At 48.7% G+C, this 57,022-nt stretch carries 53 protein-coding genes and 1 pseudogene (2 of these 54 only partly in view); 24 read left to right on the top strand and 30 right to left on the bottom strand.

The genetic code is table 11. The features are described 5' to 3' along the window. The 4 genes from FH974_RS22710 to FH974_RS22695 form a co-directional block, all read left to right on the top strand. On the top strand, nt 1-1,277 hold the 3' portion of the coding sequence (locus FH974_RS22710; RefSeq protein WP_047886076.1) for an NAD-dependent succinate-semialdehyde dehydrogenase. 172 nt of this gene lie to the left of the window's left edge; 1,277 of the gene's 1,449 nt are visible here — the last part of the coding sequence; the start codon falls outside the window, past its left edge; it ends in the stop codon at nt 1,275-1,277. Between the two features lie 149 nt (nt 1,278-1,426). Beyond that, nucleotides 1,427-1,960, top strand: coding sequence for a molybdopterin adenylyltransferase (mog, locus tag FH974_RS22705; protein ID WP_047886075.1), 534 nt, complete (start codon nt 1,427-1,429; stop codon nt 1,958-1,960). Between the two features lie 124 nt (nt 1,961-2,084). Continuing rightward, entirely contained in the window at nt 2,085-2,852 is a 768-nt protein-coding gene (locus FH974_RS22700) for a lipid-binding SYLF domain-containing protein (protein ID WP_047886074.1), read from the top strand. Between the two features lie 301 nt (nt 2,853-3,153). Beyond that, a complete protein-coding gene (locus FH974_RS22695) occupies nt 3,154-3,426 on the top strand; it encodes a hypothetical protein (protein WP_047886073.1) in 273 nt (90 codons plus the stop codon). Between the two features lie 694 nt (nt 3,427-4,120). Here FH974_RS22695 and lhgO read toward each other — a convergent pair. After that, nucleotides 4,121-5,317, bottom strand: a pseudogene (gene lhgO / locus FH974_RS22690) (L-2-hydroxyglutarate oxidase); the annotation flags it as partial. Between the two features lie 552 nt (nt 5,318-5,869). Between lhgO and FH974_RS22685 the strand changes: the two are divergent. After that, a complete protein-coding gene (locus tag FH974_RS22685) occupies nt 5,870-6,070 on the top strand; it encodes a hypothetical protein (RefSeq protein ID WP_047886072.1) in 201 nt (66 codons plus the stop codon). A 167-nt stretch (nt 6,071-6,237) separates the two neighbouring features. Here the strand turns inward: FH974_RS22685 and FH974_RS22680 are convergent, their stop codons facing one another. Continuing rightward, entirely contained in the window at nt 6,238-7,191 is a 954-nt protein-coding gene (locus FH974_RS22680) for a hypothetical protein (RefSeq protein WP_047886071.1), read from the bottom strand. Nucleotides 7,192-7,345: 154 nt separating this feature from the next. Between FH974_RS22680 and FH974_RS22675 the strand changes: the two genes are divergently transcribed. Together FH974_RS22675 and FH974_RS22670 are read left to right on the top strand one after the other, a co-directional pair. Beyond that, on the top strand, nt 7,346-7,561 hold the full coding sequence (locus FH974_RS22675; RefSeq protein WP_047886070.1) for a TIGR02450 family Trp-rich protein: 216 nt from the start codon (nt 7,346-7,348) through the stop codon (nt 7,559-7,561). Nucleotides 7,562-7,602: 41 nt separating this feature from the next. Continuing rightward, nucleotides 7,603-8,259, top strand: a complete 657-nt coding sequence (locus FH974_RS22670; RefSeq protein WP_084712618.1) for a GNAT family N-acetyltransferase — start codon at nt 7,603-7,605, stop codon at nt 8,257-8,259. On the opposite strand, the gene FH974_RS22665 is transcribed toward FH974_RS22670, so the two are convergent. Continuing rightward, the gene (locus FH974_RS22665; protein ID WP_047886069.1) at nt 8,197-9,144 is read right to left on the bottom strand and encodes a CorA family divalent cation transporter; all 948 of its coding nucleotides are present in this window, start codon (nt 9,142-9,144) and stop codon (nt 8,197-8,199) included. The two genes, FH974_RS22670 and FH974_RS22665, sit on opposite strands and share 63 nt — an antisense overlap. A gap of 347 nt (nt 9,145-9,491) precedes the next feature. After that, on the bottom strand, nt 9,492-9,986 hold the full coding sequence (locus tag FH974_RS22660) for a hypothetical protein (RefSeq protein ID WP_146149702.1): 495 nt from the start codon (nt 9,984-9,986) through the stop codon (nt 9,492-9,494). Nucleotides 9,987-10,197: 211 nt separating this feature from the next. On the opposite strand from FH974_RS22660, the gene FH974_RS22655 reads away from it, so the two are divergent. From FH974_RS22655 to FH974_RS22645, 3 genes are all read left to right on the top strand, one after another. Then, a complete protein-coding gene (locus FH974_RS22655; protein ID WP_047886067.1) occupies nt 10,198-13,527 on the top strand; it encodes an ImpA family metalloprotease in 3,330 nt (1,109 codons plus the stop codon). A 385-nt stretch (nt 13,528-13,912) separates the two neighbouring features. Continuing rightward, nucleotides 13,913-14,335, top strand: coding sequence for a GFA family protein (locus FH974_RS22650; RefSeq protein ID WP_047886066.1), 423 nt, complete (start codon nt 13,913-13,915; stop codon nt 14,333-14,335). Between the two features lie 97 nt (nt 14,336-14,432). Beyond that, complete coding sequence (locus FH974_RS22645) at nt 14,433-14,822, top strand: hypothetical protein (protein WP_053061886.1); 390 nt, start codon at nt 14,433-14,435, stop codon at nt 14,820-14,822. A 144-nt stretch (nt 14,823-14,966) separates the two neighbouring features. Here the strand turns inward: FH974_RS22645 and FH974_RS22640 are convergent, their stop codons facing one another. Continuing rightward, the gene (locus FH974_RS22640; protein ID WP_047886065.1) at nt 14,967-15,692 is read right to left on the bottom strand and encodes a UTRA domain-containing protein; all 726 of its coding nucleotides are present in this window, start codon (nt 15,690-15,692) and stop codon (nt 14,967-14,969) included. Nucleotides 15,693-15,996: 304 nt separating this feature from the next. Next, nucleotides 15,997-16,512, bottom strand: coding sequence for a GNAT family N-acetyltransferase (locus FH974_RS22635; RefSeq protein WP_047886064.1), 516 nt, complete (start codon nt 16,510-16,512; stop codon nt 15,997-15,999). A 376-nt stretch (nt 16,513-16,888) separates the two neighbouring features. Between FH974_RS22635 and FH974_RS22630 the strand changes: the two genes are divergently transcribed. Next, nucleotides 16,889-19,264 carry a Lon protease family protein gene (locus tag FH974_RS22630; RefSeq protein ID WP_047886063.1) on the top strand — a complete coding sequence of 792 codons (2,376 nt, stop codon included), beginning with the start codon at nt 16,889-16,891 and terminating at the stop codon, nt 19,262-19,264. Nucleotides 19,265-19,426: 162 nt separating this feature from the next. On the opposite strand, the gene FH974_RS26480 is transcribed toward FH974_RS22630, so the two are convergent. Both FH974_RS26480 and FH974_RS22620 read right to left on the bottom strand, forming a co-directional pair. After that, on the bottom strand, nt 19,427-19,834 hold the full coding sequence (locus FH974_RS26480) for a GFA family protein (protein ID WP_207103783.1): 408 nt from the start codon (nt 19,832-19,834) through the stop codon (nt 19,427-19,429). Between the two features lie 217 nt (nt 19,835-20,051). Further along, a complete protein-coding gene (locus tag FH974_RS22620) occupies nt 20,052-20,204 on the bottom strand; it encodes a hypothetical protein (RefSeq protein ID WP_169776047.1) in 153 nt (50 codons plus the stop codon). 357 nt (nt 20,205-20,561) lie between these two features. On the opposite strand from FH974_RS22620, the gene FH974_RS22615 reads away from it, so the two are divergent. Both FH974_RS22615 and FH974_RS22610 read left to right on the top strand, forming a co-directional pair. Further along, nucleotides 20,562-21,515 carry an SPFH domain-containing protein gene (locus FH974_RS22615; RefSeq protein WP_047886062.1) on the top strand — a complete coding sequence of 318 codons (954 nt, stop codon included), beginning with the start codon at nt 20,562-20,564 and terminating at the stop codon, nt 21,513-21,515. A 16-nt stretch (nt 21,516-21,531) separates the two neighbouring features. Continuing rightward, nucleotides 21,532-21,987 (top strand): NfeD family protein, encoded by a 456-nt coding sequence (locus FH974_RS22610; RefSeq protein WP_047886061.1) that lies wholly within the window; start codon nt 21,532-21,534, stop codon nt 21,985-21,987. Nucleotides 21,988-22,122: 135 nt separating this feature from the next. Here the strand turns inward: FH974_RS22610 and FH974_RS22605 are convergent, their stop codons facing one another. From FH974_RS22605 to FH974_RS22575, 7 genes are all read right to left on the bottom strand, one after another. Then, a complete protein-coding gene (locus tag FH974_RS22605) occupies nt 22,123-22,626 on the bottom strand; it encodes a class I SAM-dependent methyltransferase (protein WP_422894364.1) in 504 nt (167 codons plus the stop codon). A gap of 131 nt (nt 22,627-22,757) precedes the next feature. Continuing rightward, a complete protein-coding gene (locus FH974_RS22600; protein WP_053061885.1) occupies nt 22,758-23,249 on the bottom strand; it encodes a GNAT family N-acetyltransferase in 492 nt (163 codons plus the stop codon). Nucleotides 23,250-23,314: 65 nt separating this feature from the next. Continuing rightward, nucleotides 23,315-23,551: a hypothetical protein gene (locus tag FH974_RS22595; RefSeq protein ID WP_047886060.1), complete on the bottom strand. Its 237-nt coding sequence runs from the start codon at nt 23,549-23,551 to the stop codon at nt 23,315-23,317. A gap of 525 nt (nt 23,552-24,076) precedes the next feature. After that, a complete protein-coding gene (locus FH974_RS22590) occupies nt 24,077-24,478 on the bottom strand; it encodes an NUDIX hydrolase (protein ID WP_047886059.1) in 402 nt (133 codons plus the stop codon). A gap of 46 nt (nt 24,479-24,524) precedes the next feature. After that, nucleotides 24,525-24,893, bottom strand: a complete 369-nt coding sequence (locus tag FH974_RS22585) for a RidA family protein (protein WP_047886058.1) — start codon at nt 24,891-24,893, stop codon at nt 24,525-24,527. An 85-nt stretch (nt 24,894-24,978) separates the two neighbouring features. Further along, nucleotides 24,979-25,332, bottom strand: coding sequence for a tRNA-binding protein (locus tag FH974_RS22580; RefSeq protein ID WP_047886057.1), 354 nt, complete (start codon nt 25,330-25,332; stop codon nt 24,979-24,981). Between the two features lie 144 nt (nt 25,333-25,476). Further along, complete coding sequence (locus FH974_RS22575) at nt 25,477-25,884, bottom strand: helix-turn-helix domain-containing protein (RefSeq protein ID WP_047886056.1); 408 nt, start codon at nt 25,882-25,884, stop codon at nt 25,477-25,479. Nucleotides 25,885-26,022: 138 nt separating this feature from the next. Between FH974_RS22575 and FH974_RS22570 the strand changes: the two genes are divergently transcribed. Then, on the top strand, nt 26,023-26,931 hold the full coding sequence (locus FH974_RS22570) for an aldo/keto reductase (protein ID WP_047886055.1): 909 nt from the start codon (nt 26,023-26,025) through the stop codon (nt 26,929-26,931). A gap of 131 nt (nt 26,932-27,062) precedes the next feature. On the opposite strand, the gene FH974_RS22565 is transcribed toward FH974_RS22570, so the two are convergent. The 7 genes from FH974_RS22565 to FH974_RS22535 all read right to left on the bottom strand — a co-directional run bounded on the left by FH974_RS22565 (nt 27,063) and on the right by FH974_RS22535 (nt 36,268). Further along, a complete protein-coding gene (locus FH974_RS22565; RefSeq protein ID WP_047886054.1) occupies nt 27,063-28,535 on the bottom strand; it encodes a tetratricopeptide repeat protein in 1,473 nt (490 codons plus the stop codon). After that, nucleotides 28,532-29,557 (bottom strand): family 8 glycosyl hydrolase, encoded by a 1,026-nt coding sequence (locus tag FH974_RS22560; RefSeq protein WP_047886053.1) that lies wholly within the window; start codon nt 29,555-29,557, stop codon nt 28,532-28,534. The genes FH974_RS22565 and FH974_RS22560 overlap by 4 nt, the downstream gene beginning before the upstream one ends. Continuing rightward, a complete protein-coding gene (locus FH974_RS22555) occupies nt 29,554-31,671 on the bottom strand; it encodes a cellulose biosynthesis cyclic di-GMP-binding regulatory protein BcsB (RefSeq protein ID WP_047886052.1) in 2,118 nt (705 codons plus the stop codon). The genes FH974_RS22560 and FH974_RS22555 overlap by 4 nt, the downstream gene beginning before the upstream one ends. After that, the gene (gene bcsA / locus FH974_RS22550; protein ID WP_047886051.1) at nt 31,668-34,001 is read right to left on the bottom strand and encodes a UDP-forming cellulose synthase catalytic subunit; all 2,334 of its coding nucleotides are present in this window, start codon (nt 33,999-34,001) and stop codon (nt 31,668-31,670) included. The genes FH974_RS22555 and bcsA overlap by 4 nt, the downstream gene beginning before the upstream one ends. Continuing rightward, nucleotides 33,998-34,525 (bottom strand): hypothetical protein, encoded by a 528-nt coding sequence (locus FH974_RS22545; protein ID WP_207103782.1) that lies wholly within the window; start codon nt 34,523-34,525, stop codon nt 33,998-34,000. Before FH974_RS22545 ends, bcsA begins: the two co-directional genes overlap by 4 nt. 589 nt (nt 34,526-35,114) lie before the next feature. Beyond that, nucleotides 35,115-35,555: a VOC family protein gene (locus FH974_RS22540; protein WP_047886050.1), complete on the bottom strand. Its 441-nt coding sequence runs from the start codon at nt 35,553-35,555 to the stop codon at nt 35,115-35,117. 35 nt (nt 35,556-35,590) lie between these two features. After that, the gene (locus FH974_RS22535) at nt 35,591-36,268 is read right to left on the bottom strand and encodes a type 1 glutamine amidotransferase domain-containing protein (RefSeq protein WP_047886049.1); all 678 of its coding nucleotides are present in this window, start codon (nt 36,266-36,268) and stop codon (nt 35,591-35,593) included. A gap of 200 nt (nt 36,269-36,468) precedes the next feature. On the opposite strand from FH974_RS22535, the gene FH974_RS22530 reads away from it, so the two are divergent. Beyond that, a complete protein-coding gene (locus FH974_RS22530; RefSeq protein ID WP_047886048.1) occupies nt 36,469-36,927 on the top strand; it encodes a dCMP deaminase family protein in 459 nt (152 codons plus the stop codon). 112 nt (nt 36,928-37,039) lie between these two features. Here FH974_RS22530 and FH974_RS22525 read toward each other — a convergent pair whose 3' ends face one another. Both FH974_RS22525 and FH974_RS22520 read right to left on the bottom strand, forming a co-directional pair. Then, nucleotides 37,040-37,921: a patatin-like phospholipase family protein gene (locus tag FH974_RS22525; RefSeq protein ID WP_047886047.1), complete on the bottom strand. Its 882-nt coding sequence runs from the start codon at nt 37,919-37,921 to the stop codon at nt 37,040-37,042. Between the two features lie 157 nt (nt 37,922-38,078). Further along, nucleotides 38,079-38,645, bottom strand: coding sequence for a type II secretion system protein (locus FH974_RS22520; RefSeq protein WP_053061884.1), 567 nt, complete (start codon nt 38,643-38,645; stop codon nt 38,079-38,081). Nucleotides 38,646-38,977: 332 nt separating this feature from the next. On the opposite strand from FH974_RS22520, the gene FH974_RS22515 reads away from it, so the two are divergent. From FH974_RS22515 to FH974_RS22495, 5 genes are all read left to right on the top strand, one after another. Further along, complete coding sequence (locus FH974_RS22515; protein ID WP_047886046.1) at nt 38,978-39,493, top strand: macro domain-containing protein; 516 nt, start codon at nt 38,978-38,980, stop codon at nt 39,491-39,493. 209 nt (nt 39,494-39,702) lie between these two features. Further along, nucleotides 39,703-41,058: an MBL fold metallo-hydrolase gene (locus FH974_RS22510; protein ID WP_047886045.1), complete on the top strand. Its 1,356-nt coding sequence runs from the start codon at nt 39,703-39,705 to the stop codon at nt 41,056-41,058. Between the two features lie 206 nt (nt 41,059-41,264). Then, nucleotides 41,265-41,549, top strand: a complete 285-nt coding sequence (locus FH974_RS22505; protein ID WP_047886044.1) for a MazG nucleotide pyrophosphohydrolase domain-containing protein — start codon at nt 41,265-41,267, stop codon at nt 41,547-41,549. A gap of 400 nt (nt 41,550-41,949) precedes the next feature. Continuing rightward, a complete protein-coding gene (locus FH974_RS22500; RefSeq protein ID WP_047886373.1) occupies nt 41,950-42,501 on the top strand; it encodes a hypothetical protein in 552 nt (183 codons plus the stop codon). A gap of 204 nt (nt 42,502-42,705) precedes the next feature. Next, complete coding sequence (locus FH974_RS22495; RefSeq protein WP_047886043.1) at nt 42,706-43,683, top strand: D-2-hydroxyacid dehydrogenase family protein; 978 nt, start codon at nt 42,706-42,708, stop codon at nt 43,681-43,683. A gap of 239 nt (nt 43,684-43,922) precedes the next feature. Here FH974_RS22495 and FH974_RS22490 read toward each other — a convergent pair whose 3' ends face one another. Next, a complete protein-coding gene (locus FH974_RS22490; protein WP_047886042.1) occupies nt 43,923-45,602 on the bottom strand; it encodes an RluA family pseudouridine synthase in 1,680 nt (559 codons plus the stop codon). A gap of 332 nt (nt 45,603-45,934) precedes the next feature. On the opposite strand from FH974_RS22490, the gene FH974_RS22485 reads away from it, so the two are divergent. After that, nucleotides 45,935-46,822: an EAL domain-containing protein gene (locus tag FH974_RS22485; protein WP_047886041.1), complete on the top strand. Its 888-nt coding sequence runs from the start codon at nt 45,935-45,937 to the stop codon at nt 46,820-46,822. Nucleotides 46,823-47,085: 263 nt separating this feature from the next. Here the strand turns inward: FH974_RS22485 and FH974_RS22480 are convergent, their stop codons facing one another. Continuing rightward, nucleotides 47,086-48,480 carry a class II fumarate hydratase gene (locus FH974_RS22480; protein WP_047886040.1) on the bottom strand — a complete coding sequence of 465 codons (1,395 nt, stop codon included), beginning with the start codon at nt 48,478-48,480 and terminating at the stop codon, nt 47,086-47,088. 399 nt (nt 48,481-48,879) lie between these two features. On the opposite strand from FH974_RS22480, the gene FH974_RS22475 reads away from it, so the two are divergent. Then, entirely contained in the window at nt 48,880-49,152 is a 273-nt protein-coding gene (locus FH974_RS22475; RefSeq protein WP_047886372.1) for a PepSY domain-containing protein, read from the top strand. A 196-nt stretch (nt 49,153-49,348) separates the two neighbouring features. Here FH974_RS22475 and FH974_RS22470 read toward each other — a convergent pair whose 3' ends face one another. Then, nucleotides 49,349-50,800 (bottom strand): alpha-amylase family glycosyl hydrolase, encoded by a 1,452-nt coding sequence (locus FH974_RS22470; protein ID WP_422894363.1) that lies wholly within the window; start codon nt 50,798-50,800, stop codon nt 49,349-49,351. 376 nt (nt 50,801-51,176) lie between these two features. Between FH974_RS22470 and glgC the strand changes: the two genes are divergently transcribed. Then, nucleotides 51,177-52,394: a glucose-1-phosphate adenylyltransferase gene (gene glgC, locus FH974_RS22465; protein WP_047886039.1), complete on the top strand. Its 1,218-nt coding sequence runs from the start codon at nt 51,177-51,179 to the stop codon at nt 52,392-52,394. After that, nucleotides 52,384-53,907 (top strand): glycogen synthase GlgA, encoded by a 1,524-nt coding sequence (glgA, locus tag FH974_RS22460; RefSeq protein WP_047886038.1) that lies wholly within the window; start codon nt 52,384-52,386, stop codon nt 53,905-53,907. Before glgC ends, glgA begins: the two co-directional genes overlap by 11 nt. Before the next feature lie 277 nt (nt 53,908-54,184). Here the strand turns inward: glgA and FH974_RS26380 are convergent, their stop codons facing one another. The 3 genes from FH974_RS26380 to FH974_RS22450 all read right to left on the bottom strand — a co-directional run. After that, the gene (locus tag FH974_RS26380; RefSeq protein WP_273859794.1) at nt 54,185-54,310 is read right to left on the bottom strand and encodes a hypothetical protein; all 126 of its coding nucleotides are present in this window, start codon (nt 54,308-54,310) and stop codon (nt 54,185-54,187) included. Nucleotides 54,311-54,491: 181 nt separating this feature from the next. Then, nucleotides 54,492-55,931: an MltF family protein gene (locus FH974_RS22455; RefSeq protein WP_047886037.1), complete on the bottom strand. Its 1,440-nt coding sequence runs from the start codon at nt 55,929-55,931 to the stop codon at nt 54,492-54,494. Nucleotides 55,932-56,055: 124 nt separating this feature from the next. After that, nucleotides 56,056-57,022, bottom strand: the 3' portion of a protein-coding gene (locus FH974_RS22450; RefSeq protein ID WP_047886370.1) for a GGDEF domain-containing protein. Its footprint extends 140 nt past the window's final position; 967 of the gene's 1,107 nt are visible here — the last part of the coding sequence; the start codon falls outside the window, past its right edge; its stop codon occupies nt 56,056-56,058.

Below are 57,022 nucleotides of genomic sequence, written 5' to 3'. Positions count from 1 at the left end.
AAAAAGCGATGGTAACCTGGAAAAAAACATTAGCCAAAGAGCGCACTGCCGTTTTGCGTAAATGGTTCGATCTGATCGTCGAAAATACCGATGATCTGGCCACGATTCTGACTGCAGAGCAAGGTAAACCGTTCAATGAAGCTAAGGGTGAAATCGCCTATGCCGCTAGCTTTATTGAGTGGTTTGCGGAAGAAGCTAAGCGTGCCTATGGTGAGATCGTTCCAAGTCACAAGCCTAATTCCCGAATTCTCGTCAGCAAAGAGCCTGTCGGGGTTGTCGGGGCGATCACTCCTTGGAACTTTCCGGCCGCAATGATCACCCGTAAATGCGGCCCGGCTTTTGCGGCAGGTTGTGCCGTGGTTCTGAAACCGGCGCCGGATACCCCTCTGACCGCGCTGGCACTGGCTGAGCTTGCCTCGCGCGCAGGTATTCCTGCCGGGTTGTTCAGCGTGTTGACCGGTGATGCGAAAGCCATCGGTGGCGCACTGACTGAGAGCAAAGTCGTGAAGAAGATATCGTTCACCGGGTCGACGGCTGTTGGTAAATTGCTGATGGAGCAATCTGCCGCGACGGTGAAAAAAATGGCTCTTGAGCTTGGTGGTAACGCACCGTTTATTGTGTGTGACGATGCGGATCTGGATGCGGCAGTTGAAGGGGTGATGATTGCCAAATTCCGCAACGCGGGGCAAACCTGTGTCTGTGCTAACCGGATCTATGTGCAGGATCGCGTTTATGACGCATTTACCCAGAAGCTGGTGGAAAAAGTCAAAGCCTTGAAAGTGGCGGATGGTTTTGATCCGGATGCGAAAATTGGCCCACTGATTAATCAGGCTGCTGTCGAAAAAGTGCAGAGCCATATTGATGATGCGTTGGCAAAAGGCGCCACATTGGCCTTTGGTGAGCCGCAGCCGGAAGGCACCAATTTCTTCCCGCCCCAGGTCATAACGGATGCGACAGATGATATGCGCATTGCCAGTGAAGAGACCTTCGGCCCGGTCGCTGCATTGTTCCGTTTCAGCGATGATGACGAGGTGATTCGCCGTGCCAACCATACCGACTCAGGGTTGGCCTCGTACGCTTATACTCAGTCACTGTCCCGCGCGTTTACATTCAGTGAACGGCTGGAATACGGCATGGTTGGCATCAACGAAGGGCTAATCTCGACCGAAGTAGCACCGTTTGGCGGCATAAAGGAATCCGGGCTGGGCCGTGAGGGCGCACGTCAGGGGCTTGAAGACTTTATGGATACCAAATACACCCTGATGGGTGGCCTGTAACTCATTGGTATTAAAGTCGCCATTTGCAGAGGGAAAGTGTTTATCCCTCTGCCAATATTCCTTACACTTAGGAATTGTTTGATATTACGGTCAGTGCTTGCTGGCCGTTTTTACAGGAAACTGAATAGGCACAGCCTGAGGAATCACGCATGACAAAAGCAAAAATCGGTATTGTAACGGTAAGTGACCGAGCCAGTGCGGGCGTTTACGAGGACATTTCGGGCAAGGCAATCATTGATACGCTGAGTGAGTATCTTGTCTCTGAATGGGAACCGGTTTACGAAGTGATTCCAGACGAGCAGGACGTTATTGAAGCCACGTTGATCAAGATGGCTGATGAACTAGACTGTAGTTTAATCGTGACTACTGGTGGTACTGGCCCTGCGAAACGTGACGTGACACCGGAAGCGACCGAAGCGGTGTGTGACCGAATGATGCCTGGTTTCGGTGAACTGATGCGAGCTGAGTCGCTGAAATTCGTACCGACGGCAATTTTGTCCCGCCAGACTGCGGGACTGCGTGGCGACAGCCTGATCGTCAACCTGCCGGGTAAACCAAAGTCGATTCGTGAGTGCCTGGATGCCGTATTCCCGGCTATTCCTTACTGTATTGACCTGATGGAAGGGCCATGCCTGGAATGTAACGAAGAGGTCATCAAGCCTTTCCGTCCGAAACAAAAGTAACAAGGTTTCCCGAAAGCCAGGCGTAATGCCTGGCTTTTTTGTCTGGATCCCCAAAAACACTTTGGGTATCCGTGAAATTCTGGCCGGGTGTACGCATTCTTTATCTTCGCCCTGGGGAGGAAACATGAAAATGATACCTATCGCATTAACGGTGATTCTGGCGACGGCTCCGGCTTATGCCAGTTGGGAAGAAATCAAAAAATCGGCGTCTGAGCTGGGAGAAAAAGTCAGCGAAGGCTCCAAAAAAGCCTGGGATAATGTGGCCGATTTCTCAAAAGAGACCTGGGATTCTGTGTCTGAGTGGGGAAAAGATGCCTACAACACCGCGGGTGAGTGGACAGATGAATCGGTGAAGAAGAGTAAAGAGTGGCTGGATGTTGCAGATGCCAAACTTGATGACATGTTGGAACCGGAAACGCCGGAAGAAGCACGCCTGGCGTTAGATACGATGTCTGATACTGCGCTGGTCAGGCTGTTTAACGAGCAACCGTCAGCAAAATTGTTGTTTGATCAGGCTTATGGTTACGCCGTGTTTGATTCTCGTAAGTTTTCACTCTTGCTTCATACCGACCAAGGGGCAGGGGTCGCGGTTAATCGCGAAACTGATGAACGTACGTACATGAAAATGTTTGGAGCCGGTCTCGCTGCCGGGCTGGGCGGCAAGTTTTATCAGCAAGTCATTTTGTTCGAAGATAAAGCGACGTTTGAAAATTTCGTGAAAGATGGCTGGGAAGCGACCTCTGAAGTGAGTGCCGTAGCGGGGGATGAGAGTAAAGGGATGACCGCGAAATACAACGGTGGTATGGCCATTTATCAAATCGGTGAAAAAGGGTTACTGCTGAACGCCAGTATTTCCGGATCGCGCTATTGGGTTGATGAAACCCTGATGTAATAAAACACGCGTCTGTTAGTCTTTTCTTTCCTGTCTGAATATCTGTACCCATCTTGGCGCGGTACAGATATTCCTCCTCAAAAAAATGAGGACAATGTCAAAATTCTTCCGAAAAATTTAATCCCTGCCTGCATTAGTCGTTACATCCATATAGAGTGTTCTTCATAATTTTATCAATTGCTGTTGTGGTAGCCGCGTCTGTCGGATTAATGGCTGAAGTCACCTTGCCTTCTTTATATTTTCTCGCTGCCATTAGTCTGTTCGACGCACGACTTCTCCAAGATGTAAAAAGGAGCCTGAAATGAATTTCAAACGGACATGGGGATATATTTCTTTGTTGCTGGGATTGGTGTCACTGATGTGTGGTGGCGTCGCGTTTGCCGGATTACTGGGCAGCAGCCATGTGATCGTGGAAGTCGGTGATGTGATGATGAAAGGCGGCGCCGATGCGCTGGCGCAGGTCTCACCGGAACAAACCGTTGCAGAAATGAAAAGCAAGTATCAGATGATTGTCTCTGCGGGTGGAATTCTGTTCTTTGTCGGTGCCTGGATGATGCGGGATCAGTGGGACTGAGTAAAACCCGTGTTTGTTCCTTAATGATGTTTATCCTGGGATGCGGCACATAAAAAAAACGCCTGTCAATTCCCAGACAGGCGCAGCAATAAATCGATTAAGGAACAACATATTTGAAGCACGCGAATCATACGTTTCGATCAAAAAATGCGCAACGATCACTTTTGTAAAACTTGCTGATATTTTGTTAAATCCTTTCTGGGTCAAAGAACTATGTTTCGATTTTTTTCTCAGCAGATAAGCTCGTTCCAACGCCGCGTTCTAGCCTGATTTCTCTTCAGCCCTCATCCCTACGATTGTGCGCAATGTGCTTTTGTCATGTTATTGGCCTTGAAAAGACAGCCGATCGGGCTATCTCTTTGGGCCTCTGTTGGTGACGGTGTGGGCTGTGTCATTTATCTGCCGAGCCGAGCCGAGCCGAGCCGAGCCGAGCCGAGCCGAGCCGAGCCGAGAAGCCGTGGTCAATAATCGTTAAGGGTTACGATGACGCAGGGACTGACGCCGACTTTTTCTGAGTGTCTTCCTGGGATTCCAAAGCGTTTTGCTTTTGGCTTTGCTCTTGGCTTTGGTCAGGGTCAGAGGCGGAACTGCGGTGTTGATTGTGTTTAGCATACGGATCAGTTGTACTGTCTGAATCAGGTTTTGAACCTGCCTGCTGTGTGTGAGACGTGGTATCGGGCTGCTGCACAGTTAAAATCTTATCGCACAAATAGCGACCAATCGGGATGGCTGACGTTGCAGCCGGAGAGGGAGCGTTACAGACATGCAAGCTACGAGGGCTCTCGGCGAACAGAAAATCATGCACCAGAGTACCGTCACTCAATACTGCCTGAGCACGGATACCCGCCGGATAGGGTTGTAAATCTTTCGTCGTCAGTTGCGGGCAGTATTTATTGACCAGTTTGAGGTAACCCGGTTTCCACCAGGAATTTTTGGTTTCTGTCAGACCGGTTTTCAGGTGTTTCGCCGTGACCTTCCAGAAACCTTTGAAACGCACCATGTCAATAATATCCCGCGCGCTTACGTTCAACGTCCCATACCCTTCCCGTTTCCAGCCTTGAACGGCATTCGGCCCGACAGTGACGGAGCCATCAATCATGCGGGTTAAGTGGACGCCTAAAAACGGCAGTTCAGGATCCGGGATAGGGTAAATCAGGTGGTTCACAATCTTGTTGTGTTGTGGTGCCAGGCGGTAGTACTCACCGCGATAGGGGATAATCTGAAAATCAGTATCCAGCCCCAGCATCCGGGTGATTCGATCTGCCATTAATCCGGCACAGCTGATGAGAAAGCGGGTACGTAGCATAAATGGCTGCCCATCGCTTTTACAGCCAACCTGAATCGTTTCCGGAGATTCGTGCAGCGATATCACTTCACTCCGCCGGGCGATACGCCCGCCAAGGCTTACGAATGCTTCAGCCATTTTTTGAGTGACCAGACGGTAGTCGACAATACCGGTCGCCGCTACAAAAATTGCGCCTAATCCGGTAATGTTTGGTTCGCGGGACTTGAGCGTCGCCTCATCCAATTTTTCTACGTCAATGCCGTTTTCCAGGCAGCGTTCGTACAGAGCATCCATCCTTGCCAACTCGTCGGTATTGGTCGCAACCAGTAACTTGCCGCACACCTCTACCGGGATGTTATGCTGTCGGCAAAAAGCTTTGGTTGCTTGCTCGCCTTCTTTACAGAATGTGGCTTTCAGGCTGCCGGGCGCATAATAGACCCCGGCATGGATGACTCCGCTGTTATGTCCGGTCTGATGGCGGGCGAGAGTATCCTCTTTTTCGACCACCAGAATACGTTTATCCGGGCAGCGTTGCTGCAGTTGCCACGCGGTGGAGATACCGACGATCCCGCCGCCGATAATGATGTAATCGTAAATCTGTTCCATAGTTATCCTTCTTTGTCAGCAGTAGTTGTAAGACATAACATTATGAATTTGCTTTAGATACTGCCGAAACCTGTGAGGCATCATGCCGTCGGGTGATAAAAAATAGTGTGATAAAGACAGCAACTCAGGCGATTCTGATCACCAGCCCGATTCCGATCAGTAGTAACGCTGTGGTCGACATGTTGCGGTCTCCCTGAAACTCTCTAAAATCCTTAATATATTCTGCTGCTTAGACTTTACTGAAGGTCTTTTCCGTGAGTTTTTTTATTGTGATGAGTCAGGCGGTAAAGCGTGGAAAACGATGAGGAAACTGTGAGAAATCTAACAGCCGATAGTTGAATAAATAGACTGGGATCAGTCTGTGACTATGGTCGTATTGCAATACGGGGATATCAGGTTATGGGCTTAGCTCAGCATGTGGTGGGTGCTTGGTCATTGTCCGGAAAATGTATGTCCAGACATAAATTGTTACAGCATCATGGCAGGTCACACCAAGGCCGCACATACTCAAAATAGCCCGCTAAGGATTATCCGGTATGGGGGAATGCGGCCATGTTAAGAAATCTGAACGATAGTCATCTGTACAAGCTGTTCATTGTGATTTCACTGTATTTTGTGTTGTTTTATAGCGGTTACCTTCTGTTTCATAACAGTCAGTACGGAGAGATGTTGCTGTATATCTTTGTGGTTGCCACGGTTGCCGTTGCCTCGGTATTACTGATGGTACTGTACAAATTGCGCCGTAAACACTGAGAGGGAACCCGAAATGGAGCACAGGAGAAGCACTGAGAAGACGCTCAGAGATGATGTGCTTAAGAGTGAAGTGTGAACGGAACAAGTTATTATGACGCACGAAAAAGGGCCCGGAGGCCCTTCAGGTTATGCGAAGATAGAATTCAAACAATATTGAAATCAGAATCTTAGAATGCGTTGTTAAGAGTATAACCAGTGAGTTCCAGTACTGCCGATTGCTGACGGCTGGCGTTAGTTTCTACGGCTTTAACAATTCCGATGGCTGGGTGGACCCAGATGGCCATGCCTTCGAGATTGTCATTGGCAAACTGACCAAATTCGATCTCATCGCCATCAAAAAGTCGACATTTGCCTTCAATCCGGTCGATAACATGCATTTTCATCGTCTCGATGCCTTTACCATTCACCATCACGACCTCTGTGCTGTTGTTCTCAACTTGCAGAGTGCGGGTCACATCGAGCGTTGAACAAGTATTAATAGCGGCGGTTTCACTGTTATCAATCTCTTTATCTTCCATAAAATCAATAACTTCTGCTCGGGTCATTGCGCTGAGATCCATGTGGAACACTTCGCGACCACTTTCAGCCAGTTGTTTTGCGGCTTCGCTGGTGGCAGGAAACTCCGGCAGGGCCCAAGGCTGGCGGAATAAAGAGGTATTGTCCAGGAATGTCAGGAAGCGACCATTTTCAATTCGGGCCCCAAAATGAGTGTCACGTTCCTTTTCTTGTGTCAGTTCGGCGTTGTTGTAATCGATGCTGGTCACTTCAAACAAATCGGTCCCGAGCCCCTGGTTTTCCAGCTCGTTTAACACGCCAATGCCTGCTACCTCATCAGCCGCTAGCTTGCGATATACCTCTTTGAAAAATATGGTATTATCTGGCTTTGTAGTGTCAGTGGACTGCGGTGGAAACGCCGAACTGTACTCGCTCACCCGGTACTGTAAAGAAGCCAGTGTCGCCGCGTCGAAGGCGGCGCCCTTAAAGGCGACATCGATGGTGGCTTCCGGTTTGACTGGAGGCGGGGGTGTGATTTTTCCCGGCTCAGACGGCTGACCGGAGCCCCCGCCGCCGCAGGCTGTAAGTGAAATAGCAAGAGAAAGTGCGATAACGGTTTTGTTCATGACATTGCTCTGAAAAATATGCGTATAAGAATAGGATGAGCGATTGCAACAGAGATTTAAAAAACACCTAGCAATTGAGGTGGATTGTAATGGCTCGGCATTGTCGTTTTTGTATTGATGTGTATGGCGATGTCAGTGATGAGAGGAAACAGCGATGAACCGTATTCACCCTAAAGCCTTGTACGGCAGCAAATGGACCAAGGTGGAAGTCAGTGACAAAGAGCGCCACTTCATGGTGATTGACGTGGAATTTGATGAGCACCAAAAGGTGACGCGCTGTGTAATTCAGGCTGTGATGAACCACCGTATGTGTGAAATCAACTGGCGGGAACTGAAAGACAGCAGCCAGTGGTTAATTGGATGGAAATAGCCCGTTTTTACTGAAGGCGGGTCAGGATGGAAGTGTAGACTATGAGCCCCTTTACTTTGCTCAAACAGGGAAGAACAATTCCCCTCGGTACTGAATATACAGCCCGTCTTATCCGTAGTGATGACGTGAATGACCTGATTGCGATGTTGGATAACCCGAACGTTGCGGAGTATCTGTTTTTCGCACCGGCACCAGAAGAAGTCTACCGGGCTTATTTTGAATCGATGATTACGGATACCGAGGAATCCATTGCAACGGCAACCTGGCCGGAAAGCCCGACAGTGATTGTGCGCGATCAGCAAGGGCGGTTCATGGGTATGGGCGGTCTGGCACAAGTCCTGATGCTGGAGGGCAATTATGACGTTGGTTATCAACTGCCGGAATACGCCTGGGGGAAAGGGATTGCGACCGCGCTGTGTCATTTTCTAACTACGCTGGGCTTTGAAGCACTCGGTGCACACAAGCTGGCAGCTGATTGTTACAGCCGAAATGTCGGCTCCTATAAAACTCTGGAAAAATGCGGGTATCTTAAGGAAGGCTGTTCTCCGGCGTATTACAAGCTGGAAAACGGGTTTGATGACCGCCTGTACTACGGTTTATCACAGGCGGACTATCACAATCTGAAACAGACGGTTTCAGATAAATTTCAGCATTCGCAGCACGAGTACCTCAAGCGCAATAGTGCCCATAAGACCTAATGTGAACCACAGGAAGGCATAAGGATTTTCAGTGCCAGGCATACCGGCAATGTTGACCCCCAGTAATCCGGTCAGGAAACCCGCAGGTAGGAAAATCCCGGCGACGACTGAAAACAGGTAGGTGTTTTTGTTCATGCGCTCTGATTGGTGCTGTGACAGGGCGATAAAGAATCCGTTGATTTGCTCAATGTAAAACTCCACCGATTCCAGGGTACGCTGAGCCACGTCGTTGCAGTTTTTCATGATCAACCGCTGTTCATGCAAGCAGGGTAGCTTGGCATTGAGCAGATCCTGCAGCGCGTACTGCTGAGGTTTCAGGTAGCGTCGGATCCGTTGCAAACGGTGTAAATTGTGGTTCAGGTTTTCGGCTTCCTTTTTCGCATTGCCGATGTTCAGAACATCCAGTTCATCAATTGTGTCTTCAATCGGATCCAGAAAGTTGGCAATCAGCTGGTGCACTTCCAGCAGCAAGGTGCTCAGAATGGCCGGTAAGGTCTTCGGTCCGCTGCCGGCTTTCAGCAGATCCAATACCATAGAAACTGCACGGGATGAGACTTTTCGGGTGCTGATCAGCATGCCTTTGTACCATAAAAAGCGCAGGCTCAGCATATCGTCGGGTTTGGCATCCTGATTTAAATTGATACCACGTACGATGATTAAGAAGACGTCCTCGTCGATTTTCTCAAAACGAGGGCGGGTGTCATTGGCCAGCAAAGTATGCACAAGAGGCACGGGAATTTGTAAGCTGGTCAGCCAGGCGGGCAAATCGGGGTGGTCACGCTGACAGTGAAACCAGATACCGGGCTTGAGCTGTGGGGAATCATCCTGATTCGGGGAGGGTGTCGATTGGGTAAAGTCCCAGCTCGCAATGATAAAGTCTTTCATAGTTCTTCCCTTGCAGTGTGGCGGCGCAATGACTGACGGTCAACATGGCTTGGTATATTTGATGGATTATTGTTTGTGGCTTCAGGTTGTTATCAAACCGGACTTTTTGTAATTAACCATATATTTGCGTAATTAACCATATAACAGCAGGTTAGCAAAATCATTTCTTAATGGTTTAACACGGAAGACGAAGATAAACATCGGGGAATTGCATGGGGAGTAAGAGATAAAACAGAGAAGTAAAACCGATACAGCTCATGGGTATGAGCTGAATAATGTTAATTCAGATTCGGCGTGCCCCAGCCTGATTGTGCAACCGGCTGGAATCAACCCGGTTCACCAGGCTGCTACTGAATCCAGAATCCGGCCAGTGTTTCTCCTTCCAATACCATGCGGTACTGATTGCTCGCACCACCTTGAAAATAAGAAACTTTCCAGGAATATACGTCGTAACCTTTTTGTTCAGTCACACCTTGGTATTCCACCTGATAACCGCCGGTCAGTTTTTTTCCGTAGATTTTAGTCAGCATGTTGAAGCGGGACTCTGCCAACGCTTTTTTAAATTCAGGCGTGGTCTGGTCAGTAAATTGCTGGTAGTCACTGGTCATAAGAGCTTGAATCTGACGTTCAAAAAGTTGCTGTGTTTGGGTAATTTCATTGGCCTGCACGGCGCTTGAAGCCATTATGGCAACCGACGTTATGATGGTACCTGATGCCAGTATCCCATTGGCCAGCAAGGCAGCAGTTGCAAGTTTCGACCGCTTTATTAACCGTATTGGTTTTAGCATATTGCTCTCCTGAACCGATTCCCAATCAGATAATAAAATTGAAATAAGTTTCATATCATTGCGGATAATCTACCATTGCCTTTCAAGGAATGAAAGGGCAAGACGCGGCATGAGGGCCTGACAAATTAAATGGCAGTCTAGTTAAAGCATAAAATTGTTATCTTAAGCCAGTAATCTCCTGAATTTTTTGACTTATTACGGCTAATCATCACTATTAGCAGCGATATTAATCAAACAGTAAATAACAATAAATACAGGAGCAAATATGCAACTGAGGTTGGCAATAAAGCAGTTGTTACTTCTCGGGGCGCTGACTCCTCTGGCCGCATGTGGTGGCGGGGGTGGAGACGAGCCGGTGACAACGGATAAAGAAACGGGTGGAATTGTTCAGAACGGTAACGAGTCAGAAAATCAGGGCGATAATCAGCCGGAAACGCCATCAGAACCTGAGACTACACCTGATCCGGATACCACTCCAGAGCCCTCTTATCTGATCTCGGTAAAGGTGTCTGATAAGGTCACTATCACGCCGGAATCAGTAAAGGCGAAAGCGGGAGAACGCTACACGTTTGATGTTGCTGTTGATGAAGGCTACAAACTGAATGGTATTGCAGGCTGCAACGGTCAGTGGCAACCGGATAGCCAGCAGTATGTGACCGGTGCAATTGCCGGTGATTGTGAAATCACCCCTTCACTGACATCGCTGGTTGAACAGGCGATTTCCCAGGAAGATCATACGCTGGCATCGGCAGATGCATTGATTGAATACAGCCTTGACCAGCTAAAGCTTGCGACGGCTCGTCAGGCGTCACTGATTCCACAGTTTTACCAAGGTGTCGGCGACACCATCTCCTGGCATCCGACCCATGACAGTATTACTTTCACTTCTTTCCTGCCGGAGTCTAACGTCGAAGTATTGCGATCAACGCAGAATGAAGCCGGTAAGCCCTCAGCGAAAGGGCTGATTTATGCGGGTGAGCAAAATGGTCATCGCTATATGGCAATGGCTGGCAACATGTTTTCGGTCGACCGGAATGCGCAAACCGATACGTTACTGAATAATTTGGTCGTTTGGCTGACTCATCGCAATGAAATGACTACCGAACCGTTGAAAGTGATAACCAGCCACGTTTCGAGCCGTGCTGACAGCTGGTACTTTCCGCACAATGAGAACATCCGTAAATGGCTGAATGAGTTTTACCCGAATAATCACACGATAAATACGTCTAACAGCTGCGAATATGAAGCGCTGTCAGCCTGCATTGATACCCAGCAACCGGATATGATCATTTTCAGCGATATTGATCGGGACGGCAGGGGTTACGCAGGCGTGGCTGCGGCGATAGAAAAGGCCAAGCAGCGGCAGATCCCGATTATCGTGGTGAACCATGAACGCTTTGCTAGCCCGATGGCTTCGCCGCTATACAGCTACATGGGCCTTGCCGGGGAAGGGAATTACTGGAGCGAGCACCATGCTGCCAACGCGTCAGTTGAAGAGCAAAAATCACTGCCGGCAACTCTTCGCGCAGTCTCTGAACTGTTACCGCGACTGGAGCAGGGCGCGTTTGATATCTCGGTACTGGATAGCTGTAACAAAAACTTCCTGTATTGTGATGACGTGGCCTTCAATCAGGCATTTAAAACTGCAGCAGACTGGTACCGTCAGTCTGTCTCTGCCATGGACAGCTATGGCTTGGATGCATTTACCAAAGACGAGTTTCGGTTGATCAGTGCCGGGCTGTTGTTGGCCGATAAGTACCGTGCATCGATTGATTACCCGATTGACCAGTCAGAGCAGGGAGCCTGGCAACAGGCAATGTTCGCTGACTGGGTGGTCAGCTACAAACGGGCTCATAACCTGGCGCAACCGGATCTGGGAGAGTTTGTCACCGATAAAAGTCAGGTTGTAAAAGGTGCAAATGCTCATTACCGCTACCCTGCAGTCGTGAATACCCAACAAACTTTTTCGGTACCTTATACGAAACAGTGGACAACCACAGGCTGGTACGCGCTGCCGGGGCAGACAATTACTCTGACCCGTCAGGACAATTCTTCTGCTACTGCCAGCATTAAGCTGAATTATCACCGCAGCAATACAAACCGTGCTTACCAGCAGAAAGTGTACCGTGGTCCGCTAGAACTGGCACAGCAGCGTTTGTCCATTGCTTCTGGTGAAACTGTCACCTTTTCTACACCTTACGGTGGTCCGGTCTACCTGTATCTGGAAGGCTCGGCTTCTCCGGTCAGTGTCACAATTGCAGCGCAAGGTGTCGCAAAGCATCCGACGATCATGGATTTCAGTGATCCGCACGAAATTGCCCGCTTCAATGACACGCTGAACACGACTGAACTGCCGCACGTTGATCTGCGTACCGATGGTGCAGAGCAGCATTTACGTCGAGATCGTTTTCTTGATGCCTTGGGCGGCCAGATGCCAACCGTTGATGACTTACTCAAAGCGATTGAAGAAGATCACCTCAATGCCGTTTATACACTGGCAGGGTACAAGGTACAGGGGAAAACATTGGAGCAGTCGTTACCTGTTGACGTACGTATGAACTGTGAAGCCCTGTTTGGCCGCGATGATTGCTATGACACCAAAATGCATACTCGCACCATTATTCAGCATGCCAACTACGATCAGAACGCGCACTGTGGCAGTGGGTGTAGCGGCAACCCGTGGGATGCTGCTTGGGAGATTGATCCGACCGGCTGGGGTGACAACCATGAACTCGGCCATAATCTGCAAACCAAGCGTCTCAATGTGCACTATGTGACTGAGGGAAATCGTGATACCTGGTCGGAGTATGGTTCCCGTGCCGGTGAAAACTCCAACAACATTTTTCCTTATTTCGTGAAGTGGAAAACGCATTACGAGCGTGATGGGCAAAGTACGACAATCACTGATGGCCACATGAATCATAAAGACCTGTTTTATGTGTTCATGTCTGATGCTGCTGGTGTCACGAATACCCAGGGTGAGCGAGTGGTTGTGGATAGCCGTTGTCAAGTCATGGACAGTGGAGCGGATCGGTTCACTGTACCTTGGCAAAGCAATGATTATGCCGTTCACAATGGCTACCGGATGGCTTTCTACATTCAGATGGCACTGCGGCTTGATAAGCAATTGCTGACAGGCGGTGCCCGTCTGGATAACGGCTTCCATGTCTTTACTTTGCTCTACCAGCACAGCCGTATTTTTGGTCAGTTTGCCGGTAACGAAAATGACTGGCTGGCCAACCGTGAACGCCTCGGATTCAGTCTGTTCCCGTATTCGGGGCATCTGACCTACGGTAATAAGACGGTGCAGGAGATACCGGGTAATGACTTCATGCTGGTGGCCCTGAGTCAACTGACCGATCAGGATTGGCGGCCATATTTTGACATGTTCGGCTTGCGCTACAGCAGTCTGGCGGCCTCACAGGTTGCGTTGAATGCGAAATCTGGAGCGGTCACACCGGGAATGTACGTGCTGGAAACCGATCTGCCATCGGCAGGGATGAGCGCAGACCTGGAGTTTTTGCCGCTGAACATTACCGACGGAACAACACGCTGGCCGCGTGACCTGTCATCTCCGACGCAATGTCAATTATGATAATGTACCTCAGCTGTCTGTAAATTTTGAAAAAAGCCGGAAGTGTTCTTCCGGCTTTTTTGTGTAATGTTGTACCGAATGATAGGCAGAGTGAGTCGGGTAGCAGAAGCACCAGATTTTAATCCGCGGGAAGGAAGTAGCGGCAAGTCAAAAACTGGGAACGTATGAGTAAATAGACAGTCGTACTCATATTGGCGAGCAACAGAATACTGGCAACACATGTTAGCCATTGTTGTAAAACTGGATTTGCAAAACAGGGTTTGTGGGCACGAGTTGATTAGTAAATGCTGCTAAAATGTCTGAATAGGAAGACAAGGCTAACTGTCTATTCACCCGTTTTTTCTCGGAGCTAGCCAACTCCGTTGAACCAGATGGAGAAAGGATAATGGAAGGAAAAACACACCTGAGCGGCCACTGTTTGTGTGGAAAAGTCGGGGTTGCAACGCGCAGTGGTACACTGCATGTTGGTGCTTGCCATTGTGGTATGTGCCGTAAGTGGGGCGGTGGTCCGTTACTGGCGGTTGATGGCGGGCAGAATGTTTCTTTCACCGGAGAAGAGTATATCACCCGTTATTCCTCGTCAGAGTGGGCAGAACGTGCTTTTTGTAAGGAGTGTGGTACCCACCTTTTTTACAAATTGAAGGCAAATGGTCAGCATATTTTGTCTGCCGGGTTATTAGACCAAGAGCCGGAACTTGTCATGGATCATCAGATCTTCATCGACAAAAAACCGCAATATTACACATTTAGCAATGAAACTGAGGTCATGACGGAAGCCGAAGTTTTCGCCAAGTTCGCCCCGAATTAAGGGAAATTTTGCAGAATCCTGACGTAGTTTTACATTGGGCAAACATTGTTTTTCACTAGGGCCGCTATCCTATCGTTATAACGTTAGGAGTAGTCGTATGAAACCTTGGTTTACTATCAACCGGAGCCAGCATGACCCGAGCAAATCCAGCTCTGCAGGTCGCTCAGTGCTGAAAGGCGGTATGCTGGCCACAATGATTCTGACATTCGGTTTGGCGGTTCCTGGTGAGGCGATGGCGAAAGGAAATCATCACCACAAGCACCATAAAAAACACCACCATAATTACCATCATAGTCACCATGATCACTACCGTCATCGTGATGTTATTGTGGTAAAAGAGCGTCCACGACATTATCACTATCACCGTAGTCGTTTACCGGAAATTGCGACATTTGCAATTATAGCCGGAGCCACTTACGCAATTATTGATAATCATTATTACAAAAAACGTGGCGATAATTACGAGTACGTAAACCGCCCAAGATAATTTTTTAGCTCGTTCTTTTAAGGTATCTCTTAAAGACAGCTTATTTAAATCGCTCTTTAGAAACAGTCTTTTCAGACAGCCTCTACAGACAACGTCAGCATGAACAACGCCCGGTATCAGCCGGGCGTTTTCATTTGTGATTTGTTATCTGTACAACTCGCTATCTATATAAATCGCGACCGCGTCATGGCGCCAATGCTCATATTCACAGTCAATGATTGTGCCATGCTGGTTGTAGTTGATACGGCGTATCTTCAGTACCATTTGCCCTTCGGCCAGGTTCAGCTTTTTGGCAACAATACCTTTGGCGGCCGTGGGGAAGACGTCAAATCGCGAACGGCAGGTCGTATAGCCATATCGCTCCCGATAGAGTTCAGTCAGTGAGCGGGTCAGGTCTTCATTCAGAACATCGGGAAAGTGGCTGGCAATCAGGCAGTTTTCAACATACAGCACCGGCCTATTGTCGAGGAAACGGAGCCGGTGGACATGGTGAATTTTTGTCAGCCCGTGCAGTTCCATCGCGGTCATCAGCTCTTGGTTAGCAGGGGATGAACTGACAGAAAGCAACTCGGTTCGGGCATCCCGGTTTTGTTCCGTTACCATCTTATGAAAGTGAGAACGGCTAAGCGGGTTATAGCGAAGACGTTCTGACGATGCCACAAACCAGCCGCGTCGTTCCTCCCGGTAAATGCGACCCTCGGCTTCAAGCGCCATCAGTGCATCTTTGACGGTGATACGGCTGGTTTCGAATATATCGCTGAGCTCTCGTTCCGAAGGCAGCTTAGCACTTGCCGCGAAGAAACCACTGTCGATTTGCTGCGTTAAGGTATCCCGAATCGTGGCCAGTTGTGACGTGCCGTTTTTTTTCATCATGTCTCCGTGCGTGGCTCAGGGTAAGGTTTTGTCTTTAGTCAGGAAGGTCATCGCATAAAGGAAGCCGTGGTGCGGCTGTAAAGACCGTGGAATCGAATGTGTCTGCAGAAAAGCGTGTGTGGACTAGTCCAGAGCGTTTTATTCATTCGTAAATTGGGACTTATTTATACCTGCTTAATGTAACGAAGGGATGTCAGTTGTATGACAACGTTTATATTGAACCCTGCGTTATTTTCGGGGTGATGCCGCTCACTCATAACTTACCCGCTTTTAAAATCCGTTATTATAATCAACTCTGACGTCATGCTTCTTTTAAGGCATTTTCTTTAGATGTTTTCTGCGTCAGCGCCTTATCCATCAAGACAAGATCCCAATTTTTACCTCGAAATGATCGGGTTCCTATTTCAATGGATACGGTTTTGAATCCCAAGGATTCATAACAATGTTTGGCGGCTATATTATGTTCAAAGACAGCCAGACTCAGGTGCGTTGCTTTGAATTCTGTTCTGGCCTTTGCTATGAGCTGGTTAAGCATTTTTGCCGACAATCCTTGCCCACGGTATTGATGAGCGATGAATACCCGGCAGATACGAAAATGGTGATCAGTCTTTTTGATTAATTCCACAAAGCCAACGTTTTGCCCTTTGAACGTACACAGAAAAGGAAAAACATCTTGTTTGCTACAATGCTGGCGGATCTTTTGATGGGTCAGCGGGAATGTATAGTTTGGACCGCCCCATAAATAATTTAATTCTTCTGAATTGATCCATTGAATGAGTTGGTCAAAATTCTGTTCAGTAAACTCATCTAAGCGCATCGATTCCCTCTTCACGAAAGTTAATTCACAGAAACAAAATGGCGAAATCGCCAGGCGGATTTATCATAGCGAATGACAGGAATAAAGTAAGACTTTGTCTCTGATCTTGGCGTTAAATTTGTGTCTCGATGATTGTTGTGTATGAAACCTTATTTAAAGAATGGTCATACAGACAGTCAGGTTCCGATCAGTTATCGGGCATCTGTAAGTTGAAAAAACAATCATAAAAGAGAGGGGAACTGCATAATTATTGGTTGTTTTTTCAGCGGTTAGATGGTCGGGGATGCATTTTTGCCTGCTAAACGTCGTTTAAGTCACTAAAAAATAATAATTAGCTGTCTACACTGATCGAAAAGAATGTAATGGAGGGAGCCATATGACAATTAAAACACTGAGCAGTGACAAACTGTATCGGGTATCAGAATTACATGGCTTACCTGAAGATTGTAAGTCGACCAAGAATTTAACGCCGTTGGACGAGATAGTCGGGCAGGAACGTGCGCAGCAAGCGGTTGAGTTTGCCATGTCCATTAAGGAGAAGGGCTACAACATTTACGCGATTGGGCGCAATGGTCTGGGCAAGCGTACGATGGTGCTGCGTTACCTCAATCGCCACGATCCTAATGGCAGCGGTCATCCGCAGCATGATTGGTGTTATGTCGCCAACTTTGAAGAATCACGCAATCCTAAAGTCCTGAAGATGCCGGCTGGCCGTGGTACGCAGTTCAAAAAAGATGTCGAAAAAATGATGACCAAGCTGGTAAAAGCTTTGCCGCTCGCATTCGACAATGAGGTGTACTATAGCCGTTCTGAAAAGCTGAAAAACCAGCTTGATCAGAAACAACAAGGTGCATTGCTGGCCCTGACTCAGGAAGCCAAGGAACACAGTATCAGCCTGACCGTGACTATGGCCGGTGAATACCAGCTGGTTGCGCTGAACGGTGAAGAGCCGCATACCGAAGAATCATTTGCCCAGCTGTCAGATAAAGAGCAAAAGGTGTTTGAAGACACGATCAACGCGCTGGAGAAAAAGCTGCGCAGTATTGTTCGAGAGCTGACGGAACTGGAAGAAGATTTCTCTGAGAAAATGCAAAAGCTAAATGAAGAAATCGCACTGGAAGTGGTGTCGCATTTTATTCATGATTTGCTGATTGAATACAAATCCTTACCGGAGGTGAAAAACTACCTTAAGGCGATGCGTAAGGATATTCTGGAAAACCTCGATATCTTCCTGGAAGAAAGTGAGGAAGATGTGGCACTGGCGTATGCAACGCTGGATAAGAAAATGCCGCGGCGCTATCAGGTGAATGTGCTGGTGGCGAATGATACAGAAACCAAATTCCCGATTGTGGTGGAAGAGAGTCCGAACTATCACTCGATTTTTGGTTATGTGGAAAATGCGACATACAAAGGCACCATTTTTACGGACTTTTCATTGATTCGCTCTGGCAGTCTGCACCGCGCAAATGGTGGGGTATTGTTGATGGACGCGGTAAAAGTACTGGAGCGTCCGTATGTGTGGGATGGCCTGAAACGGGCGCTGCGTTCGCGTAAATTGAGTGTCAGTTCGTTGGAAAAAGAGGTGACATTGTCCGGTACAATCTCGCTGGATCCTGAGCCTATTCCACTGTCGGTAAAAATTATTCTGTTCGGCGATTATCAGACTTACCAGTTGCTGCAACATTATGATCCGGAATTCAGTGAACTGTTTCGGGTCACGGCGGATTTTGAAGATGAGATGTGTCGTACTGATGAGTCCGAAGCGCAATATGCGAAGTTCATTTCCAGCATTGTGAATGACAACAACATGCTGCATTGTGATCGTAAAGCGATTGCCCGAATCATCGAGTACAGCTCTCGTCAGGCGGATGATCAGAATAAACTCTCACTGCATTCTGCAGATATTGCTAATCTGCTGCGCGAATCTAACTATGCGGCGAAGTCGTCGAATGCCACCATGATTCGTGCGAACCATGTTGAACAGGCGTTGCACAGTCAGGAAAAGCGGGTAAGTCGTCTTAAAGATCATGTAATGCAGACGTTTACCAACGGTACCACCTTGATTGACACGGAAGGGGCAGTTGTCGGGCAAATTAATGGTTTGTCTGTTATTTCTACCTCTGACTATCAGTTTGGTGCACCGAATCGGATCACGGCAACAACCTCCTACGGTGAAGGCGGGGTGTTTGATATTGAACGCAGTGTCGATCTTGGCGGGCGGATCCACTCCAAAGGCGTCATGATTCTCTCTGCTTACCTGGCCTCTATTTTTGGCCGCAGCAGCCGGGTGCCGTTGACGACTCACCTTACGTTTGAGCAGTCTTATGGTGGGGTAGACGGTGACAGTGCCTCAATGGCAGAATTGTGTGCAATTGTGTCAGCATACTCGCAAATCCCGCTTCGTCAGGATGTGGCGATTACCGGCTCGATGAACCAGTTTGGTCAGGCTCAGCCAATTGGCGGCGTGAATGAGAAGATTGAGGGCTTCTTTGATGTTTGTACCATTAAAGGGCGACATGCCGCACAAGGCGTCATTATTCCACAGTCGAACGCGCACAATTTAATGCTGCGTAAGGATGTGGTTGAGGCTGTAGAGAAAGGCGAGTTCCATATTTGGGCAATCAGCCATGTGACTGACGCTATCGAAATCATGACCGGGAAACAGGCGGGGCAGGCATCGTTGGATGGCACCTATCCGGTCGAGTCGGTGTTGGGGCAGGCACAGATGAAACTGAATGCTCTGAGACGTTGATCCTTTGGTACGTCACTGACTTTCTCTGAGTGAGATGAAACGAAAAGGTTCTGGAGCTGCTCCGGAACCTTTTTTAATGTTTCTTTCCGCCAAATAGCTAAGGCTATTTATGAATAGCGTTAATTGAATAGTGTTAAATGATGAGCTTTTATGCTCAGATTTCTAAGACGGAAACAGGTCAAAACTCGGTAAATCATCAAGATGTGCCGCCCAGCCAGGTTTTCTGCTGGTAAAAATAGCCGCTGTGGGCCGAAGCTCAACATTTGTGTCAAGGCACCCCGCCGGAACCACAATGCCCAATGTTTCAGATTGATAGGGTAACGCTGAGCCACATCTACGGCAAAAGCACTTTATATGTTGCGTATCTGGCAGTTGAAAGGTCGTTGTTGAGTCAGCACCTTGCAACCAGTTCAACGTGGCAGTATTGGAAAATAAGTTGGATGCATGCCCTGAGCCTGTGTCTTTCCGGCAATGTTGACAGTAGCAAAGATAAAATGACTGAAAGCTACCCGTTATTTCAAATTGCACATCGCCGCACAAACAGGAACCTTTATATGCTATACGAACCAAATTGCCTCCTGTCTAAACACCCATGATAAATAAGTATTAGAAAGCTATTGCAGAAAGCGACGTCTAGGCATGCTTTTTTAGATGTTACTCACAAATTTTCAAATGAAAAATAAAGTGTGATCAGAGTTTGGTTAATTTCGATGATTATATTGCTTTGTTTGAAAATAAAAAAAGGCAGCCATTTGGCTACCTTTAATAAATAAAGCAGGTAATGAAATTATGCTTTCTGTAGATCTTTTGCAGGATAAGTCAGCGTCATGCCTTCAACATTAACATGCACGTAGTAGCCGCCACTGCTCAGGCCAGCAACAACCATTTTACCAAGATCAACGCCTTTAGTTGCAACAACAACTTCATCAATAGAAAACATTTTATCACCTTGATTAAGAAAATAGATTATATGAAGTATCTATTCGCGCATTTAATCAGAAGTTATATTTCTTATCTAATCAATGTATTTATCACGGTGATGAAATTAATTTATCTGATTTTTGTTTTTGTCTTTTATGAATAAAATAATCGGTAATAAAAGGATGAGCTCTAATTAATTTAAAGCTTTATTAATACATATTCGCTGTTTCTGGGAAGCATAATTTCGCTGTATTTTGTCATTTTCTATAGTGTACACAGTGTCTTAGTGGTATGGTGTGAGATGATTAAATATCAATGATAACAGGCACTAACCGTTACTAAAGTAAGATGGTTAGTCGTTACTGAGGAAGGTAATATGGATCCAGTATTCCAAATTCTCGACGTTGTTCTGAATGTTGAGGTGTTCCTATTAATTTTTGTTTTAGTTCTACTAAAAAATAGCGTTAAGTTTGTGCCACAGAACCGGGCATGGTTAATCGAACGTTTCGGGAAGTATCAGTCGACCAAGGAAGCCGGACTAAACTTCATTGTACCGTTTATCGACCGGGTTGCCGCAGACCGCAGCCTGAAAGAGCAGGCGCAGGACGTGCCGTCGCAATCAGCAATCACCAAAGACAACATTTCACTGATCGTCGATGGCGTGCTCTATTTCCGAGTGCTTGACCCATACAAAGCGACTTACGGTGTCGACGATTATGTGTTTGCCGTTACGCAACTGGCGCAAACGACGATGCGTTCTGAGTTGGGTAAGATGGAACTGGATAAAACCTTTGAAGAACGTGACATGTTGAATACCAACATTGTGACAGCAATAAACTCAGCCTCTGAGCCTTGGGGGATTCAGGTATTGCGTTATGAAATCAAAGATATAGTGCCGCCAAACTCAGTTATGGAAGCCATGGAAGCGCAAATGAAAGCTGAGCGGGTCAAACGTGCCCAAATTCTTGAATCAGAAGGTGACAGACAAGCAGCTATTAACGTCGCTGAAGGTAAGAAACAGGCGCAAGTGCTAGCGGCAGAGGCTGATAAAGCAGAGCAAATTCTGCGGGCAGAAGGTGAAGCCAAAGCTATTCTTGCGGTTGCTGAAGCTCAGGCGGATGCGTTGCGAAAAGTAGGTGAAGCGGCTAACACAGAGGAAGGCCAGAAAGCGATTCAGTTGGATCTCGCGACCAAAGCGATTGCGGCGAAAGAAGCGATTGCCAAAGAGTCTTCCGTTGTTCTGCTGCCAGATAGCGGCACAGACGCCAGTGCACTAGTGGCACAAGGTATGTCGATTATTAACTCGATTAATCAGAAACAGAAACAGTAAGTCTCTGGAGTAAGCGATGGAATTCATAACCAACAATTTACCCGAAGTATTAATGATCTTGGGCGTGATCGCCTTAATCATTGAGGTAGCGGTGCTGGGTATGTCGACCTTTATCTTACTTTTCCTCGGGCTCTCGTTGCTTATATCCGGGTTGCTGATGAACTTCTCTGTACTAGACAGTTCATTGACTACAGCGCTCTGGAGCAATTCCGTGATCACCGCCGTGTTGGCTGTGATTCTGTGGAAACCGTTAAAACGGCTGCAAGAGAACCGGGGGACACAAGATATTCAAACGGATTTTGCTGAGTTGACCTTTACACTGGAAAGTGATGTTGATGATAAAGGGCTGAGCCATTACGCCTACTCTGGCATTAACTGGCAACTGAAAAGCCGCTCTCCTCTGAAAGCGGGAACGCAGGTCACCGTCATCAAAAAAGAGGTGGGGGTGATGTGGGTGGATGCGACTAAGTAAATCCTGAACCGATATTGTAATTAAGCGCGTTAGAGAGACATTTTTAACGCGCTTATTTATTTTTTTAAAACAGTCTGGAGTGATTTGGACGTTTTATCTACCTGAATGTGGAGTTTTATGTCTATTAGAAACGTATTAAGCACGTTTTATCGCGACAACGGAATAAATGTGCCAATGTTTTGATTCGCCTAACATTGTTGTTCCGTCCTCATCGCGTTCGTGAAGTTGAATAATGTCAAAGTTTGTGAAGAGTGCAGCGATATCTTCTTTAGTGAGTGACGTGATAGCCTGGTTGTAATGAGAAGACCATGAGTCATTTTTACCCATAAAATCACCGACAAATACACCGCCTATTTCTAGACAAGAGGTTATCTTTTTCCAAGTAGTTTGAAAATGCACTTTCTCTACGAAAAACAGACTGGCATTTGCGATTACCGCTCCGGACTTTGGGTAGTTGAAGCGATCGAATGATGACTCATAAAGATGAACTTGTGAATTACCCTCGAAGCGTTCTCGACAAATGGCTATTGAATCCGGATTGAGGTCAAATCCATGAACCAGATATCCCTGACTGTTCAAATATTCTATATCACTGCCGGTTCCACAGCCGCAGTCAACGGCAACCTTTTGTGATGACATATTCAATTTAACCGCTTGTTCAGTTCTTTTTGAATGAGGACGGTTTAAAGCTTTTTCGTAGAACTTTCGTCATTTATCTCTATGTTCATCCATGTTAATACATTCCTGAGTTAACCATGACATTATTGTCGTTATGAGCGTGTCCATCGCATTGGCACAAACCTGATGCCATTAACTTCAGATTCAGGAGCCGTTGCTTCGAAACCTTGAGCTTGATAAAAATTGACGGCGTTCACGGAAGCCCTTAACCGCACTTCACCGGACGGTGACTGTTTCAATAGGTGGTGAAGCAGTCGTTTACCTAACCCGGTTCCCTGATAATCATCATCAATGAACAAATGCGTAATATAGTCATGGTCTCTCATTGCCCCATAGCCGATTAGTTGATTATGTTCAGTGAGTTTGAAGCGTTGAAATCGAGTATCGTCAAAAGTCGTTTTGATGTCAGGGAGCACTTTTGATGTAAAAAACAGTCGTCCTTCTTCACTAAAATGCGGGAGGATGTTTGAGTTAGATACCCGCTCGACAAGCTCAACGATTGAATCTAAATCTGAGATTTTTGCTGCCTCGATGTTTGTATCATCGATGTTTATTTCTTTGATGTTCTGTTTTTCGATGTCCATTTGTTCCTTCCCGGAGCAGGGGCCGTATTCAATGGCTTTGAGGTAGATATGCCAGCCAAGAGTGGCTACATCCCTTCTTTTGCCCGAGAAATAGCGGCTTCAATTGCTGCTTTAGCTTGTGGACTATTTTTCCAACACGTTGTTCTCAACATGGACGCCACTCTTTCTGTAATTTCATCAGCCTGATAAGTAGCTAAGTCAGAAAGAGTATCTATTCCAATTTCTTCAAATCTTTTCAATACGGTAGGGCCAACGCCCTTGACCGCTAATAGTGCCTCTCTTTCGGTATCTGAAAACGCCATATGCTCTCCTTAAGAACAGATAAAATGGGTTAGACGACTGCACTCGATTCGCCTGTCATAAAATGATGCCTGACCATCGGCGATAATTTAAATTTTTGTGTGGCAGTAAGCAGTAATACAGGAATAACGGATGCTGGTCATTATAAAAAAGACCTTTGCAGAGCCACTTCAAAAAATAGTGATTAACTTGACCTGTTGCCAATAAAACCTCTGAGAAGTTTCGGTTTAGATCAATTAATCATCTGCGGAGCCACGCATTTATATAGCATTGAAATGGGAGAGGAGAGTCAGGCGTTTTAGATGGCCAGTAGGTATCAGCCTGCTGGTATAAGTCGGTAAGTCTTAGTCGGCGTATTTCCTTATATCGAGGCAGTCCCCCAATTTAATTATTACGCTAATTGTAAATAAAGGGAGATGCCACCAAGCGGAGACAACCCCTGTTTAAGTGGCGAACAGGGGCTGAAAGGTAGCGCTAAAACAGGATCAGACCACCATATTGGCGCTGTGCGAAAAGGCACAACGCGCTCAGTGAATCAATGATTTCTCTTTGAGCCACTCAGCGGCAATCCAGGCTGCTTTGGAAAAGACAGCTTCGTCGGCAGAGCTCAGATAACGTAATTCTTCAATTTCAGCATCAGGCTTGAGTTCGCCGCTGAAATTGGCAAAGTAACAGGTCAGCTGAACAGAAACATCGTCGGCTTTTCCGTCGGCCGGACCGACAAAGGTATCGGCATAACGGATACTGTCTGGGAGCAACTCAACAGACAGTTCTTCGCGAATTTCACGGATTAGCGCCTGCTCATCGCTTTCACCTGGCTCGCGTTTACCGCCTGGCAGATAAAAGAGGGTTTTGCCCTTTGATCGCACTGTCAGTAATTTACCGTCCTGAATAATGATCCAGGCCAGTTTATCAATCAGTTTACTCATCGTGTGTTTTCTCTCTTTCTTTTATATTTCAGCTAGTTACCAGCACTTAGTCGGCCAGGTATTCTTCACCGGCTGCAGCAACAAAAGCAATTTCTACTAGATAGTTCGGATCAGCCAGCTCGGCTTTCACACAAGCGCGGCTTGGCGCACAGCCTTCCGGCAACCAGGCTTCCCATGCTTCGTTTAGTGCATCAAAGTTAGCAAAGTCAGTCAGGTAAATAGTAACTGACAGGATACGAGATTTATCACTGCCGATTTTGGCCAGCATTGCTTCTGCTTGCTGGAAAATTTGCTGTGCCTGACCGCTTACGTCGGCACTGGTGTCAGAGTCCGCCACTTCTACAAAGTGAGCAATGCCGTTATAGACTGTGATATCTGACCAGCGTTTTGAAGGGTTAATACGGTGAATCTTCATGGGAACTTCCTTTTGTGTTTTTAGATGTCGCCAATTTGGCAAAACTTATCAGCGGCTTATCTCTGAATAGGGGGAGAAGGATAATTCAACCAGCCCGGGTTCCGTTTGGCAGGGAGGATTCCGGCATGGCCAGACAAGGGATGACACCGTCGGCATACCCAATGTCAAAAAGCATGCCCTGCGATAATTCCCCCGCCATTTTGCGTTCCGGTAGGTTAACCACAAACAATGCCTGTTTACCGGTGATTTCTGCCGGATTGGCGCGTTCTTGTTTGATTCCGGCTAGAATCGAACGGGTGTGATCGCCGAAATCGACAGTCAATTTCATCAGCTTGTCTGATTTGGCAACGTCGGCGACGGCGGTGATTGTACCGACGCGGATATCCAGCTTGTCGAGGTCATTGATGGTAACAAGGGGTTTGACCGGGGCGGGTGTCATCAGAATATCCTTCTTCCAAAATTGCATTATGCGCCATTATCTTATACCCAATGGGGCGCCGGTTAGAAGACCTGCGGTACAAATTGGAACAAAACGAACGTTTACCTTTACTTCAATGATAATGTTTGATGTGTGATCTCGGGCTCACTCGGGTTCGTCCTGTTTGGCCAGTTGCAGAAACGTTGCCATGCCCTGAATATCGAGATAGCCATCGGCTTTCTTGTGGGTGCGTAAATACTGATAGCCGGTCACCATTTTTATTATCTTTTCGGCTTCTGTTTCGCTGGGCTCTCGGCCATACAAGTGCGAAAAGGCAGCATACAGCGCGATTTTATCTACCACTTCAGCCTGACGATAAAGATACCCGCAGCCGGTTGCCAGCCACTCCAGGGAGCAATTGGCTTTCATTGCAATCTGGTTGGCTTTGGCGAGGCTTGGCTCACTGCCCTTTAGGTATTTTCGGATCAGCGCTTCGCTGATATCCACACGTCGGGCAAAGCCACTGACACTTTCTTCACCAATGAGGGATTTAAGGCGTTCGGCAAAAGACATAATTCGTACTCCGGTTCGAAGCTGAAGGGTTATAGCATTGCGACACGGCCGAAACAAGCCTAGGATGAGGGCAAGATTTATCTGCGAGTTCATCCCGAGAGGGTCGGGTGTGGACTCACTGACAAGGAGTTTACCAACATGGTAGCAAAGGTTGAGATTGCGCCTCAGGGGCCGCAATTTTCTGAACTGGTGCAGGGTTACTGGCGTACGGCGGAATGGGGAATGTCGCCTCAGGAGCGACTGACATTCTTAAAACAACACATTGAGCTGGGCATTACGACTGTTGATCATGCGGATATCTATGGTGACTACAGCTGTGAGCGTCTGTTTGGTGAGGCGCTGGCGTTAGAGCCGTCAGTGCGTGATCAGATTGAGATCGTGACTAAATGCGATATCAAGCTGTGCAGTGCTGCGTTTCCGGAGCGCAAAATTAATCACTATGACACCAGCAAGGCGCACATTCTGGCATCTGTCGATAATTCGTTATCCCGTCTGAATGTTGATCACATCGATGTGCTGCTTATTCATCGACCGGATGTGCTGATGGATGCGGATGAAGTTGCTGAGGCGTTTGCTGAACTGAAGCAGCAGGGGAAAGTCAGCCACTTTGGTGTGTCTAACTTTACGCCCGCTCAGTTTGACCTGCTGCAATCACGCTGGGATGCACCTCTGGTGACTAATCAGGTTGAAATTAATCCGCTGAATTTTGAGGTGTGCCACGACGGAACGCTGGATCAATTGCAAATGAAGCGCATCAAACCGATGGCCTGGTCTTGTCTGGGGGGCGGTGCGATTTTCTCCGGCCAGACTGAGCAACAAATTCGGGTGCGTGACGAACTGGAAGCCATTCGTGAAGAAACCGGTGCGGCCAGTATCGATCAGGTGATTTTTGCCTGGGTACGTCGACTGCCGTCTCGTCCGTTACCGATCATTGGTTCGGGCAAAATTGAACGTGTTCAGGCTGCCGTGGATGCGCTCGACATTGAGCTGACCCGCGAGCAATGGTTCCGCGTCTGGGCGGCCTCTAAAGGCCATGGTGTGCCTTAAGCCTGATTCATGGCGGTTGGCCAATCCGATGTCTAAGTATGCCGGTAACTGACCGGACAAAGAAAAGGGCCAGCAGGCCCTTTTTATTTATGTCAATCAAAGAGAGCGGTTTCAGCGTGTTCGTGGCAGCATCAATAACACAGTTTGTAACTCTTCTTCTGCGCACATTCAGCAGTTTTTAACGCATCCTGGAATCGTTCATCGTAAGGGTAGGCCTCAACCAGTTTGCGGAAGGTCTCTACAGCTTTGGTGTTTTGCTTCTGGTTGTAATATGCCCAGCCTTTAATCTCAGTCAGTCCTACTTCTTTGCCAAAACTGTCCTCAAAGGCTTCACTGTGTTCTATTACGAACTGATAATTCTGCTGCTCGTACGCGTTAAGAATGGCCTTGGATTCACGCTGCTTGGCATACAGCATCTTGCGCTGCGGATCTGCCAGTTTGTTCGCAAGGAACTCAGCATGTTGCTCAAAGCCAGCTTTGTTGAGGGCAAGCGTGTAGCCGTATTGTGTATCTTGAAACTGTTTGTCGCTGCCCGGCATCGCTTCAAGGGCTTGTTCAAAAGCACGTTTGGCTGTCAACGGGCGATCGAGCTTGTACCACTGCCAACCGGCCAGTGCGTACTGACTGGCGGTCATTGACGGTTGCTGATACAGCAGTTCCAGACAAGCCTGAGGTTCACTTTTGCACACTTTGGTGAGTTGTGGTGAGCCCTCGCCGGCATTGAGCTTTTTCAACGCCGGATACCGGCTGGCCCATTGTTGCTGCAACCGGGACGCGTCTTCGCTGCGACCCAGCTGTTGCAGGGTCAGAATTTTCCCTTCAATCTGCTTTTTGTTGGGTTGTCCCGTCCCCGCTGAACCCGACCGGGTCCATTGTATGGATTGGTCAAACCACATCAGCGCCTGACTGTATTGTTTCTGACGGTAATACTGCCAGCCCAGCATTTCTGCGCCTTTTGCATCACGGAGCTGTGTGATCTGTTTTCCGGCCGCGTCGGCATCTGCGGTGCTGAGTCTGGCCTGCCCGAGTTGCGTTAAATGCAACTGATAGGCCAGTTTGTTGTACGCCTCGGGTTGATAGCCAGCACTTTGGCGGTAGCGGGCCAGAATATCACTGCCATTGGTATTGCGGGTCCAGCCGAGCAATTTTTGTGTGGTACTCAGGCCGTGATCCGGGCAGGCCGTCAGAATTTGGGTGAACTTCTGTTTGGCTTTCGGGCCATATCCGGTTGCGACCTCCTGCTGCAGATCCAGCCACGCCCATTGGATTCGCTGGCAGCTGGCCCAGTCAGGATGGGCAGCCAGCAGTTGGCGGGCTTGCTCATTCTGATGAGTTTTGACGGCCTGAGTCAGTTGGTTAAGCGCCTCCTGATAGCTGATTTCAGTGTTCAGCTTTTCAGATGTTTTATTGTTTGCCGCTGCCTGCTGTGCGGCCTGCCAACCTTCTTTTTCCAGAATTTTCCAGATAGGTGTTTCATCAAACTGGGATTGAGTACGCTGCGGGGCGACTTCCACCGACACCTGGCGTTCCAGCAGTTGGACCTGAGCTTGCTCGGCGGCCATTACCGGAGTGGCCGCGAGCAACGCGAGAGTCAAAGGTTTCATTGGCAATACCTCTCGTGAAAAGCGATATGAGAAAAAATGATCAGGCTGGCAGAGTAATAATCGTCATTCGCGTCCGGATGGGGGAGTGCGTTGCGATGCTTGTATTTCTCCTGGCTGATTTGCACCAGTGTTGCAATGGCATTGGCCCCGTTAGGGGCTTTGTAGTCGGCCATCTGAGCGGAGTTAACATCTACCCAGGCGCGGTTATTTTGTTGCAACCAGCTGCGGTAATGGTCGTTAATCGCGCTGTCGTAGCCGCCCCAAATGAGATAAAGGGGGATTCGATAGCTGGAATAGCTGAACCGGGAAGGGAACTGCTGTGCCGGTTGCCAGCTGTCATTCTGAAATTCGAGCCAGTCTGCCGGCAGGTGATACTTCCCGAACTGATTTTTATCCAGTAATGCCAACCCACCTTCGCTGAGTGCGGACCAGCGCGGGCTGAATTGTCTGAACGCATTAAATGCCGGGAAAATCCAGTATGACGGATTGACCACTGTTGAGGTCGGGTGAGCAAACCCGTAGCTTGCCGGCAGTAAAGCCAGTTCATTATCCAGTGTCACAATATGGCTTTTCGCCAGAGCATCAATGATGGCTTTGGCCTGTTCCCGATATTGATAGTCCGGCCAGGCTTCATCGGCTTTCAGCAATGCCCATGCGATAAAAATGTCGCCATCACTGGCATTGTTCGGATCGGGGATATGGGGTGGTTGAGGCTGCCACTTCCAGGCAAACAGGGCATCCTCATCACGCTGCAAGGTAGAACGAGTCCACTGCCAGAGCTGTTTAAAGGTGTCGTGATCGTGGAAGAAGGCGGCCATTAACATGCCGTATCCCTGGCTTTCGCTGTGGCTGATACTGTCATTGCCGTTGTCCACGACTCGTCCCTGAGGCGTGATGTAACGTTGCTTATAATACGTCCAGAGCTTTTGATCGCCCTGAATGTTACAACCGTGCACCTTCGCTTCAACCGATGAGTGCGTCAGCATTGGTAACGTGGCCAGCACAAGCGGAAACCATTTCATCGCGTCTTCTCCAGGCTACGGTGCATCAGCAATGCCAGTGGCAGGATAAGCAGCAGCAACAGCAGTGGCAGCATGTACGGATAAGCAATGAAACCGGCCCGCGCCAGTTGCAGATCGTCCTGATAGCGGTGAACGGCCAGTTCAATACTGCCAGATGAAGCCGGATGTTCCTGGCTGAGATATAGCGCCATTTCTTCATTCAGTGCGGCTTCATTCATTGCGCTGAAGAAAATGTTGCGCCAGCCGTTGATGTCGGTGGTAAGACGAGCCATGGAATCCGCTTGTCCCTGCATACTCAGTGCTGGCTGCGACTGTGAAAACTGGTAGAAGGCCGCAGGCTGAACCCGATTGTCTGCATCAACGCTGCCTGCATCAACGCTGTCGGCTTCCCCTGTGCTATCTGCATTCATGGTGTGAAGTAGGAACTGGCGCAGACGACTGAACACACCGGTTTGATCTGTAACGGATGATTCAGTGCCCCGGTTTTCCCTGCCCACATCAAACGTCAGGTTCACTGGCCGGACTTGTTGCAACGTGGTGGTCAGCAGCAAGTCTGTCATTGGTTGCCGTGCCTGATGGGTCAGGTGACTCAGCAGTTGCCACACCGCTGACAGGGTGCTGTCTTGTTCATAGTGGAGAGTGAATTGTGCATCACGACCGTTGTTGGCACTGAGGAACAGCAGTTGTTCCGGCGGCAGCTGATGTTCATATTCCGCCAGATAATTTACCCAGGCACCCAATTTCAGGGTGGAATGGCTGTCAATCTGCGCGATAAACGGCGTATAGCTTGAGCCCTGATTGTATGTGACCCGTTGTTCGGGGCCGTACAGCTCGACGCTGACAGTGTTGAGTCCCGGACGCAGCTGGCGCATTGGGAACGTCAGGCGATAGTGCTGAGTGTGGCGCCAGAAACTGGCTCGGATAGGCATGCTGTTAGCATATTCACCATTGACTCGGATGATCATGGCGGCTTCACCGGGATCAACTTTCGGATGGCGCAGCACCAGATTGATCTGCGCGTTTTCGTCCTGATTGACCAGCATGTTGGCCGGCATCATCAGGGGCAGCATTAAAGGTTCGTCCCCAAACTGTTTTTGCTGAGTAAACATGCCGATGCGGAAATGATCCTGACTTGCCATTTGCATTGGGCGGACCAGCGGCTGTTCACTGATCTGAGTGAATGCCTGAGGGGGCAGGATGTAGTCAGGGGTCGCGAAATACCGTGATGCCTGTAACAGCTCCGCTGCATTGCGGCCAGAGATTATCAGCCGCCATTGGCGGGTTTCAGGCTGGCGGAAAACCGCCAGAAATGGCCCGTGGATACTGTCAGTCATGGTATCCGGGATGGCATGCTGATGTCGCAGGTTTTCTGGTAACCCGAAGACCAACTGGACTTTATCGCTGTCTGACAGTGCTGAACTGTTGTTCGACAGGCCAGAGTCTGAGCCGATCAGGTTGTCGTAGGCATACTGGTACTGGTCGCTACCGCTGCGTAGTGTCCAACCCTGAACCAAGTGAGAAGCGACAGTAAGCGCGGCCTGCGGGTTATCCTCCAGCAGATTGACGATCGTCAGTGTCTGACCATGCAGCTGGCCGCTTTTTATCAGCCCGGCCAACGTGGCCAGTGTCGGTGAGCTATTCGTGTCGCGGTAATCCAGTTCATAGAATGACTGCGATGCCAGAATTTCGGTTACAGCTTCTGATGCATCAATTCGCTGCTCGGTCATTGTCAGTGACGCAGGTAGCTGGTGGCGCACCGAAATAGTCATCATGTTGCCATACCGACTCAGCAGTTCGGGTGGCAGTGTCACCTTAATTTGCTGTGGCTCGCCGCTGGGGTGCAACTGAATATTGGCAAGTGGCTTCTCACCAAGATTGAGCCATAAATTAGCCAGATCAATATTGCCCGAATGACTGAGGGTCAGCGATAGCTGAATGGCGTTTGCTTGCTGGTGATCCAGCACCGTGATCGGGAAACTGATCTTATCCCATTGCCCGCGCAGCATCGGATCCCGGCCATCCGGTAACAGATATTGAAACGGCACCCGAATGGTTTCAGCCTGACTGGCGGCAGTGATCAGGAAACAGACAAGAAAAAGCAATATGCGTTTCATTGGCGTACATCCTGTGTTGGGTTGTCGTGGTGAACTGCTGAGCCGGAAGAGTCCTGACGATTGCCCGCTGAAGTGATGGCCTGGGTGAGCCCGAGGAAGGCCAGCTTGCAGAAACTGGCAAATGCATGGGGCAGACTTTTGCGCTGTTGAGCTTCAAACTCGCGGCGTTTCTCCCAGCGTTGGCTGTGGCCGAAGGTCATGCTGGTAAAAATCTGCGCGGCTTTGGCATCGGCATCCATCAACTCGCAATTGACGGTTTGTCCGGTTGCCAGGGCTTGAACTCGATGCACCCGTAGTGTCAGGCGATGCGGTTTCAGGTGCATTTTGTCTGAGCTTTTACCGGCGGTGTTGCCGTGAATGTTGTCACTTATCGGATAGCTCTCGGTATCAGGTTGAGGTGAAGACTTAGGCTGGGGTGAAGATTTCGGCTGAGGTAAAGACCTCGGCTGCTCAGCCAGACAAACTAGCTGGATTACATCGTTCGGTTGCAGCGGCTGACTCAGCGAAGGAATGGTCAGCCGGGCACCGCTGATCGATGCGTCTTCAATCAGTGCATCGGATGATTCTCCGTTGATGCTGACCGATGCCCGGGTTTCACAGCGAGTCCGGGGTTCAAAACGACGCTGACGTTTTTCCACCATGGCACCAAGGCAGACCAGGCACATCAGCAGGTTGAAGGTGTTGAAGACCAGTACGACTGTGAGTTGCCCTTGCTCGACCGGGTACTGGTAGATCCGATAAATCCCCCAGGCTTCTGCGGTACCGATGATCGCGATCAGTGCCAGTACCACAGGAGTTAATGACGAAAAGTGGGTATGGTCAGTGGTTTCGCCTTTCGGAGTTACGGTAAAGCTTGGTTTTCTCGGGTTCACCAGTACCGACAGCACTGGTAACAGCAGGAAAAGCGCCAGTATGGTCTCGTACAGCTCGGAGAAAAAGGCGTTACGCGAGTTGCCGAATAAGTGCTGGTTGATAGCCATGCTGATGATCAGATGAGGGATGGCGTAAGCGATAAAGTCGTTCGCGTTACCCACGAAAATTTGCAGGTCAAACAGCAGGTAGCACAAGGGGGCCAGTAGGTAAATGACCCTGAATAGCGGGAAAAACCAGAATAGGGTTGAGTTCAGGTAGCAGAGCTTCTGCGGCAGGCTCAGCCCACGCTTCAGCAGGGGATTGTTGCGCATGAAAATTTGCAGCATGCCTTGTGCCCAGCGGGTACGCTGGGTCACATACGCCCCGAATGTGTCAGGCGAGAGGCCTGCGATCATGGCCTTGTTGATATAGGCGCTGTCCCATCCGTTGGCGTGAATATTAATCGCGGTATCGGCATCTTCAGTGATGGTTTTGCTTGAGATCCCCCCAGCTTCAACCAGTGCCTTGCGGCGAATGATGGCGGCTGAACCACAGAAAAAACTGGCATTCCAGAAGTCCATACCTTTCAGAATGCGGTTATAGAACATTTCGTTTTCTGCCGGCACCTTGTTCTCTATGCCCAGATTGCGCTCAATGGGGTTTGGGGTGACAAAAAAATGCGGTGTCTGGAGAAATCCTAAACGGGGTTGCTGCTGAAACATGCCGACAGTATTGACCAGAAAATCACGGGTGGGCACATGGTCAGCGTCCAGAATCAGAATCAGCTCTCCGGAGCTGTGTTTGAGCGCGTGATTGATATTCCCGGCTTTGGCGTTCAGGTTAGCCGGTCTGGTCAGGTAGTTGGCTCCCAATTCCAGGCACAGTTGTTTTAGGTCATTGGTCCGCTGACGAGCCGCATTGGCACGCTGAAGATTCGGGTCGTTCAGCTTTTGCGCCGTGCCGCCATCGTCCAACACCCAGACATTAACCGTCCCCGGATAGCGAAGCTGCATCGCTGCCGAGATTGTTGGCCGTACCACGCGAGGCGATTCGTTGTAGGTTGGAATGAATACATCAATGACGGGAAGAGGCTTGCTTTCGTCAATTGGTACGATGTCCCGCTCACGCTGGCGTACGTTCACGAACATACCTAGCAGGTAGATGGTGATGCCGTAAATTTCGGTGATGAATAGCGCCAGCGCAAAAGGCATATCAATGCTGCTTTCCCATGGCAGAGTTTGGTCGTAGCGCCACCAGATATAGCGCAGCGAAATCAGCGCGCCTGTGATCAACATGATCAGGTTCAGCATGTTTCTGTCGCTGCGGTTCATCCCCAGCATCACAATGACAAACGTAGAGGCTGACAGCCAGAGGTGAGTTTCCGTTGAGACGTTCACGGTTGCCAGGCCGGTAATCGCGACAAACAGCAGAATGGCAGCGAACCACTTCATTCCGGACAGTGCATTCGGGGTTTTCATGACGGAAAGTCCTCCAGATAGAAACTGGGTTTCAGCTCATCCAGCCAGGTGAGACTGTGACGGTTTTCAGGGGCGCAATAATGGATAAAGATGGATAACCACTGCTCCATCTTGCGGGTGTGCTGTTGGGCATAAACGCAGCGGTCACCGTTGGGCATGACGTTGACCCAACGCTGGTAGGGGCCGACTGCGTTGTACTTACGCTCACCGGGGTTTGACGGCATGGCAAAGGCGAAAAGCGAGGGAGGCTGTTCCAGTGGTTTTTTCGACACCACCTGTACGATCAGGTTTTCACCGCGCTGAAAAGTTGTATTGTCCAGCTCAGACCAGAACCATAGCTCTTCGTTTCTGCGCTGCCGGTAATTGGTCAGCAGTTTTTGCCCTTCTGGATAGACAGGTAGCTGATAGTCATGGATTGTGACGGGATCATTGAACGTATGACTGACTGTCTGGGACTGAGTCAGCTGACACCCGGTCAGACTGAGCGCCCCAACAACAATGCCAAGGATACTGCGTAAACTCATAAGTGCCTCCTTGATGCTCCTGAACGGGGCTATGCAAGAACGCCACCATATTTTCAATCCTGACTAGCCGACTGATTTATGAGAATTTTTCTTAATGCTGAACACGTTGATGACAGAAAGTGTAAAAGATACTGACATTTGAATCAGTAGAGAGAGGGGAGCTCGAAAGCCACGGAACATAACGAGTCGAAAAGTGGATAGCAAGAAAACAGCAGTTTAAACAAAATGGTTCAAGCAAAACAGTTTATGCAAAACGGTTCAAAGAAAACAGAGAGATGAAACAGCAGGCAGAGAGATGACAGGCAGCTTCAATAAAATACGTATTAAAAGCTGCCTGATGGCGGGTGCTTGATAGATCCAGTCTGATAGCAGCCTAATGACAGGCGCATCGGGCATGTACCGTACCGGGTAAGGCGTACTCAGTTTGGAGTTTGACCTGAAGTTTCTGACGCGCAAGAGCGTCTTGGTGACTAAATCGTCTTGCTAAACCGAACTTCCAGGCCAGAGTTTCAAGGCCAGACGCTCGAGGCCTGTAAACACGCCTTTAAGTCACTGTAGCTGACTCAGGAAAACCTGATTAACGCTCAGATCACCACTCGCCGGTGTTTTCCATGGATGCCCATGGTTCAGCCGGTGCCAGTGCTTCGCCTTTTTGCAGTAGCTCAATGGAAATGCCATCCGGAGAGCGGACAAATGCCATGTAGCCATCACGCGGAGGACGGTTGATTGTCACACCGTTGTCCTGAAGATGGGCGCACAGGTCGTAAATATTATCGACACGGAAAGCCAGGTGGCCAAAGTTACGGCCACCGGTGTACGCTTCAGGATCCCAGTTATAGGTCAGCTCAAGTAGCGGCGCATGATGTGCTTTTGCGTAGTCTGCGTCACCCGGTGCAGCCAAAAACACCAGCGTAAAGCGGCCTTTCTCACTCTCTTTTCGGTTAACTTCAACCAATCCCAGCTTGTTGCAGTAAAAGTCCAGAGAAGCGTCAAGGTCGCTGACGCGCACCATAGTGTGTAGATATTCCATTGTATTTCCTGTGGTTATCCAAATGGTTTTGATGTCTATTCTAACAGTATTTCGGCGACTGCTTCACCTACTCCGAAAGCGGACTGTGGGTTCTGGCCGGTGACCAGTTTGCCATCCACGACCACGTTCTTGGTCCAGGGGCTGGTTTTGACAAACACGGCGCTGGCTGCTTTCAGCTGATCTTCAAGGAGGAAAGGCACCACATCGGTCAGTTCCACCTCTTTTTCTTCCTCGTTAGTAAATCCGGTCACGCGTTTGTTGGCAATCAGGTACGTTCCGTCAGGGAGGGTCACATTCACCAATGCGGCGGGCCCGTGACAGATGGCTGCGACTACGCCGCCTTGCTGAGCCATATTTACCGCCGCTTGCTGGACGGTGCTGCTGTCAGGAAAGTCCCACATGGTGCCGTGGCCACCGGCGAACACAATCGCCTGATATTCGCCGATATCCACACTGGCAAGAGAGTCGCTGTTCTTCAGGTGTTCGACCAGTTCAGGCGTGGCGAGAAAACGTGCATTGGCGTGATCCTCTTCATCCCAGCTTTTGGGATCAACCGGTGTTTCGCCGCCGTCAATCGAGACCACATCGACCCGAATCCCCTGATCGGCCATGGCATAGTAAGGGTGGGTCAGTTCAGAAAGCCAGAAGCCGGTCTGTGTACCGGTATCGCCCATGTGAGCATGGCTAGTAAGGACTATCAGTGCTTTTTTCATGTTTGACATCCCTTCTTCGAGTGAGATACAGCGAAAGCTTAGTTGATCACGGCTGGGTTCGTTACTTTGAAGGACAACTCTGTGAACATCACGCAAGTAAATACTTACCTTTATCATCAGGATATGCTTGAGAAGAAAGGGCAAGTCTTGCAAAATAAAGCCAGTTTATACCCTCATAGTGAATGATTAAGGTAACGAGCATGATTTCTAAGTGGGCTGTGCGCTTTTTTCAGATGGCCGAGCTGGTTGGTTCATGGAGTAAAGATCCCTCGACGCAGGTTGGTGCAGTGATCACCCAGGGAAATCGCATTGTTTCTGTTGGCTTCAACGGTTATCCGCACGGTATTTCAGACAGTGCCGACACCGATGAGCGCGAAATGAAGTACCTGAAAACCCTGCACGCCGAAGAGAACGCAATTCTGTTTGCGAAACGTGATTTGGCCGGTTGTGATATCTGGGTGACGCATTTCCCTTGCCCGAACTGCGCCGCCAAAATTATCCAGACGGGGATTTCAACGGTGCATTGTCCTGAGCAGACGGACGATTTCCTGTCTCGCTGGGGTGAGAAAATCAAAGTCAGCGAAGAAATGTTCCAGCAAGCGGGTGTTGCGATTGACTGGCTGCCGCTGGAAGGACTGGCACTCAAGAGCCCGCAATAAACGTTTCACGGGCTTGGTCAGATAAATGACTGAGCCATCTCTTGTCAGTATGAAAGCCACCTTATGCCTCAGTAAGCAAAGGTGGCTTTTTTGTCGCACTGTTTTGCTGCTGTTAAAAGCAAAAGTGACAGTTTTCACGGGTCAGCCCGTATTTTCCCCGTAAGTTCGTGATGTGATCCTGCCCGGCTTTTATTCCCATCTGGTAGCCTTCATCGAGTCGCTCACGTTTCATAGTGAGGCGTTTGACGGCGAAGTTTTCCGGTGGGGCAATGACTCTGACTGTCGCGTCTTGCGGCGGGGTCCGAATAAACTCCAGTGATGCATTGTAGCGTTCAGCACGGTGTGCCATAGCCTCCGCTACACCCGGATACCGGGATAGCAGCGTTTTCATGACCCACGGGTGGCGGTTCGGCGGCATGTGATAACTGAGCGGATGAGATAACACCACGGTGATATCTCGTGCTCCGCGTCGGTAGGCTTCTTTAACCGGAATAGAATCAGCGACACCCCCATCGGTAAAACACCCCCCTGAAAAACAGGGTGTCGTTTTAAAAGCAATCGGTAGCGCTGCTGTCGCCACCATGGCTTGATGCATGTTGTGCTCGGTAATACGGTAGTAGTTGGCCTTACCGGTATTCACATCTGTCATGGTTGCCCAGAATGGAATTGCGCTAAACAGTTGCTGCTTGTCGAGTGGAAAGCGGCGATTAGACTCTGTCCACAGCCATTCCACGTCCACCAGATCGCCGCCTTTCAGAAAACGACGCGGATTGTAGAACCGTCGGCTGGTAGCCAGTTCAGTAATAACCTGATAACTGCGCTGAGGCGCATCGGCGACATAGCCCAACAGATTAGATGCCCCGGCTGAAACACCAATCGCAAAATCATAGGGTCGATGCCCTTCTGACATAAAGGCATCCAGGACGCCGCTGGCAAAAATTCCCCGCATTGCGCCACCTTCGACAATAAGCGCTCGGCTGTTTTCAAACTGCATACTGACCTCATATTCTTGTAATGCGAGAAGAATACGCACGAACTGCGGGCAGGAAAAATTGGTCGTGTTTATTGATTTGATAGGTAAAAACAAACAGCCATCAATCGATGGCTGTTGTGATAGAAAAGAGGGGGGGATCAGAAAGTTTTCAACGGTATTACACGCAAGGAATGACTTCTGTTGTTGGGCGGTCACCCACCTTCATTGCTCGGGTGTATTTGATGTAACAGCGCTTTTCTTTCAGTACTTCCTGGTTACTTGAATCTGTTTCTACATTATGACGGAAGGTAATGTAGGCGGATTCTATATCTTGGCTGTCGCCGTAGATCGCGACGAAATCATAATCGTCTGAACGGTAATCGCGAATCCCTTTCACCAGGTTCGATAAGGACACTGGGTCGGAATCAGGGTAACCAAACCGGAACACACAGTAGGTGTTGGATGTCATTTTGCAGAGGCTGAAAGGTAGGTCTGTAACCAATGCGTTCTCATGCCCGGCATTGTCATGGGTTGTGACATAAGGGTGATTTTCCAGCCCTTCGATAGCCATTTTTCCGTAAGTCGTTTCAGCGGTCGATTTGATGGTTCCTGCCATGCTTGCAAGTACCGCGTTTCTGGCATCGTCTTGTGCGTCCAAAAATTTAGGTGCGGCAACTACGGCAACAATACCGAGAATCACAACAACAGTGACCAGTTCTATTAATGTGAAACCTTTAGCTTTCATTCGGGTTTATATCATACAAAAAATCAGTGGCCGGATTATACGCCACAAATACCATATGGCAATCAAATATGTATTAAGAGGAACTTAATCGCTTTTGTATGCAAGATATCGGTATTTACTGGGTTTTAACGCCAAAATATGCAGCGTCGGAATGAAAGTGAGGGATGGCCGATGATCTGATAAGTTAACCAGTTGATTTAATTGGTTGAGTAAGTGTTTGTAGATGGAAATGCCAGCTGATTCCCAACTTGCCGACATTGTCAGCGAGTCGCTTCTGCTAATGTCAAAACATTCAGGATAACAATGAAAGCAGGGCAGAGAAAGGTGAGTGGATGAGCCAAATCATGATCATTGAGGGAGACATCACCAAAGCGAAGGTGGATGCCATCGTCAATGCCGCGAATCCAGTTATGTTGGGAGGAGGCGGAGTTGATGGCGCGATTCATCAGGCTGCAGGCTCTGCATTGCGGCAAGCCTGCTTGCAAGTACCCGCCTATGGGGGTGTCCGATGCCCGACCGGGGAGGCGCGCATTACCAGTGCCGGCAATTTATCTGCCAAGTACGTGATTCACACCGTTGGCCCGGTCTATGATCGTGTCTCCAATCCTGCAGCGCTACTGGGAGCCGCCTACGAGCACAGCCTTCAACTGGCTCTGGAGCATCAGTGCCAGACCATCGCCTTTCCCGCGATTTCTTGTGGTGTGTATGGTTATCCTCACGATGAAGCCGCTGAAGTGGCATTCTCCGTCTGTCGTCGTGAGGCGTACAGTCATCTGCAAATCTATTTTTATTTGATGGGAAAATCGATGGTATCACTTTGGAAACAGATCCTGAGTTCGCAGCCCTGAACAAACAACAGACAGTTGTTAGGCTTGTATTATGAAATGGTGAACCTGAATTGGCCTAAAGCCTGAAAGCCTGAAAGCCTGAAAGTCTGAATGTATAAGAGGTTAAATCTGCAGGTGGGTGAAACGCGGAGTATATCATCGCGGATGAAAAATGCTGGTGGTGCTGACTGTCAGACAAATCAAGTGTGACGAAAAATGGGGAAGACCTGATGAGAATTACGTTTCTTGGTGGTACTGAAACCGTTACCGGATCCAAGTTTCTTGTCGAAACCAAAAATACGAGCGTACTGGTCGATTGTGGACTTTTTCAGGGGTACAAATGGTTACGGGAAAGAAACTGGCAAACGCTGCCGATGGATATCAATTCGCTGGATGCCGTCATCCTCACGCACGCGCACCTGGATCATTCAGGCTATATTCCGGTGCTCTATAAACGTGGTTTTCGTGGTCCGGTGTTTACTCATCATGCGACACAAGCACTGTGCCAAATCTTGCTGGTTGACAGCGGCCATATTCAGGAAGAAGACGCCCGTTATTTAAGCAAGCACAAGCTCGGTAAACACGAACACCCTGAACCGCTTTACGACCGTCAAACTGCCGAAGAGTGTATGACACTCTTTCAGCCAGTGGATTTCGATGAGCAGGTGGAAGTCGGCGATATCCGATTTCATCTGCAACCGGCCGGGCATATCCTTGGCGCGGCAAGTATTATTCTGGAAGCAGAGGGAAAGCGCGTCGGCTTTTCCGGCGATGTTGGGCGTTACAACGATGTGTTGATGCGACCCCCCCGGCCGTTACCGGAGCTGGATTTGTTATTGATGGAGTCCACCTATGGTAATCGCCTGCACGACAATCAGGACCCTGCCGAGCAACTTGCTGCGGTGGTAAACCGTGTCGCTAAAAACGGGGGAGTGTTACTGGTGCCCGTTTTTGCCGTGGGAAGGGCGCAGGCCTTTCAGCATTTGCTGGCAAAACTGATGGATAACGGGGAAATTCCCAGAATGCCGATCTATCTCGACAGCCCGATGGCCATCGAAGTGTCAGATATATTTTGCCGCTTCAGCGATCAACACAAGCTGAGTCATAATGAATGTCACCGTATGAGCCATTCCATTATTTATACCCGCACAGTGGATGAGTCGAAAGCAATCGAAGGGCAGGCGTTTCCTCATATTATTATTGCCGGCAGTGGCATGGCGACAGGGGGGCGCATTTTACACCACTTCAAGCGCTGGCTGTCGAGTCCGAAATGTACGGTCCTGTTCACTGGGTATCAGGTGGGGGGGACCCGCGGCGCGAAAATGCTTGAAGGGGTGGAATCAGTAAAAATTCACGGCGAGTGGATTCCGCTTCGAGCCTCGGTCACTGCGATATCCAGTTTGTCCGGCCATGCTGATTACCTGGAGCTTACCAAATGGCTGCAGGAATCCTCTATGGCGAAGAAAACGCAAATTAAGTTGATTCATGGTGACCATGAAGCGCTTGAAAGCCTGCGGGTGTATTTGCAGGAGCATACGAAATTTAATGTCAGCGTAGCGGGGTACTGGGATATTTTGCGCCTGTAGTTTATGTGTGCAGAGCGTTGTGCCAGTTACTTTTTATCTATCGCTTCAGGGGGAAGCTAAAACAGAGAGAGCGAAAGTCTGGCCACCTCTGTTCTATCTTCATAACAGCTGCACTTTTTAGTGTTAATTGATTGAATATATTCTGATTTGGCAGATATAGTGTCCAGGTACGGGTTATTTAATCTGCTGAAAGACAAAAGGATGTTATGAAGCTATCTGAGCTACAAAGTCACATTAAGGAATTCGATTACGCCCCAGAGCACTCTGAGCATTATTTTCTGAAGTTAATCGAGGAAGTGGGCGAACTGGCTGAGTCTATTCGTGCCGGAAAGGGTGGGCAGCCAGATTTGGCCGCATTAAAAGGAACGATTGCTGAAGAACTGTATGATGTTCTTTATTATGTTTGTGCGCTTGCCAATATCTATGACGTGAATTTGGAAAAGACGCACGAGTTAAAAGAAGTCTTAAACAAAGCCAAATATAACCGCTAATTGCCTATCGTAAAAAGCGTGTGAGTAAAACGAAATTCGGCATTCCATCCAATCTTTAACACGATGGTTAAAAGGGATGGTTGGTTTGTCATCGCACACTGGTTTAGCTCTCGTGCTTTGTTCTCACGCTTTGCTCTCCGCGATCTCTTTTTGCAGCAAGACGTAGAAAAGCACGAGTCTTGCTCGCCCTTTCTATACTCAAAGCTGTGAGCCTCATTATTCTGAGTCACTCCAGGACAAGTCACGGCCGACGAAGGCACTTAACTATAGCGATAAATGATAATTATCTGCTTTACCCTTCCTTTTTGGTGGTTTTTATATATAGGAATACGGTTTTAGGTTGTGCTTTTACCGTATCCTCATTACCATCTGGCACAAAATTCTTTCCTGGGTGAATTTAATGGAAGTACTTGCTGAAGTGCTGGGCTGGACCAGTGTTGCCTTCTATATCTCATTGACTATTTTCAACAGCATGAAAGCCACGCGGTTTGCCGCGTTTGCTTCAGCAGCGAATGACATCATCTGGTCGGTTCTGATGGGCTGGCATGCCAAGGTGATCCTGAATTTGTCTGTCGCCAGTATTAATGCCTACCGTTACGCTAAAGACTTTATGAATGTGCCAAAGTCTTGGTTGGCTGCATTGGGAGCCGCCATGGCTGCCGGCATTGGTTACATCTTGTACTTTGCGGTCACGGCGTTCATCGCGGAGCCATCGTTGGCGGTTGCCTTCCAGTTCGCAGATCTGGCGGTCATTCTGGCTGCGATTTACATGACGACCCTGCGTAAATACCGGGTGCTGATGTTGATTTCCGGGTTTGTCGGTATGGTGGGATATTACGGTAATCCGCAAATGATGATCATCAAAGCGATGGTGATTGGCATCATGTCATACAAGTTGATCAAAAATCCTGAAGAATCACAGTCTGCGCCTGCTGAGACGACTCAAGCGTAATTGACGGTTTGCTTACTATGACGCCCCGGTTTTCCCGGGGCGTTTTTGTTTGTGCTGACAATCCGTTGAATTGACAGGCCGAACATGGAGTAAGCGATGTTTATTGGGCGATATGTTTTAGTTTTTAACGGGTTAGGTGGATTTTATCCGGCTTCAACGCTACCTTCAGCTCATCACAATAGGATGATGCAAGGATAGGGATAGATGAAAGTTGCAGTGCTTGATGATTACCAGAATGCAGTGAAAGGATTGTCCTGTTTTGCGATGCTTGAAGGACATCAGGTGAAAGTGCTTAACAGTACTATTGCTGATCCTGCGTCACTGGCTCCGTTACTGGTTGATGTTGATGCTCTGGTGTTAATCAGAGAACGTACCCTAATCAATGAGGCTTTGTTGTCACGCTTGCCAAACCTGAAATTGATCAGCCAGACGGGCAAGATCAGTCATCATCTTGATCTGGAAGCTTGTACCCGTCACGGTGTGGCAGTAGCAGAAGGGATTGGATCGCCGGTGGCTCCTGCGGAATTATGTTGGGGACTGATGATGGCTGCGTCGCGCTATATTCCGCAATACAGTGCCAACCAGCAGCTTGGGCAATGGCAGCAATCTGGCACGCTAGGATTAGGTCGCACCCTCCATGGCCAAGTGATGGGGATTTGGGGTTATGGAAAGATTGGCCAGCGCATTGCTCGTTATGCACAGGTATTCGGGATGGACGTGCAGATATGGGGCAGTGAGTCATCGCGTATCCGAGCGATACAGGACGGTTTTAAAGCGGCAGACTCGAAAAAGGTGTTCTTTGCTTCCTCTGATATTGTGTCATTGCACTTACGACTCAATGCGGCAACGTGTGGGATTGTTACAGAAGAGGATTTGTTGGCCATGAAACCGGACTCGTTACTGGTGAACACATCTCGGGCCGAACTGATTCAGCCCGGAGCCTTGCATAACGTGCTGTCTGCCCATCCTTCACGTCGTGCCGCGGTTGATGTTTTTGAGCAGGAACCGGCCCTGCCTTCGAATGAACAACTGCTGGCGTTGCCAAATGTGTTGTGTACACCTCATTTGGGATACGTTGAACAAAATAGCTACGAGCTGTATTTCCGTAAGGCGTTTGAGAATGTCATTGCCTTTGCGAATGGACACCCTGAAAACATTGCTAATTCCGAAGTGCTTGTCTGAAATCAGGCGCTAAAGTCAATGTAAGCGAATGAATCGCCAGCGAGCCAACTCGGATGACTGATTCTAGGTGCTAGGTGCTAGGTGTCGGCTGTTAACTATCGGCTGTTAACCATCGATTGTTAACCATCAGCTATTTGACGTTAGCTGTCAGACGCCTTCCCGCTGGCCAGAGATGGCATGGGAAAGCGTCTGAGCGTAGAGGGGGCGGATAGAAAAGAAAGGGTGATTAATCTAGCCTTTTAAAAATCCGCTTCTACCTGAAATCGCATACGATCGTGGGTGATTGGGTGATCCAGTTCCAGCGTTTCCGCATGCAGGTGTAAGCGGTTTGCTTTCACGCCATACAGATCATCGCCGATAATCGGCATATTCAAGCCCAGGTTGTGGGCACAATGTACTCGTAACTGGTGAGTACGGCCGGTTTTTGGATAAAGATGAACTTTAGTATGGCGGTCAGTACGAGCAATAACTTCCCATTTTGTTTCAGCCGGTTTTCCGTGTTCGAAGCAGACCAGTTGGCGCGGGCGATCGTGCAAATCACCTCGCATTGGCAGGTTTATCATACCTTCGTCGGCGGTCAGTACCCCATCAATCAACGCGGTGTAGCGCTTTTGAACGGTACGCTGAATGAATTGTTTCTGTAGGCTCTTGTTAGCACGCTTGGTCAGCGCAATCACCATCAGCCCTGAGGTCGACATATCCAGCCGATGCACGATAAGCGGACCGGTTGCGTGTGGAAAGGCCAGCTGCATTCTGGTGAAGACCGAGTCATCAATGGTTTTCCCCGGTACCGACAGAAATTCGGCAGGCTTATTTACCACCGCCATATGCTCGTCCTGATAGATAATGTCTATGGATTTACCTTCTGCCGGATTGTTTAGCAGGGGATTGTCATCCACCTCCATGCCGTCAAGCATGTGAGTCAGAATCGGCTGGCATTTACCCTGGCACGCCGGGTAGTAATGCTGGTGGCGGCGAATTTCGGATTTCGGTGACTGTCCCCACCAGAACTCTGCCAGTGCCAGCGGTTTCATCCTGTTCAGAAACGCATATTGCAGCAGTTTTGGTGCTGCACATTCACCGGCACCCGCAGGCGGTATGCCCTGCGTCGTGGGTGCAAAAAGAGTGCCCAGCCCTTTGCTTTCACCTTTAATGTTGGAAAAACGGTATTGCTCGAACAGCTGCTGCTGTAAGGCTGAAGACATCGCCTTGCGTTTCTCTTTCAGAGGGGAAATGACAGCAAGATGTGCATCCAATGCAGCCTGAAGCTCAGCCAGTCGAGATTCCCAGTACAGTTTGAGATCCCGCAGTTGCAGTTTTTCAATCACACTTTCCTGGCTCAACTGTTTTTTCAGTGCATTGCGTTCGTCAGGTGTCATCTCCGCCGAGGCGGCGCGTTTGGCTTTACGGACTTTTCTGCCTTCTACCATGTTGCTGCGATGTGCCTGCAAAGCTTGCTCCGCAGCTTGCGTTTCCGAAGTAAGTAGAGCTTTGCATTCCGCTAACGCCGGGTCTGCTTCCAGCGCTTTTATTTCCGTCGTCAGTTGGTTGATTTCCTTCTGACCCGTCAGGAAAAAACTGTCTTCGGCCAGCATGTCGAACACCGGCGGGACAAAACCCGGCAACAGATTCTGATCTGCCATTTTCCCGGAAAAGGCGGATAGATAGCCGATTTCTCCGTCCTGATTTTCAACCAGCAGTACCCCAAACATTTTGCCGATGGCTGTGTCAGTATCGCCCGTCAGCCCAAAGTTATGCTGCCAGTTTGTCTGGTTGGCCAGATGTGCCTGAAGTTCTTCCGCAGCCAGCACACATAGAGGGTGAGGCTGATAATAAAACGGAAAGGTAAAACGTTCAGGCAGGGGGTAATCTGCAATGGAAGTTTTAAATCGGGTAAACAGTTTTTCCGGAGAATGCATAGGATTTCTGAATTCTGAGACGTAAAGCCGCGAGTGAGGCACTAAAAGGTGCACATTCTACCGCTTAGATGAGAAATTGGCACCAAATGACCAAAAGATTTTTAATGTCTCAGAGGACAATACAGGTGTCTCATTTGTGAGACATTAGCGAAACACTCTGCTTTTTTATTGATAAATAGATAAAATAATGGAAAATCCTGCTTCTATTCAGTTGGAATGTTGGCCTTGGCACAAAAAATTGTGACCTGTCCTATACTGTTGATGAGTGAGACTTCCTATGTGTGGTGTAGCGTTTATGGTTAGATTAACTATGTTCATGGAATGAATGTTTAGTGAATAACATACTAAGAGCCGGTCAGGAACTGGACCCCTATATCCGGCGCTCCGAAGACGGTGCTTTTTTCGCCACTTACAAGGATTTTGTGTTAAAAAGTGCGTTTCAGCCAATCGTAACGCCTGATGGTGAAATTTTTGCCTTCGAAGCACTGTTGCGCGTTGAGCATGCTTCTGGTTTTTGTCTGGATACCGGCAGCGTGATTGAAAGCTATCTGGAGCACACCGTTGATCTCATTAACGTTGACCGTCTGTCACGGAATGTGCATCTCCGAAACTTTGCCCGCCTTGGCCTGCCAACCAATTTGTTCATTAATGTCACGCCTATCGCGCTGCTCGACAGTGCAGCCAGGCAGGATACCGAATCCCTTCTTCTGACAACATTGTCTGCGATGAATCTTAACCCGTCGTGTATTTACCTTGAGGTTCTGGAACATCCGTGTGATGACGAACACTGCCTTACTCGCACATTGCATTCACTGCGCCGTCATGGTGTGAAAGTCGCGGTGGATGATTATGGAATGGGCGCTTCCTCAATGTCACGAACCACAGCGATGCGTCCGGATGTGCTGAAAATCAGTAAGCCTTTGCTTGATAGCTACGTGGCAGGAGACACGCAACCGATGATCGAAGCCCTGAGTGTGGCGGCTGCGATATCGGCTCAAGTACTGATTGAAGGGATTGAAGACCAACCGTCGTGTGAGTTAGCGAAAGCATTGGGAGCCGATTTATTACAAGGGTATTTTACCGGCCGTCCGTGCTCGATACCGGCGTATCGTCCGCAAACTGACTGCAAACTTTTGCCGTCGGGATCAGTTTCAGGAGGGGCTGTTACGGGATCGGTTTCGTCGTTAACGGTACCAAAATCTCCGTTCTATCCTTGCTGACAGATGCTTTTATGGATTCCTGTCACCCAGGCAGCCCGAGTACCCGGATACCCGCGTTGTGCTGAGGATCGCCGCGCTGTTTGGTACATATGGTGACGAGCAGGTGCCAATAGAAGCAGATAATAGACGTATGAGACAGGCAGCTTACGCGCTGCCTGTTAATGAAGTTATTTGATGGTGTTGATGTTAATACTGTCACCGAAGCCACTGAAACTGACGACATGCCGAGGTTTCTTTTAGGTGTCAAATTGGCATCTGTATGGCTAATGCTTACCGTCTTTCACCCCGCCTTGCGTCAGTAATGTTGGATTCAGCCACTGCTCAAGTTCTTCCCGTGAATACTCGGTCTCTTCAACCGCCACATCCAGAATATCCCGTTGTTCCTTGTAGGCTTTTTTCGCAATCTCTGCCGCTTTCAGGTAGCCGATTAACGGATTCAGAGCCGTCACCAGAATCGGATTTTTCGCCAGGGCACGTTGCAGGTTATCGTCCCGAACCCGAAAGCTGGCAATGGCTTTGTCTGCCAGCAAATGCAGTGCGCTGGTCAGTAACTCAATGCTTTGCAGCAGGTTCATCACAATAACCGGCAGCATCACGTTCAGCTGAAAGTTACCGGACTGGCCAGCAATGGTGATCGTCATGTCGTTACCAATCACTTGTGCTGCAACCATGGCTGATGCTTCGGGAACAACAGGGTTGACCTTACCTGGCATAATGGATGAACCAGGTTGTAACGATTCCAGTTCAATTTCTCCTAATCCGGCCAGAGGGCCAGAATTCATCCAGCGTAAGTCATTGGAAATTTTCATTAAAGCTGTAGCCGTTGTTTTCAGCTGGCCAGAAAGACTGACGATGGCATCCTGGCTGCTCAGGTTATAAAAGAAGTTGTCACTGACCGTGAAATCAACTTCGGTTGAAACTGAAATATTGTTGGCAAAAACCGCGGCAAATTCCGGGGCGGTATTGATTCCTGTACCCACTGCGGTGCCTCCCTGAGCAAGAGCCTTTACCGATTCCAATGATTGGCAAATGCCGTATTGCGCTTTTTCCAGCTGCGTTTTCCAGCCTTCCAGTTCTTGCCCCAACGTTACCGGCATAGCATCCATTAAATGGGTTCGTCCGGTTTTGACCACATGGCCCACGTCCGAGATTTTTTTATCCAGTGTTGCAATGATGTGTTCAAACGCCGGGAACAGGTGGTGGTGGCAAGCGAGTGCCGCACTGACTTGAATGGCCGTAGGAATCACATCATTACTGCTTTGTCCCATGTTGACATCGTCATTGGCGCTAACCGGCGCGTTGAGTTTTTCAGCGGCCAGAGTGGCGACGACTTCATTCATGTTCATGTTGGAGCTGGTTCCCGAGCCGGTTTGGAAGACATCGATAGGGAACTGATCTGCGTATTGTCCGTCAATGATTTCCTGACAACTGTCAATGATGGCGTGCGCGGTGTCGTGGGGTAATTGGGCCAACTCCAGGTTACTACGCGCGGCTGCCTGCTTGATAAAAGCCAATGCCTGAATAAAACGGGCGGGCATGGGAATGCCGCTGACAGGGAAGTTATTGATGGCACGCTGAGTTTGCGCTTTATACAAGGCATTTTCCGGAACCTGAACATCACCCATGCTGTCAGTTTCTGTACGAAAGCCGGATGTCATGTTGCCTCCCCGCCAAAGTGAACGCTTTGGCAATGTTGTTGTGGTTGTCATGAGCTTAGTGGAATTCGCCCGGAATAGAGAAGCTTGTCTTAGTAATTGGCTTTATTGACAGCGATTTTAGTGAGTTCATGTTTATTTATGCATGTTCTAAGAAATAAATCACTGGTCCTTACCAATGCGAGCCATGCTATTACTGTCTGCTTTGTATCAATATACCTCTGCAGCAGGGAGCTGCTGAAGAAAAGGTGAGGGGGAATGAAAGGGATAAAGGGTCAAGGATTAACCTTTTAGTGGACATGGATGTGATACGAATCAAAGAAAGCGCGTGCTTAGCAACATTTGGCTTTCATTTTGATATGATGAAGCGACATGAAGTACGGATGCAGGTGGAACATGACTATGAAGAACGTTGTAATGCCCGTCCTGATTTCTGCATGCATAGTAGCGGTACCGGCCATGGCGGATCCGATTGAGCCTTCAGTCGCACCAGAGCTGACGGTACCCAAAGCGATGAGACTGCTACAAAATCAGGGATACCATGATTTTCGCTCGATCAAAATCGAGCGGGATGACCATGAAATTGAGGTCGAAGCACGAAACCCTGAGGGAAAACGTGTTGAAATAGAGATGGATTTATTTAGCGGAAAAATTCTGGCTGTAGAAAGCGACTAGCCTGCAACGATGATGACGTTGTGCTGGGCGTATTCCGGTATTCCTATTCACGGCTTTGGATTTGGTATAAGTCCGTGATCGTTGAGTCTTTTGAAAAGCTGCGCTTTGGCGCAGCTTTTTTTCGCCTTTAGCTTTTATGTTGGCCAGCCGGTTTTGTGGTCGCAGGCGCTCCGCATTCAGTGCTGAAGATAGCGTTTCACTGCTTTTTCATCATCATCGCACAGCTTCCACCGGGAAGCAGTAAAACGTTTTTACTATCAGTTGATTGTAGAAACCTTTCAGTTTTTATGGGTAAATTATCTTCATTGGTCAGTTGTGCTTGTCGATCCTGCGACGTTGTCATTTCGACTCCGGGCAATGAGAGGCAATCCAGATAGTTGCCTTCCGGTAACTCAACGCAAACGGGTTGTTGTCCCCGGTTTATGGCGACGATGCCTTCGTTTCCCCTGGAGAAAACCAAGTGATCATCTCCGGCTTCCAGGATTTGCATAGGCAGGCTGTGCATCTGGTGATGGAAAGTAATCATGCGGCTTAGTATCGGATCCTGCCAGCAATCCAGCCAGCGTGGTTGTCCCGACTCATCAGTTATGCCACTGGTGTTCAGATCGCTGTATACCAGCGGTACACCACCGTCTCTCCCTAGTAGGTAACAGTAGGCCAGCCGCTCGCTGACAGGGGACATGACCTGATCCAGGAAGACATCGTTATTGGGAATATCATGGGTAATGGCAAAAGTGATTGCCCGGTCATATGCCAGTGCTTGCCCCACTGAATAGGGGTTGATTAATTCTGTCATTGGACGGCTTTTCTCCAGCACATTGAAGACTGAATGGAACAGTGGGAAGTCATATGCCCCGAGCGAAGTGCTTTTCAGATACGGCTCCAGAAATAATTCATACTCGTCACGGCTGGCTCCGCCATCGGTGATGATTTCACCAAAAATATGCATGCCTTTACTGACGTCTTCGTCCCACACTCGCTGAATATGTTCTAAAGTTAAATGCTTAGCAGCATCAATTCTGAACCCTTTTATGCCTAATTGTTTTAGCGCGCGCAGGTATTTCTGTTGTTGCTTTACTACATTTTCTGCGCATTTTAGCGTTGGAAGACCGGGATCATTGCTATCACCACTGATTCTTCCGTGCTGAACTTCCCAGGGATTGTGCCAATCCTTAATTGGGAAGGCGTTAACGAAGTCTTGTTCGGTAAATAAGGCTTTTGATAAATCACCAAATAAACGGATTTTTTCAAAATACTCTTCTTCATCCTTATATTGATTAAGGATTTTTTCTGAAGGGTAGTTCAGGTCTGTCCGATGGTCTGACTCGTTAGCCATGTGATTAAAGACCACATCGACATAAATGTGCAGATCATGCTTTTTTAATGCCTCTGTCATTAGGATGAAATCATGGGTGTTGCCTAATTGATTGTCTATCACCCGGTAATCCTGAGGCTGGTATCTCTGCCACCAGGGAGACCCGTTCCGGTGGTGGAGGGATTTCATCGGTGGGGAGACAAGAACGCTTTTAAATCCGGCATTTGCAATAGCTTCGGCATAGTGTGCAATCCGGGCGTATGGCCAGTCAAATGCGTGCAGGATGACATTACTGGCGCAGGTATTGTCCATATGTGAAACAGGGTTGCTCATTCTATATGTCCTTCTGATGAACTGAGCGCAGTCTACCCACTCAGTTTGCGAAAGTATTCAGCTTTTGCAATGGTTCAAGGGGGAGGAGGCTGGGGGAGTAGGGATTGCAAGCAAGAAAATACGTGGCAAACAGACGAAAGTGACAAAATTATAAAATTTTGTATCGGTTATTTTTTGTACTTGCTCGCAGTTTTATGTTTCGAATGATGCGCGTGTTCAAAAAGTCTGACGAAAAAAGATGTAACCCACATCGCTGGGTTTGAAAGAAAACAATATTTTTGAAAATACCTATCAATTTATACTGCATAGCCATTCTCCTCAGGTATGGCCGTGTGTTATATATGGCACAAGTTGCTTACTCACAAGGAGGTACACCATGGCAGGTGTCTTAGGAATGATTTTGGCTGGTGGTGAAGGTTCTCGTCTCAGGCCACTCACGGATTCACGCAGCAAACCGGCAGTGCCTTTTGGTGGCAGTTACCGTTTGATCGACTTTGCACTGAATAACTTTCTGAATGCGGATTTGATGCGGATTTTCGTGTTGACTCAGTTTAAGTCTCAGTCGCTGTATGTGCACATGAAAAAAGGGTGGAATGTTTCTGGGATCACAGGGCGTTTTATTGATCCTATCCCAGCGCAAATGCGGATGGGTAAGCGTTGGTATGACGGGACAGCTGACGCCATCTACCAGAATATTCGCTTTATTGAGCTGGAATCACCAGATCAGGTGTGTATCTTCGGCAGTGACCACATCTACAAAATGGATGTGAAGCAGATGCTGGATTTCCACCATGCTCACGAAGCGGATTTAACGGTATCAGCACTGCGTATGCCGATCAGCGAAGCGTCTGCCTTTGGCGTGATCGAAGTGGATCAGAACGGGCGGATGATAGGTTTTGAAGAGAAACCGGCAAATCCAAAGGCGATCCCCGGGGATCCTGAGCATGCTCTGGTGTCGATGGGTAACTACATCTTCGAAACCGGTGTGCTGTGTAAAGAACTGGAAGAAGATGCGATGAATGAATCGTCCAGCCATGATTTCGGTAAGGACATCATTCCAAAACTGTTCCCGCAAGGGAAAGTGTACGTTTACGATTTTACAACGAATATTATCCCGGGTGAGAAAACAGCAGGTTACTGGCGTGATGTCGGCACGATTGAATCTTACTGGCAGGCGCACATGGATTTATTGTCTGAAGATGCGCCGTTCTCACTGTATAACCGCCAGTGGCAATTGCATACCTATTACCCGCCACTGCCTCCGGCCACCGTTCTGGACGGTGACAACTGCAAGGTTGATATCAATAACTGCATGATTTCGGCTGGTAGTTACATTCGCGGTGCGCGGGTTTACAAGTCAGTACTGGGGTTCCGTACTAATGTGGATCATTGCACGACAATCAGCGAATCAATCATCCTGGGGGATGTGAAAATCGGCGCTAACTGCTCCATTCGCCGTGCTATTATCGATAAAAACGTGCAAATCGCACCGGGAACTGTCATTGGTGAGAATCCTGAAGAGGATCGTAAAAAGTACCATGTATCAGACGAAGGGATTGTCGTGATACCGAAAGGAGCGAAAATTGGCTACTAAGACTACACCTTCTTCTCAGCCTCTGAAAATTCTGTTTGTGGCTTCTGAGGTTGAGGGACTTGTTAAAACCGGTGGCCTGGCGGATGTGGCCAAGTCGCTGCCGGCTTCACTGAAAGCGATGGGGCATGATGTGCGTATTGCCATGCCGTACTATCGCAAAGTGGCAGAACGTGAGCAGGGTGACACCCTGCTGGAAACGGTACTCTATGTACCAACACAGCCTGAACCGGTGGGGTATGCGGTGAAGCGGCTGTACAGCGGTGAAGTTCCTGTGTACGCATTAGACGCGCCACAGTATTTTGACCGTGCTGAACTCTATGCGGAAAATAACGAAGGCTATGCCGATAACGGCGAGCGCTTTGCTTTTTTCAGTGCAGCTACGCTGGATATATGCGAAAAGCTCGGCTTTCAGCCGGATATTGTGCACTGTAATGACTGGCATACCGGTCTGGTTCCGTTTTTGCTGCGTACCCGCTATGCAGCAGATGACGCTTTTTTTGCCAACACGAAAAGTGTTATCACGATTCATAACGCCGTCTTCAAAGGCAATTTCGATTATGAGCAGTTCCGTTTAATTCCTGAACTGATCCAAAAGCGCTACGTTCAGGCTGAAATGGACAGTGCCCATATCAGTATGCTGAAAGCAGGCGTGGCTTTTGCCGATAAAATCAATGCAGTTAGTCCTAACTACGCGGCTGAGTTACTGACTGAGCTGGGTTCACATGGTATGGCAGCCGATTTTCGCAACCGGTCAGATGATCTCTACGGTATCGTCAACGGGTGTGATTACGGCGACTGGAACCCGGAAACTGATCCGTACATCGCCCAGAATTACAAAGCCAATAAAGTCAGTGTCACCCGTGGCAAGAAGGCCTGTAAGCGGGATCTGCAACAGCAGGTGAATCTGCCGGTTAAAGATGTGCCGGTCTATGGCATGGTTTGTCGTCTGACGGAGCAGAAAGGCATCCATTATCTGCTGCCGATTCTGGCTGATTTTCTGGTTCATGATGTACAGGTGGTGATTGTCGGGAGCGGTGATCCGGTTCTGGCGGCAAAACTGCGATCAATCAGTGACGCACATCCTGAAAAATTGGCGTTCGTGGAAGCTTACAATAATCCGCTGGCACATTGTGTCGAAGCGGGGGCCGATTTCTTCATGATGCCGTCCGAGTTTGAGCCATGTGGCTTGAACCAGCTTTACAGCCTGGTTTATGGGACATTACCGATTGTTAGGGCAGTGGGTGGGCTGATTGATACTGTGATTGACTATGATCAGACACCGCAGGTGGCAACAGGCTTTATTTTTAAAGCTCCGACACCGGAAGCTTTGCTGATCAAGCTGCAGCGAAGCTTACTGCTGTACTGCCAGCGCCCGCAGGAGTTTAAACGTCTGCAGCAAAATGCGATGGCTTGTCGGTTTGAATGGGATGAAGCGGCTGAACTCTACGTTCAGATGTATAACGGTCAGGAGCATATCACTGCCGTAAAAAAGCACCATCCTGAAACGGTCTGACTGGCCAGCCAGCATGCCAGCTTGAACTGAAATGAGTTGAAAACAAAAAGCCCTCATGATGAGGGCTTTTTCTATGGGTACGTGAAGAACGGAAGAAAGTGCTGATAACCGGTGGTATTGGGCAACCCACGTTCTCAGCGAAAAACGGACTCTGTTCGACAAGCTCGATTCAGCAAGGGGGATTTAATCAGCACTTGTTACCGGATTTTGTTATCGCTTTTTTGCTGTCGTTCGATGCCAATTTGTCATTGTTGGCTGTCATTGTCTGTCGTTGCGCTTAAAGCACGATAACATCATTCGCGAATTCGTCATCACCGTCATTCAGAAACAGATCATCCGGGCAACTGGCCAACAAATCTTCTTCTGTCGGGACAACAAAGGTTGTGAGGTGTAATGTATCCATACTGTCGTCTCAATGCTTTTCTTGTTTCTCCGAGTGCCAGAGCAAACTCATCGGTGTTTAAGTTGTAGTAGCAACACTAGCCTTGATAAATGACATTATGATGAAAGCGGGATCACGATCTCAGCCCTGCAAAATTTTGCGTATTAATCGCTGAATTATTCAACGATACACATCAGCAGGCTTATCGACTGAGTTTGTAATGAAGGCGGTGAATGCGCGCCGTTTCGCTTTGCGCGGCAGTTTGCATCGACATCAGTTGTTTGTAGATGGTGAAGTAACGGTTGATATTACCCACATAAGTGACAGGCTCCATACCGACCTCTTCTTTTACCACTTTCTCGACATTGTTAAACCATTTGGTCGGATCATAGCCTTGTTCCTTTGCGACTCCCCGTAGGCGGTTAATCCGGTTGGGACCGGCATTGTAGCTGGCGAGGGTAAAATACAGCTGGTTCAGCTCATCCGTTTCCTCATCCTGGAAGTAATTATTACGAATGTAGTCCATGTATTTCACCCCCGCGTGGATGTTGTTTTCAATATTCTGAATATGGCGGATGTTGATATATGGCTCATTGGCGGTCTGGGGAAGAACCTGCATGATGCCGATTGCACCGGCATGTGAACGTTTCGACTGATCAAACTGCGATTCCTGGTATGCCTGCGCTGCAATGATCAGCCAGTTAATGTCATACATGTTGCCGTAGCGAATGAATTTGTCCTGTAAATTCTTAAATTGCTTGATGCTGCTTGGGCTGATCACCTGTTTGAACCATTCTTTGCTGTTAAGGTAGCGGTTGAAGATCACGTTGCCGTTCAGGGTGCCGCGTCGGTTCTTTTCAATAAAGCTGTTGATGAGTTTGCTCAGTTTCGGACTGTTTTTGCGAAAAGCCCAACCAATCGAACCATGTTCGCGGATCGGATAACGGGTATGAAGCCGCAGATTACCAGTAACCAATGACCAGAACTCAGCTTTGTGAGAATCCAGTACGGTCATTTGGATCAACCCTTCCTGAATCATCTGTACCAACTCATAGTCTTCCAGTGTTTCTTCTAGAAAATGCACGTACATGGGCTCAAGATGCTTTTTGGCCAGTTGTTCATTGATTTTTCGGATGCTCTGGTAATAACTGGAACTGGCCCGAACCCAGACACTCTTTTCAGATAGCTGCCGAAGCCGGGTAATCCGGCGGCGCTTTTTCTCGGTCACAAACAGTTCGCTGACCTCAGTCAGGAAGGGGTCACTGAAATCCACTTTTTGCAATCGCTGTGGAGTAATGGTCAGATTTGCGGCAGCGATGTCGCCAACTCCGGCAATCAGAGACGGAAAGAGCTGATCCCGATCGATCGGAATGATCTGGAGGCGGTATTTCTGGCCGGTGGCTTCTGCAATGTAAGCTTCAAACAGCTCCAAGAGTTCAGAAGTTAAACCGCGGGGCTTACCCTGATCTAGGTAATAGAAGCCAAGATCCGCTGAAACCAGAACGCGAATGACGCCTTTTTCGAGTAAAACAGGTAAATCGCCGGTGTATTTGGTGCTGGGAATCGGGGTGATTTCAAACGTAAAACCGAATGAAGACAGGACGATGCTCAGACAGCAGCACAACCGCAGTACTGTTTTCATGGCCCATACTCAACAGCGTATTGCATTGAGTATAGGCTTTTCCCGGTCTGAACGGCCGGGAAAAGGGCGGGTGACGGGGGGATGATAAGGAAAGGGGATAAACAGAAATGGCTATGCTGCATTACTACGAGCAGGCCTGGTTTCTCCCTCGGGCTTTGGCTTGATACAGATTACTGTCGGCTCGTTGCAGTAATTGGTGGGTAATTTGTTCGTTCCCCACAGTGGCAATACCCTGGCTGACAGTGACATACGGGCTGACATCTGAAGCGGGATGAAGAATTTTTGCATCCGCCAGGCTTTTGCATATTCTGGCGGAGACAACCTTGGCGCCGTCTGCCGATGTCGCAGGTAATATTGCGATGAACTCCTCGCCGCCGAATCGCGACACACTGTCAGTTGGTCTCTTCAGGCTGGTTTTCAGTACTTGGGCTACCCGTTTCAGGCATTCATCGCCCGCCGGATGGCCAAGGGCATCATTCAGGGGCTTGAAATAATCAATGTCAATCATAATCAGTGACAAGGGCTGCTGTTCCCGTCGACACTGGTGAAACTGTTTTTCCAACTCATATTCGAAGAACCGGCGGTTGTTGAGCCCGGTTAGTTGGTCTTGCGACACCATCTGGTTGAGTTGTTTGACCAGTTGTTCTTTGTCGTACTCCTTGCTCACACTGCTGTTGAACCAATGCATCAGGGTTTGTCGCCCTGTATAAATAATCAGCAGCATGGCCAGCAGCTTGAGGAGGGGAATTTGTAAGCTCTCATGAACACTAAGATAGTTGATGTAAGTGCTCAAAAGGAGCATAGGCACAATGGCAAACGACGTGGCCTTTACCGAGGCGAAAAATCCAAGCAGACACAACATGATGACCAACTCAGACAGCACTTCCGCGCTGGTATAGAGCCGGGCATAGTGGATCAGGTGAAACACTGACATCATCCAGCTCATGCTAAACAGCAGCGAAAGTACGCAAAAGAGCAGATGCCAGTAGGGAAAAGGGCGACTACCGGGACGAAAAATGATCAGTCCCGTCATGTAACACAGTGATTGTATACCGTAGAGACTGAGTGCAGGGTGCAGCAGCACGGTAGGA

Source organism: Photobacterium ganghwense, from assembly GCF_017329545.1.
GTDB lineage: Bacteria > Pseudomonadota > Gammaproteobacteria > Enterobacterales > Vibrionaceae > Photobacterium > Photobacterium ganghwense.
The sequence above is the reverse complement of the archived record's forward strand: the minus strand, read 5'-3'. Positions and strand labels throughout refer to the sequence as shown.

What these genes read in the sequence shown, in the direction of transcription:
- mog (WP_047886075.1), top strand. Translation starts at nt 1,427, where the DNA reads ATGACAAAAGCAAAAATCGGTATTGTAACGGTAAGTGACCGAGCCAGT.
- FH974_RS22700 (WP_047886074.1), top strand. Translation starts at nt 2,085, where the DNA reads ATGAAAATGATACCTATCGCATTAACGGTGATTCTGGCGACGGCTCCG.
- FH974_RS22695 (WP_047886073.1), top strand. Translation starts at nt 3,154, where the DNA reads ATGAATTTCAAACGGACATGGGGATATATTTCTTTGTTGCTGGGATTG.
- FH974_RS22685 (WP_047886072.1), top strand. Translation starts at nt 5,870, where the DNA reads ATGTTAAGAAATCTGAACGATAGTCATCTGTACAAGCTGTTCATTGTG.
- FH974_RS22680 (WP_047886071.1), bottom strand. Translation starts at nt 7,191, where the DNA reads ATGAACAAAACCGTTATCGCACTTTCTCTTGCTATTTCACTTACAGCC.
- FH974_RS22675 (WP_047886070.1), top strand. Translation starts at nt 7,346, where the DNA reads ATGAACCGTATTCACCCTAAAGCCTTGTACGGCAGCAAATGGACCAAG.
- FH974_RS22670 (WP_084712618.1), top strand. Translation starts at nt 7,603, where the DNA reads ATGAGCCCCTTTACTTTGCTCAAACAGGGAAGAACAATTCCCCTCGGT.
- FH974_RS22665 (WP_047886069.1), bottom strand. Translation starts at nt 9,144, where the DNA reads ATGAAAGACTTTATCATTGCGAGCTGGGACTTTACCCAATCGACACCC.
- FH974_RS22660 (WP_146149702.1), bottom strand. Translation starts at nt 9,986, where the DNA reads ATGAAACTTATTTCAATTTTATTATCTGATTGGGAATCGGTTCAGGAG.
- FH974_RS22655 (WP_047886067.1), top strand. Translation starts at nt 10,198, where the DNA reads ATGCAACTGAGGTTGGCAATAAAGCAGTTGTTACTTCTCGGGGCGCTG.
- FH974_RS22650 (WP_047886066.1), top strand. Translation starts at nt 13,913, where the DNA reads ATGGAAGGAAAAACACACCTGAGCGGCCACTGTTTGTGTGGAAAAGTC.
- FH974_RS22645 (WP_053061886.1), top strand. Translation starts at nt 14,433, where the DNA reads ATGAAACCTTGGTTTACTATCAACCGGAGCCAGCATGACCCGAGCAAA.
- FH974_RS22640 (WP_047886065.1), bottom strand. Translation starts at nt 15,692, where the DNA reads ATGAAAAAAAACGGCACGTCACAACTGGCCACGATTCGGGATACCTTA.
- FH974_RS22635 (WP_047886064.1), bottom strand. Translation starts at nt 16,512, where the DNA reads ATGCGCTTAGATGAGTTTACTGAACAGAATTTTGACCAACTCATTCAA.
- FH974_RS22630 (WP_047886063.1), top strand. Translation starts at nt 16,889, where the DNA reads ATGACAATTAAAACACTGAGCAGTGACAAACTGTATCGGGTATCAGAA.
- FH974_RS22620 (WP_169776047.1), bottom strand. Translation starts at nt 20,204, where the DNA reads ATGTTTTCTATTGATGAAGTTGTTGTTGCAACTAAAGGCGTTGATCTT.
- FH974_RS22615 (WP_047886062.1), top strand. Translation starts at nt 20,562, where the DNA reads ATGGATCCAGTATTCCAAATTCTCGACGTTGTTCTGAATGTTGAGGTG.
- FH974_RS22610 (WP_047886061.1), top strand. Translation starts at nt 21,532, where the DNA reads ATGGAATTCATAACCAACAATTTACCCGAAGTATTAATGATCTTGGGC.
- FH974_RS22605 (WP_422894364.1), bottom strand. Translation starts at nt 22,626, where the DNA reads ATGTCATCACAAAAGGTTGCCGTTGACTGCGGCTGTGGAACCGGCAGT.
- FH974_RS22600 (WP_053061885.1), bottom strand. Translation starts at nt 23,249, where the DNA reads ATGGACATCGAAAAACAGAACATCAAAGAAATAAACATCGATGATACA.
- FH974_RS22595 (WP_047886060.1), bottom strand. Translation starts at nt 23,551, where the DNA reads ATGGCGTTTTCAGATACCGAAAGAGAGGCACTATTAGCGGTCAAGGGC.
- FH974_RS22590 (WP_047886059.1), bottom strand. Translation starts at nt 24,478, where the DNA reads ATGAGTAAACTGATTGATAAACTGGCCTGGATCATTATTCAGGACGGT.
- FH974_RS22585 (WP_047886058.1), bottom strand. Translation starts at nt 24,893, where the DNA reads ATGAAGATTCACCGTATTAACCCTTCAAAACGCTGGTCAGATATCACA.
- FH974_RS22580 (WP_047886057.1), bottom strand. Translation starts at nt 25,332, where the DNA reads ATGACACCCGCCCCGGTCAAACCCCTTGTTACCATCAATGACCTCGAC.
- FH974_RS22575 (WP_047886056.1), bottom strand. Translation starts at nt 25,884, where the DNA reads ATGTCTTTTGCCGAACGCCTTAAATCCCTCATTGGTGAAGAAAGTGTC.
- FH974_RS22570 (WP_047886055.1), top strand. Translation starts at nt 26,023, where the DNA reads ATGGTAGCAAAGGTTGAGATTGCGCCTCAGGGGCCGCAATTTTCTGAA.
- FH974_RS22565 (WP_047886054.1), bottom strand. Translation starts at nt 28,535, where the DNA reads ATGAAACCTTTGACTCTCGCGTTGCTCGCGGCCACTCCGGTAATGGCC.
- FH974_RS22560 (WP_047886053.1), bottom strand. Translation starts at nt 29,557, where the DNA reads ATGAAATGGTTTCCGCTTGTGCTGGCCACGTTACCAATGCTGACGCAC.
- FH974_RS22555 (WP_047886052.1), bottom strand. Translation starts at nt 31,671, where the DNA reads ATGAAACGCATATTGCTTTTTCTTGTCTGTTTCCTGATCACTGCCGCC.
- bcsA (WP_047886051.1), bottom strand. Translation starts at nt 34,001, where the DNA reads ATGAAAACCCCGAATGCACTGTCCGGAATGAAGTGGTTCGCTGCCATT.
- FH974_RS22545 (WP_207103782.1), bottom strand. Translation starts at nt 34,525, where the DNA reads ATGAGTTTACGCAGTATCCTTGGCATTGTTGTTGGGGCGCTCAGTCTG.
- FH974_RS22540 (WP_047886050.1), bottom strand. Translation starts at nt 35,555, where the DNA reads ATGGAATATCTACACACTATGGTGCGCGTCAGCGACCTTGACGCTTCT.
- FH974_RS22535 (WP_047886049.1), bottom strand. Translation starts at nt 36,268, where the DNA reads ATGAAAAAAGCACTGATAGTCCTTACTAGCCATGCTCACATGGGCGAT.
- FH974_RS22530 (WP_047886048.1), top strand. Translation starts at nt 36,469, where the DNA reads ATGATTTCTAAGTGGGCTGTGCGCTTTTTTCAGATGGCCGAGCTGGTT.
- FH974_RS22525 (WP_047886047.1), bottom strand. Translation starts at nt 37,921, where the DNA reads ATGCAGTTTGAAAACAGCCGAGCGCTTATTGTCGAAGGTGGCGCAATG.
- FH974_RS22520 (WP_053061884.1), bottom strand. Translation starts at nt 38,645, where the DNA reads ATGAAAGCTAAAGGTTTCACATTAATAGAACTGGTCACTGTTGTTGTG.
- FH974_RS22515 (WP_047886046.1), top strand. Translation starts at nt 38,978, where the DNA reads ATGAGCCAAATCATGATCATTGAGGGAGACATCACCAAAGCGAAGGTG.
- FH974_RS22510 (WP_047886045.1), top strand. Translation starts at nt 39,703, where the DNA reads ATGAGAATTACGTTTCTTGGTGGTACTGAAACCGTTACCGGATCCAAG.
- FH974_RS22505 (WP_047886044.1), top strand. Translation starts at nt 41,265, where the DNA reads ATGAAGCTATCTGAGCTACAAAGTCACATTAAGGAATTCGATTACGCC.
- FH974_RS22500 (WP_047886373.1), top strand. Translation starts at nt 41,950, where the DNA reads ATGGAAGTACTTGCTGAAGTGCTGGGCTGGACCAGTGTTGCCTTCTAT.
- FH974_RS22495 (WP_047886043.1), top strand. Translation starts at nt 42,706, where the DNA reads ATGAAAGTTGCAGTGCTTGATGATTACCAGAATGCAGTGAAAGGATTG.
- FH974_RS22490 (WP_047886042.1), bottom strand. Translation starts at nt 45,602, where the DNA reads ATGCATTCTCCGGAAAAACTGTTTACCCGATTTAAAACTTCCATTGCA.
- FH974_RS22480 (WP_047886040.1), bottom strand. Translation starts at nt 48,480, where the DNA reads ATGACATCCGGCTTTCGTACAGAAACTGACAGCATGGGTGATGTTCAG.
- FH974_RS22475 (WP_047886372.1), top strand. Translation starts at nt 48,880, where the DNA reads ATGAAGAACGTTGTAATGCCCGTCCTGATTTCTGCATGCATAGTAGCG.
- FH974_RS22470 (WP_422894363.1), bottom strand. Translation starts at nt 50,800, where the DNA reads ATGAGCAACCCTGTTTCACATATGGACAATACCTGCGCCAGTAATGTC.
- glgC (WP_047886039.1), top strand. Translation starts at nt 51,177, where the DNA reads ATGGCAGGTGTCTTAGGAATGATTTTGGCTGGTGGTGAAGGTTCTCGT.
- FH974_RS26380 (WP_273859794.1), bottom strand. Translation starts at nt 54,310, where the DNA reads ATGGATACATTACACCTCACAACCTTTGTTGTCCCGACAGAAGAAGAT.
- FH974_RS22455 (WP_047886037.1), bottom strand. Translation starts at nt 55,931, where the DNA reads ATGAAAACAGTACTGCGGTTGTGCTGCTGTCTGAGCATCGTCCTGTCT.